We start from the raw sequence: 40,552 nt of genomic DNA, 5'->3' as shown, positions 1-40,552 counted from the left end.
GGGGCGGTGTCTTCCCTGGTGGGGTCGGAGTTGAGCACGTCCTGCACTGTCGCGGTAGCTGCATAGGGCAGTCAACGCGCGGGCCCTACGTAGTGAGGTCACCCTGGCGTGCGGTCGACCGCGGTTCAGCCCTTGGTCGTACAGGCGGGCAGATCCGCGGTCTTGCCGCTGCGGATGTCCTTCAGGGCGTCCATCGCGTCGCCGATGGTGTCCACCTTGACGAGGGTGAGGCCGTCCGGGGTGTCCTTGGCCGCGGCGGCGCAGTTGTCCTTGGGCGTCAGGAAGTACCGGGCGCCCTTCTCCCGCGCGCCGACGGTCTTCATGCCGATGCCGCCGATGGGGCCGACCTTGCCGTCGTCGTCGATGGTCCCGGTGCCGGCCACGAACGCGCCGCCGGTCAGGTCGGTGGGCGTGAGCTTGTCGACGATGCCGAGGGAGAACATGAGGCCCGCGCTGGGGCCGCCCACGTCGGCGAGCTTGATGTCGATCTGGAACGGGAAGGTGTGGTCGGTCCCGGCCTGGATGCCGACGATGGCGCGGTCGTCCTCCGCCTTGTCCGTCGTGATCGTGACCTTCTGCGTGCGGGTCGCCTCCTTGCCCTCCTTCTCGGCGGCGGCGGCCTCCTTGACGGGCACGACCGTGAAGGCGACGTCCTCGCCGGGCTTGTGCTCGGTGACGAGCTTCGCGACGTCGGCGGGCTTGGTGACCTTGGTGCCGTCGACGGCCTTGATGACGTCACCGGCGTGCAGCCGGCCCTCGGCGGGGCTGTTCTTGACGACCGTGGAGACGATCACCCAGGACTTCACGGGGATGCCCAGTTCGTCCAGGGCGGCGACCTTGGCGCTCTCCTGGGACTGGCTGAACTCCTCGGCGTTCTCCTGGGAGGACTGCTCCTCCGTCTGGCCGTCCGGGTAGAGCGTGTCGTGCGGCACCACGATGCTGTCGTGGGCGAGCCACCCGTAGACGGCCGAGACCAGGTTCATGTTGAAGTCGGCGCTGGTGACGCGGACCGTCGTCATGTTGAGGTGCCCGGTCGTGTCGTACGTCTTGTGGCCCGGGATCTGGATCACGGGTTCGCCGTCGTGGTCCCCGAGCGTGTTCACCGTCGGACCCGGCGACATCTCCGCGTAGGGCACTTTGATGAGCACCCCAGCGCAGAGCAGCGCGATCAGCAGCAAGGTCGAGGCGAGCATCGTCGCGGTGCGGCGTGGCATGGAACGACAGTACGGGACGTGCCTGTCAGCGCACCTGCGGGGCCGAACCCGGCGGCTGCGGGGGCCTGCCAGGGTCCTCCGGCTCGTCCGTCACGCCCCGGAGTTCGACTTCTCCATGACCTCGCGGAAGCGCGCGTAGCCGGTGAGCTCGTTCGCGTCGCCCGCCTTGTGGCGGCGCCGACCCGCCCAGGTGCTCCACAGTGCCGCGCCGACCGCGGCGATCACCGGGATCAGCAGCCACAACAGCGCCGCCATGCCGACCTCCCGCCCCCCATGTGCAACCGCAACTGACTGATCAACAGATTAACCATCCGCACAGTCAACGCTCGCCGCAGGGGTCGGGTTACGCAACCGGAGCCTCAGCAGGCGCCCACCCACTCCTCGGTGCCGTCGGAGAACGTCTGGTGTTTCCAGATGGGTACGTCGTGCTTCAGATCGTCGATGAGCTTGCGGCACGCGTCGAAGGCCTCACCGCGGTGCGGGCACGCCACCGCCACCACGACGGCCAGATCGCCCACGGACAGATCGCCGATCCGGTGGACCGCGGCGAGCGCGCGCACCGGGTACGCGGCGACGACCTTCTCCGCGACGCGCCGCATCTCCGCCTCGGCGGTCGGGTGACAGGAGTAGCCCAGCTGGTCGACATCGGCCCCGCCGTCGTGGTCGCGCACGGTCCCCACGAAGAGCGCGGTGCCGCCCGCGGCGTCGTCCCCGACGGCCCGGAAGACCTCGTCGAGGGAGAGCGGCGTCTCGCGCACGGCGAGCAACTTGATCGGGTCCTGTGCCGCCTGCTCACCGGGGTGGTCGTTCTGCGTGGGTGCCATGGAGTCATCGTGCCGTACGCCGCCGACAACCGTGAATAGCGTTTTCGACCGGCACGCGCGTGTGGTGACTGGAGCCTCCTACAGGCCCGTGTACCTGCTGGCTTCCTGCGGTCCGGCGCACCCGGGGGTCTCGTCCGGCTCCGCGTGCGTCCCTGGGAAAGGCATCCGGGCGTCTCAGATCCGCCGTCGCGCCTTGCGTACCCGTCGCACGACCGCCGCCGTACCCAGCAGCGCCACCGTCGCGCCCGCGGCACCGGCCGCCGTGGCGTCCTTGCGGCCGAGGCGCCGGCCGGCCACGGTGCGCCGTCCCGCCACCTCTTCGAGGAGTTCGGCGAGAACCTCCTCGTTCGTCCACCTGGGGCGCCAGCCCGCGTCGTGCAGCCGGCTTCCGCTCACGACCCACGGATACATCGTGTAGGCGAGGTCGCCGGCCGGGGAGGGCGTCAGTCCGATCCGGTGCAGCCGGGCCGCGGCGCCGAGCGCGACGGCCGACGGAAGCTCCATGCGCCGGATCCCGCTGAGCTCCTCCACCTCCTCCTGCTCCAGCCAGCCGTCACAGCCGACCGTCAGTTCCCCGTCGACCTTCTCCAGGACCGCGTACTCCAATGCGCTGCACAGGTCCTCCACGTGACAGAACTGCCAGGCGGGCCGGGAACCCGCCACTACAAGGAGGCGCGGTGACTCGAAGTACCGCGTCAGCGCCGTGTCCGTACCGCCCACGAGTACCGCGGGACGCACCACGGTGACGTTCAGGCCGGGGTGGGCCCGCGGGGCGCGGCGCGCGAGCCGCTCGATCTCCAGGAGGTCGCCGACGCCCGTGGCCTCCGCCGTGGCGCGCAGCTCCGCGTCCTCGGAGAGCGGCAGCTCGTTGTCGTCGAGCGCTCCGTAGACCATCGCCGAGGTGCAGAGCACGACGCGGTGCACGCCGGCGGCGGCCGCGGCGGTCAGTACGGTCTGCGTACCGCGCACGTTGTAGGCGGTGCGGGCCGCGGCGTCGGACTCCAGGTCGAGGTCGAGTGCCAGGTGGACGACGACGTCCGCGCCGCGCAGCTTCTCGGCGATGGCCGGATCCCGCACGTCCAGAATGTGCCAGGTCGCGTCGGCGCACTCGCCCCGCCGCTCGTCGATGGCGAGCACCTGCTTGATCTCGTCCGAGGCGGCGAGCCGCTCGGTGAGCAGGGCGCCGGTGCCGGACGCCGCGCCGGTGACCGCGACGACGGGGCCGCGGCCGGACGGACTGGTTGAGGGGTTTCGCGCTGCGCGAACCTGCGGATCTGGGGAACTCACCGGGCGTCTCCAGCGGTTGTCTTCAGTACGTGCGTGTATGACGCGTACGTACCAGGAGGCATCCATCCTGCCGCAGGCCATGAGTCGGCGGAGCACCGAGGCCCGATCCCGTCGCGGTGTCTACGCTGGGTGTGTGCAGTCGGGCAGTCGCCGCCGGGTCAGAGACCGGTGGCCTTACCAGCCGAGGAATCCCGTGAGTGACACCCCATTTGGTTTCGGCCTTCCCCCGGAGGAGCCGGACGACGGCGACGAGGGCAAGAAGAAGGACCAGCAGGGCGGTGGCGGTCAGGGACCTGCCAACCCCCTCGGTTTCGGTTTCCCGGGTCTCCCGGGCGCCGGCGGCGCGGGCGGGGACAACCCGTTCGCGGCGATGTTCGGCTCGATGAATCCGAACGACCTGGGGGCGGCCTTCCAGCAGCTCGGCCAGATGCTCTCGTACGAGGGCGGCCCGGTGAACTGGGACATGGCGAAGGACATCGCGCGCCAGACCGTCTCCCAGGGCACGCAGGACGGCGTGAAGGACACGAGCGTCGGCCCCGCCGAGCGCACCGCCGTCCAGGAGGCCGTACGCCTGGCCGACCTGTGGCTGGACGACGCGACGTCGCTGCCTTCGGGTGCCGGTTCCGCGGTGGCGTGGAGCCGCGCCGAGTGGGTCGAGGCGACCCTCCCGGTGTGGAAGGAGCTCGTCGACCCGGTCGCCGAGCGTGTCGGCCTGGCCATGGGCGATGTGCTGCCCGAGGAGATGCAGGCCATGGCGGGCCCGCTCATCGGCATGATGCGCTCCATGGGCGGCGCCATGTTCGGCTCGCAGATCGGGCAGGCCCTGGGCGTGCTCGCGGGTGAGGTCGTCGGCTCCACGGACATCGGCCTGCCGCTGGCCCCGGCCGGCAAGGCCGCGCTGCTGCCGCTGAACATCGAGGCGTTCGGCAAGGACCTCGGCATCCCCATGGAGGAGGTCCGCCTCTACCTGGCGCTGCGCGAGGCCGCCCACCAGCGGCTCTTCTCGCACGTGCCGTGGCTGCGCTCGCACCTGTTCGGCGCGGTCGACGGGTACGCGCGCGGGATCAAGGTCGACACCTCGAAGCTGGAGGACGTGGTCGGCCAGTTCGACCCGCAGAACCCCGAGCAGCTCCAGGACGCGCTGCAGCAGGGCATGTTCCAGCCGGAGGACACGCCCGAGCAGAAGGCCGCCCTGGCGCGGCTCGAGACGGCCCTGGCGCTCGTGGAGGGCTGGGTCGACGCGGTCGTCCACGCCGCCGCGAAGCCGCGTCTGTCCTCCGCCGACGCGCTGCGCGAGACGCTGCGCCGCCGCCGGGCGTCCGGTGGTCCGGCGGAGCAGACGTTCGCGACGCTGATCGGCCTGGAGCTGCGTCCGCGCCGGCTGCGGGACGCCTCGCGCCTGTGGGCCTCGCTCACGGACGCGCGCGGGGTGGACGGCCGGGACGGTCTGTGGGAGCACCCGGACATGCTGCCGACCGCCTCGGACCTGGACGACCCGGACGGCTTCGTCCACCGGGAGCACCTGGACTTCTCGGAGCTGGACGCCATGCTCGGCGAGGCGGCCGGCGGCAAGCCCGCCGCCGGGCCGAATCTCGTCAAGGAAGCGACGGCGGACGGGTCGGACACGGACGGCGTCACCCGTTCGGGCGATGCCGCCGAGCCCGGCACCAAGAGCGACCAGACCGAGAAGACAGACAAGACCGATAAGACCGATAAGACCGACGAGACCGACGAGGGCGACACCGACAAGTGAGTCTGTACGACGACGCGGTCCTCGTGCTCAAGGAGTACGAGGACCAGCCGGAGCTGCGCCAGGGCTATCTGGACCACCTCGCGGCACATGGTGAGGCCGCCATGGGCAAGCCCTGCACCGCGGGTCACCTCACGGCGAGCGCGCTGGTCATCGACCCGGAGCGTGGGCGCGTCCTGCTCACGCTCCACAAGAAGCTGCGGATGTGGCTCCAGATGGGCGGGCACTGCGAGCCCGGCGACCCGACCCTGGCCGCCGCCGCGCTGCGGGAAGCGACCGAGGAGTCGGGCATCGCCGGGCTCACGCTGCTCGCGGGCGGCCCGGTCCGGCTCGACCGGCACGCCATCCCGGGCCCGTGCACCGAGCACCTGGACGTGCAGTACGCGGCGCTCGCCCCCGCGGGCGCGACGGAAGCGATCAGCGACGAGTCCCTGGACCTGCGCTGGTTCCGCTACGACGAGGTCGCGGACGTGGCCGACACATCGGTCGTGCGGCTGGTGGAAGCGGCCCGCGCCCGCCTGTAGGGCACGTGGGCAGGTAAGGGGCGGGCGCCTGGGCGCCCGCCCCTTACCTGCGTCCCGGTGGGGGTCAGCTCCAGGCGTTGCCCTGGTTCTGGCCGTGGGCGCCCTGCTGGCCCATGCCGTACTGGGCCGCGAGTCCCTGGCCGACCACCGCGTTCTGCGGCGGCAGGAGCTCGCTGGGCTGCACGAGCGCGTAACCGTGCCCCATGAAGTTCAGCTCCCAGCCCTCGCCCGTGTTGCCCCGGCGGCGCCAGACGCCCGAGGAGTGGGTCTGCGCCTGCATCTGCACCCGCAGCCCGGTCGACCAGGCGACGACGGCGTCCGCGTCGGCGTTGACGTAGCGGTCCGGCGTGACCTGGAGCATCAGGGGCTGGCCCGAGGTCATCAGCGCGACCTTGCCGTGTCCGGAGATGTTGAGCTGGTACTTGCCGGAACCGGAGATGCCGAACTGGCTGTCGACCGCGATGACCTCGTGGTGCAGGGCCGAGTCCATCGCCAGCACATAGCTGCTGTCGACGGTCAGGCCGTCCTGTTCGACGTCCACGACGTGGATGTACTGGGCGAGGTTCGCCAGGTAGACGGTGCCCTGCCCGTGGCACCGCATCAGGTCGAGGCCCTCGCCGGTGTGCGCGCGGGCGCGGCGCTGTCCGGACGTCTGGATCTCGCCGTCGAACTCCATCAGGCCCTGGTAGGCGACCATCGAGCCCTTACGGGCGAGGATGTCGTCATGGCCCTCCAGGGCGACCCGCAGCAGCTGCGGGTTCTGCACCGTGTAGCGCTCCTGGCTCTGCTGCTCGGTGTACGCGAAAAGCGGGCTCTGCATGGTGTGTTCGCTCCCCCTCAGCCCCGGGCTCGGAGACGGTCGGTGCTGTCTTCACTGGGCTGGACGACGACGATGCCCTCCCCGGAGAAGCCCATCTGGTAGGCCTCGCCGCTGCCGCGCCCGATGAGGGAGCCGGCCTTGAAGCTGCGCTTGCCCTTCACCTTCAGCTTCGGTGACCAGGCGATGAGCGCGTCGGGGTCGACGTAGGTCTCGTCCTCGCCGCGGCCGCAGTCGACGACGATGGGGGTGCCGCGCGAGGTCAGGGCGACGTGGCCCTGACCGCTGACCTTGATGTTCCACAGGCCCTGGCCGGCGAACTTGGCGAGCCCCTTCACCCGCTCGACGCCCCACTGCAGGTGGGCGTCGAAGGCGAGCAGATTGGTGCCGTTGACGGAGATCGAGTCGCCGCCGAGGTTGATGACGACGACGTCGGCGCCGTAGTCGGCCAGGTAGAGCAGACCGTCGCCGGAGCACTTCATGAGAGGTGCGCCCTCACCGGTGATCCAGTCGCGGGCGATCTGGCGTACGGCGGGCGGGTTGGGCTCGTACTGGACGAAGCCTTCGTAGGCGATCATCGAGCCCACGCGCGCGTAGAGGTCGTTTCCGGCCTGCATGGCGACCTTCAGTATGTTGCTGCCGTGGTTCTCCATGCGGGCGGTTACCGGTGTCGGGGCGAAGCCCGCGAGCGGCTGGTTCATGACGGGCTCCCTCAGACCTCGTACGGCTGGACGATGATGAAGTTGCCGGGCGCGCCCCGGAACTGGAGGTTCACGCTCTCCCCGCTGTGGCCGGGGTAGGCGTTGCGGCGCATCCGGACCTGGCTGGAGATGATCGCCTGTGCCGCCGCCGACCAGGCCACGACCGCGTTGCAGTCGGCGAAGGTCGTCGGGGTCACCGGCAGCACGACGGGCGTCCCGTGCGTCTTCACGACGACGGTGCCGGTGCCCTGGAACTGCATCACGAACAGGGCGCCACCAGGAATGCCGTGCCCCTCGATGCGACGGACCTCGTGCTGAAGGCTCTCGTCGAAAGCAAGGACGTTCTCCGCGGAGACGCAGATCGCGTCGCCCTGCAGTTCGATGGGGTGCAGGTGGGTGGCTTCTTCGGCGAGGAAGATCTGGCCGCGGCCGGTGCAGCGCATCAGCTGCATCTCCTGGCCGGTGGCGTTGCCCACGATGCGTCCGGCGAATCCGGCGCCCTTGTAGCCGAACTCGACCTTGCCCTGATAGAGCACCATGCTGCCCTGCCGGGCCAGCACGGGCTGGTCACCGCCGGCTCCGAGGTCGACGCGGACCAGCTTCTTGTTCTGCAGCGTCCAGCGCTGTCCGGTGGGAGCCTCGCGGTACTTCTCCAGCGCGGCCGCCACCCCCGGGGCTCCGGCCTGCTGCGGAACGCCCTGCGGTGCGCCGTACGGGGACGGAGCGGCGGGCGGCTGTCCGTAGCCGGGAGGCGCGGTCGGGGCCTGGGGCTGCTGGCCGTAACCGGGCGGCGCGGTCGGTGCGTGCGGGGGCTGGCCGTACCCGGGCGGCAGGCTTCCACCGCCCTGCGCCGGTACCTGCCCGGGCGGAGGCGGCTGCTGTCCGTACGGCGCGGGCGCCGGGGGCGGCGGCATCGTGCCTGGCGGAGTGTTCATCGGGGCCACGATGGTCGGCGCCGCGTGGACGGAGGGGGCCGCCGGGGCGGGCGCCGGGGGCGGGGTGGGGGCCGGTGCGGGCACCGGTCCGGACGGCGGCGCGAAGGGCTGCGGGGCGGCGGGAGCGGGAGCCGCCGGGGCGGCGAAGGCGGGCGGGGCGGCATCCTGCGCGGGCGGGGCGAACCCGGGAGCCGCGTCCTGCGCGGGCGGGGCGAACCCGGGTGCCGCGGCGGACTGCGGCTGCGCCGCCGGTGTCTCCTCGGCGACCTCACCACCGAAGTTCTTCAGCAGCGCGTCCAGGCCGCCGTCGAACCCCTGTCCGACCGCCGCGAAGCGCCAGACGTCCTTCAGGTAGAAGTCCCCCAGCATCACCGCACGCTCGGTGGAGAACTCACCGCCGTGGAAGGAGTACCGGGCGACCTCCTCGCCCCCGGCGACGATGCGGAGGTACCCGGGCGCCACCTGCGACATCTGTCCCGGGCCGTCGAGCGTCGCGGTGAACGACAGCTTCTGGATGTGCGCGGGAATCTTGTCGAGTGTGACGCGGAAGGACTCCGAGTCGCCGGCCTGCGCGCCGAGCAGCTGCACGGACTCCTCGGGCGTCTTCGGCTGGTTGAAGAAGACGAAATACCGGTCGTCGGAGAGCCGTTCCTCGACGTCGAGCCCGAAGCAACTGATGTCGAAGGTCAGTCCGGGGCCGGTGATCTGCACGCCGACGTACAGATCCGTGCCCGCGGTGAGGTCGCTGATCTTGGCCTTGTGGCCGCGTTGGAATTCCCTGGCCATGCGTAACGACCGTCCCCCATCCGGATGTGATTGCGTCGCGTCAGGCTAACCGCAAACGCCGTGGCCGGAAGCGGCCGGTACAGCCCTGATACAGAACGCGACCGGTGGACGCGTCACTCCTCGCGCGCGGGCGGCAGATGCGGCAGCCGGTCCGCCGCGACCACCCCTTCGAGGTACCCGCGCGCCCGCTCGGTGCGGGGGTAGGCCTCCAGCAGCCGCCAGAAACGGGGCCCGTGGCCGGGGACCAGCAAGTGGGCGAGCTCGTGGACGAGCACGTAGTCGACGACGTACTCGGGCATGCCCTGCAAGCGGTGCGAAAGGCGGATGCTGCCTTCCGACGGGGTGCACGAGCCCCATCGGGTGTTCTGGTTGGTGACCCAGCGCACCGACGCGGGCCGGGCCTTGCCGTCGAGATACTGCGCGGAGAGCCGCGCGGCCCGCTCCACCAGCTCCGCGTCGCCGAGGACCCGCTTGCTCTCCTGCGCCGCGAGCTTGTCGAGCATGACGGTGACCCAGCGCCGCTCCTCGGCCTCCGACATGCGGGCCGGGATGAGGACCACGGTGCGATCGCCCTCGCGGTACGCGGAGACGGTCCTGCGGCGCCGGGCGCTCCTGCGGACCTCGACCGCGCTCACTCCCGGACTGCCCGAGGGCGGACTGCTCATGCTGCGCAGCGGTTTCGTGGCACGGTGCAGAGGGTCGGCGGGCACGCCCCGACGTTACCGGTAGTGCAGGCCGGAAGTCCCGCCTCCCGGCCTGTTCGGTGTGCTCCCACACGGCCGGCCGCTTGACTTGTACGACTATCACCCCCTGCCTGTGGACAACTCGCGGCACGCATTCCGCGGGGCAGGCAATCTGGTCATCGCCGGACGCGAGCGAGGGGGTTCGGCGGGGGCGACGGGTGTGGCGCGTCCGGCCCGGACACCTAGACAGAGCAGATGGCACACGGCACAGCACGGGGGACAGTCATGCATCCGATCCTGAAGCCGGCGCTGCGGCGCGGGTGGCACGACCTGAACACGGTGCAGTTCGGGCTGACCCCCGCGCACGCGGTGGTGCTCGGTCCGGTCGACACGGCGACCGGCAGTTTTCTGACGCTGCTCGACGGGACCCGCGGGGTGCCGCTCCTGCGGGAGGAGGCAAAGCGCATGGGCTTGCGCGACGGTCACGTGGACGCGCTGCTGGAGCGGCTCAGCGGCGCTGGACTGCTGGACGACGCCACCGGCGGCGGCCCGGCCGCGCAGGCGCTGCGCGGACAGACACGGGTGATGGACCGGCTCCGTCCCGACCACGCGGCGCTGACGGTCACCACCTCCGAGCCCGCCGGGGCGGCCCGGAGGCTGGCCGCCCGGCACGGCATGCGGGTCCAGGTCAGAGGCGCCGGACGCGTCGGTGCGGTGGTCGCCTCGGTGCTCGCCGCGGCGGGCGTGGGCCATGTCGACGTCCGGGACGGTGGCTGCGTCGAGCCGTGGGACGTGGCACCGGGCGGGCAGCCGGTGGAGGCGGTCGGCGAGCGCCGGGACGTGTCGGCACGGCAGGTGGTGCGCGCCGTCGCCCCGGCCCGGCCCCCGCGCCCGGACCGGCGCAAGGCTCCGCCCCGCCCGTCCGAACGGGAGCAGGCGGAGGCCGCGCTCTGTCTCGTGGTCATCGCCCCGCGCGACGGGCTGGCGGTCCACGCCCCCGATCCGTCCGCCGCGGAGGACCTGGTCGCGGCGGGCATCCCTCATCTGTACGCGGGCGTGGCCGAGGCGACGGGCATCGTGGGCCCCCTGGTCCTGCCCGGCGGTACCAGTTGCGCGCACTGCCTGCTGCTCGGGCGCACGGACCGGCATCCGACGTGGCCGCGGCTGCTCGCCCAGTGGCGCTCGGGGCACGCCGCCCGCCAGGTCCAGGCCTGTGACCTGGGCCTGGCCACGGCGGTCGCGGGCCTCGCCGCGGCCCACGCGCTAACTTTCCTGGACGGTGAGCTGCCGTCGTCGACCGGGGCCCGGTGGGAGGCGTCCGCCCCTGGCCTCGACTGGCACGCGCGTCCGGTGTGGCCGCATCCGGATTGCCCGTGCGGTGCGGGTGAGGGAGGTAACGGAGACGAGACCCCCGTCGGGGGAGGGCCGCACGACACAATGGTGAGGTAAGCAACGGCTACGGCGTCATGACGCCTGGGCATGCGCGGCACGGCTGTCCGGCACTAGGAGGGGTGTATGTCTGATCTTCCCCGGAAGGCGGTTACCCGGACCGCCAAGCTGGCCGCACTACCGATCGGCTTCGCCGGCCGTGCGACCTGGGGTCTGGGCAAACGCATCGGCGGCAAGTCCGCGGAGATCGTCGGCCGTGAACTGCAGCAGCGCACGGCCGACCAGTTGTTCAAGGTCCTCGGCGAGCTGAAGGGCGGGGCGATGAAGTTCGGACAGGCGATGTCCGTCTTCGAGTCCGCTCTGCCGGAGGAGGTCGCGGGACCGTACCGGGCCGCTCTGACGAAGTTGCAGGAGGCCGCGCCGCCGCTGCCCACCCGCACCGTGCACGCGGTGCTGGAGGAGCGGCTCGGGGCGGGGTGGCAGGAGCTGTTCCTGGAGTTCGAGGACAAGCCGTCGGCCGCCGCGTCGATAGGCCAGGTGCATCACGCCGTGTGGCACGACGGGCGTGAGGTCGCGGTGAAGGTGCAGTATCCGGGCGCGGGTGAGGCCCTGCTCTCGGACCTCGCCCAACTGAGCCGCTTCGCACGCCTGTTGGGTCCGCTGGTGCCCGGTATGGACATCAAGCCGTTGATCACCGAGATGCGCGACCGGGTGTCCGAGGGGCTGGACTACGGGCTGGAGGCGGCGGCTCAGCGCGCGCACGCGGAGGAGTTCCGCGACGATCCCGATGTCGTCGTCCCCGACGTGGTGCACCAGTGCGAGCAGGTACTGGTGACGGAGTGGATCGAGGGAACCCCTCTGTCCGAGATCATCACGGAGGGGAGCGAGGAACAGCGGGACCGCGCCGGCCAGTTGCTGGCCCGCTTCCTGTTCTCGGGCCCGGCGCGCACCGGACTGCTGCACGCGGACCCGCACCCGGGGAACTTCCGGCTACTGCCAGGTGACGCGGGCGGGTGGCGTCTCGGCGTCCTGGACTTCGGCACCGTGGACCGGCTGCCGGGCGGGCTTCCCGCGACGATCGGCAGCTCACTGCGGAAGACCCTCGACGGCGAGGCGACCGCGGTCTACGAACTGCTGCGCGCGGAGGGCTTCGTCAAGGAGTCGATCGAGCTCGAACCGGACGCGGTGCTCGACTACTTGCTGCCCATCATCGAGCCGGCCCAGGTGGAGGCGTTCACGTTCACCCGGTCCTGGATGCGTGGCCAGGCGGCGCGGATCGCCGACATCCGATCCCCCGCCCACCAGTTGGGCAAGCAGCTGAACCTGCCTCCGTCGTATCTGTTGATCCACCGGGTGACGCTCAGCACGATCGGGGTGCTGTGCCAGCTCGGTGCGACGGTGCGGTTGCGGGACGAACTGGAGGCGTGGCTGCCGGGGTTCGTGGCCGAGCCGGACGAGACGTCGGGCGAGGAGACGGCCGCGGAGGTCTGAGCACCGTCGGCACCGACGCCGGCTCGTGTGCCGGCCGGATCACCACCGGTCGGAGTCGAGCCGGCCTTCGATTGCCCTGATGTGCTCCCGGGCGCAGGCGTCACAGAAGTACCGCCGGACGCCGCGCTCGACGGAACACGTCCAGGTCAGCGGCGGTCCCTGGGCGGTCGTGCCGCACCGGGCGCACACGGCGTCCGCGGGGCTGGGCCGGTGCGCGCGGTCGTCGCCAGGTTGAGACGTCACGTCGCGACGATAACCCCATGGGCCGATGAGCGTCCGGCTCAACGCACCGCGGGGGCCGACCCCTTCCAGGTCGGCCCCCGCGGGAGCAGCCGCGCGGTGTCGCGGCTCAGGTCGACGTGCGTGCCGACGGACGGTTACTGCATGACGGCCATGGCGAGGGCGCGCCGGGCGCGCAGCGACGCGCGTTCGGCACGACGCTGCATCCGGCGGGCGACCACCAGGCGCAGGGCCTGGCGCTCGGCATGGGCGTCCCGCAGCTGCTCGTGCATATGCGCACGAGCCAGGGCTTCTGGGATGAGTTGCATCTGACGGGTCCTGTTCTGACGCGAGTCGTGTGCGTCGGACGCGGGGAAGTCCGGGATCGCCGAGCCGGCGGGCTCGCTCGTGGACGGCTTCATCGGGGCCTGCTTCTTGGGGTCGTGCGTCAGGGGGCGGTCGATCGTTCCTCGGATGTTCATGCGGCGACCGGGTTCTTGCGCGGGCGGCCACGCGGCCGCTTCCGGGCGACGACGACGCCCTGGACGAACAGCTCGCCGCCCCAGACGCCCCACGGCTCACGCCGCTCCATGGCCCCGGCGAGGCAGGCCTCCACCAGCGGGCAGGTACGGCAGAGCGACTTGGCGTACTCGACGTCCGCCGGCGACTCCGCGAAGAAGACCTCCGGGTCGTAGGCACGGCAGGGGACGGGCACGCCGAGGTTCTCGATGGCGTCGTCGAGCGCGGTGAGCGCAGTCAGCGGGTTCAAGGGGGTGTCCTCCGTGGGCACGGGCGGGGGAAGAGGGTCCGAAGGCGGAACGGACGGAGCGTGCGCTTCGAGTTGCACGGTGTTGTCTTCCTCGTCTGGTGGTTCCGGCCGGTGGGCCGGGTGGCGGTGGTGCCGGCTTCTTCTGTTGTCCCGAGGCCCCTTCGTACTGGTCCCTCGGAAGATCGCTGGGTCTTCCGGGCAAACAGAAGGGCCGCGGATCCCGGGTGGGGTTCCGCGGCCCTGAAGGCGCCTGTCTGATCTCGATCAGACTGGATCGCTCCAGGGTTCGAGCCCACGGAAGGCCCACATCGTGTGATGCTGCGTCGTCTGCTTCCGGAATCCGGCACCGGCCGCGGAGGCATAGGCCTGAGCCTGTGCCGTCGCTACTGCTTCCGGTGCCTTGGTCGGTCGCTCATTGCCCTCGCGAATGGGAAGACCCGCGAGAGACAGGCCGGACTCCGGACGGGTGGCGCTGACGCCAGACAGACCGGTGCCCAGGTTCGAGAAGCCGAGCAGGCAGGAAGCGACGACCGAGAGATCGGTCATTTTCGCGGTGGTGGTGAAGCTGGCGTTGATGCTGATCACTGGAATCGCCTCCTCTCGGCGTCTTGGGGACCGGCGTGAACCGGTCCAACGGCTTGTAAGTACAGCACGGAACCAGGGCCTTCGAGAAGGCCGCTGCTTTCGTGCTTAAGAACCTATGGGGATTGCTGGGGCATGCGCAAACTATTTTTTCGACGAGTTTGCATCAGTCCTCCCCATCGACCCCCTCCCCCACCTCGTCCAGTACCTGACCTGCACAAAGGGCGAGCACATCGGATCCGTGGGCCCGGAACTTGCGGACGCCGACGCCCGGGATGCGGGACAGCTCGCCCTCGTCCTCCGGCGCGGTCTCGGCGATGGCGATCAAGGTCTTGTCGGTGAAGACGCAGAACGCCGGCTGGCCGAGAGCGGCGGCCGTGCGGGCACGCCACTCGACGAGCCGCTCATACAGCCCCTCGTCCATGTCCGACGGGCAGTCCTCGCAGCGCATCAGCTTCATCTCGGCCGCGTCGAGCGTGCGCCCGCACATCCGGCAGCGCGCCACCTTCCGGGCGCCTCTGCGGCGGCCCGTGCTCAGCGGCTCCCCGGCCTGCGCCCGTGTCCCGTGCTCGACGCCGCCGCGGCCCCCGCTCGCGCTGCGACCGGCCGAGCCCATGGAACCCGGCCGCAGACCGTCCAGGAACCGGCTCGGTCTGCGGGTGGGGCGCCCCCCGGGCGAGCGGGACAGCGCCCAGGACAGACCCAGGTGGTAGCGGGCCCGGGTCACCCCGACGTACAGCAGCCGGCGCTCCTCCTCGATCTGCTCGTCGGTCTTGGCATACGTGATCGGCATCATGCCCTCGGCGAGACCGACCAGGAACACGACGTCCCATTCGAGGCCCTTCGCCGCGTGCAACGACGCGAGCGTGACGCCCTCCACGGTCGGGGCGTGCTGCGCGTTCGCCCGCTCGTCCAGCTCGGTCACGAAGGCGGCCAGCGTGGCGGTGGGCTCGGCGCGGACGCAGTCCTCGGCCAGCCGGACGAGAGCCGCGAGGGATTCCCAGCGGTCCCGGACGGCCCCCGAGCCGGCGGGCGGCTCGGTCGTCCAGCCCTCGCCGGAGAGGACCGCTCTGACCTGGGAGGGCAGATCGCCGACCGCGTCCAGCTCCGCGTCGTTGCCACCGAAGCGGGCCGCCGCCCGCAGCGCCCGGCCCGCGCGGCGCACCTCGTCGCGCTCGAAGAACCGCTCCGCCCCGCGCAGCTGGTAGGGGACCCCGGCATCGGCGAGCGCCTGCTCGTAGATGCCCGACTGGCTATTGGTCCGGAAGAGGATGGCGATCTCGCCGGCGGAGACTCCGGAGGCGATGAGTTCGCGGATGCGCCGTGCCGCCCCTTCGGCCTCGGCCGGCTCGTCGGCGTACTCGGCGAAGACCGGCTCGGGGCCCTTCTCGCGCTGCGAGATGAGCTCCAGCCGGTGCTCGGCGGCCCGCCCGCCGGCCCGCGCGAGGACTCCGTTGGCCAGGTGCACGACCTGCGGCGAGGAACGGTAGTCGCGGACCAGCTTGACGACGGTGGCGCCGGGGTGACGGTTGCGGAAGTCGAGCAGGTGGTCGGGGGTGGCGCCGGTGAAGGAGTAGATCGTCTGGCTGGCGTCACCGACGACGCAGAGATTGTCCCGGTCGCCGAGCCACAGGTCGAGCAGCCGCTGCTGGAGGGGGCTGACGTCCTGGTACTCGTCGACGACGAAGTGCTGGTACTGGGCGCGGATCTGATCGGCGATGTCGTGCCGGTCCTGGAGGATGCCGACCGTCAGCAGCAGCACGTCCTCGAAGTCGATGACGCACCGGTCCCGCTTCAGCGTCTCGTAACTGGCGTAGATCTGAGCGATCTCGGCCGGGTGCCGGACGGTCTCCCGGCCGGCCTTGTGCGCAGCCGCCACGTAGTCCGACGGGACGGTCTGGGTGACCTTGGACCACTCGATCTCCGCCGTCACATCGCGCAGCTCCCCGCGGTCCAGGCGCAGCCGACAGGCCCCCGCGGCGTCGGAGACGAGCTGGATCTTGCGGTCCACGAGCCGGGGCAGCTCCCCGCCCACGGCCCGGGGCCAGAAGAACTGGAGCTGGCGCAGGGCCGCCGAGTGGAAGGTACGGGCCTGGACGCCGCCCGCGCCGAGCTGGCGGAGCCGACCGCGCATCTCGCCCGCGGCGCGGTTGGTGAACGTGACGGCGAGCACACTGGCGGGCTGGAGGATCCCGGCCCGGACGCCGTAGGCGATGCGGTGGGTCAGCGCCCGGGTCTTGCCGGTGCCCGCACCCGCGAGCACACACACCGGACCGTGCAGGGCCGTCGCCACGGCGCGCTGCTCGGGGTCGAGCCCGTCGAGCACCGCGTCGGCCGTTTCCGGGGCCTGCGGGAACAGGGTGGAGTGCGTTGCTGCTGTCACCCCGCCATGCTGCCAGGTCGGCAGGGACGGATGCGTCGCGTTGTCCACAGGCAGCGGGTCTTAGTCGTACTAATGCGTGCGGCGGGCGGGAATGGCCGTCGCCTCGCATACGTTCGACCCAGTGCGTTGCGAACACGCACCCCCAGCCACGAAGGAGCGCGAGGAACATGTCGGGCACTGTGACGATGTACAGCACCACCTGGTGCGGCTACTGCCAGCGACTGAAGAAGCAGATGGCGCGCGAGGGCATCGAGTACACCGAGATCAACATCGAGCACGACCCGGCTTCCGCGGCGTTCGTCGAGAAGGTGAACGGCGGGAACCAGACGGTCCCGACCGTTCAGGTGGTCTCCGCCTCGGGCAGCGAGTCCGTGATGACGAACCCTTCGCTCGCGCAGGTCAAGCAGGCCATGGCGGCCTGACTCCGTCCGCTCCGCACAGACAGACCCCCGCGCCGGCCGGCACAGGGGGTCTTCTGCTGCCTGCTACGGCTTCGGCCCGCATACGGAGCCGACCGGCCGCTGAGCCCGTCGCTCAGAGGGCGTCGCTCGGCTTCGGCAGGGGCTTGCCGTACCAGAGTTCGATCAAGCGGGCCGCGATCGAGATCCCGTAGGGAGGCATGACCTCTCCGGTCTCGAAGGCGGTCCGCAGGTCGTCCCGGGAGAACCAGCGCGCCTCGTGGATCTCGTCCCCGTCGACGTTGATCTCCGTCGAGGTCGCGTGGGCCATGAAGCCCAGCATCAGGCTGGAGGGGAAGGGCCAGGGCTGGCTGGCGACGTACTCGACGTCGCCGACGAGCACGCCCGCCTCCTCGAAGACCTCACGGCGCACCGACTGCTCGATGGACTCGCCGGGCTCGACGAAGCCCGCCAGTGTCGAGAAGCGGCCTTCCGGCCAGTGCACCTGCCGGCCGAGGAGGATGCGGTCCTGCTCGTCCATGACGGCCATGATCACGGCCGGGTCGGTGCGCGGGTAGTGCTCGGCACCGCAGGCCTGGCAGCGGCGGATGTGGCCCGCGGCGGCGATGACCGTCCGCTCGCCGCAGCGCGAGCAGAAGCGGTGCAGCCGCTGCCAGTTCTCCAGGGCGACGGCGTGCACCATGAGACCGGCCTCCCGCTGCGACAGGAGCAGCCCCGCCTCGCGCAGTCCGGCCGGCCGCGCTGACTGGTCCATGCGGCCGGGCAGGGTGTCCTTCTGGAGCGCGAAGTAGCTGACGCCGTCCTCGTCGGTGCCCAGGAAGTAGCGGTGGGCCTCGGTGAGGGGCGCTTCGAAGGACGGGGTCATGACCAGTTCGGTGCTGCCGTCCGCCGTCTCGTCGATGAGCACCTGGCCGCCGGAGACCACGAAGACGCGGGTCGTCGGGTGGCTCCACGCGGCGGCGAGCCATGCCTCGTCGAGGCGGTGGTGTGCGGCGCGGTCGATGCCGCTCGGCGCGGCGAGCGCGAGCGGCCGGTTCGCGGCGTGATCGGCGGTGCGGTCGGTCCAGGTGGTCACAGGTGCTTCCAACTCCCCCGGTGGTAAGGGTGCTTAGGCGGGCGGTTCAGCAGAGGGGCGGTGGCTGGGGGGACGGGCCTTTGCCACGGTGCGGTTCATGGTGCGTCCGTCCAGTTCTCCGCGAGATCGCCCCACAGGTAGGCGGTGGTTTCGACGCCCTTCATAAGGAGGTCGAGTTCGACCTTCTCGTTCGGGGCGTGCCAGCCGTCGGAGGGGACGGAGATGCCCAGGAAGAGCACAGGTGCTGCGAGGACGTCCTGGAGATCGGCCGCCGGTCCCGAGCCGCCCTCCCGCGTGAAACGGATCTCCTGCTCGAACGCGCGGCCCATCGCGCGGACGACGGACCGCAGGGCGGGGTGGTCGAGCGGGGTGAGGCACGGCCGGGTGGCGGCCCCGAAGGTGAGGGTGTGGCTGATCCCGGCGGGCAGCTGCGCGGCGACCCAGGCGGTGACGGCCTTCTCGATCTGGTCGGGGTCCTGCCCGGCGACCAGCCGGAAGGACAGCTTGAGCCGCGCGGAGGAGGGCACGATCGTCTTGCCGCCGGGACCCTGGTAGCCGCCCCCGATCCCGTTGACCTCGGCGGTGGGCCGGGCCCAGATGCGCTCAAGGGTGGTGTGGCCGGCCTCCCCGTAGGTGGCGTGGGACTTGGCCGTACGCAGCCACTGCGCCTCGTCGAAGGGCAGCTCGGCGAAGAGCTCGCGCTCCCGGTCGGTGAGCTCGACGATCCCGTCGTAGAAGCCGGGCACGGCCACGCGCGCGTGCTCGTCGTGGAGTGCGGCGACGAGGCGGGCGGCGGCGGTCGCCGGGTTCGGGACGGCGCCGCCGAACGAGCCGGAGTGGATGTCCTGGTCGGGCCCGTACAGCTCGATCTCGCAGTCGGCGAGGCCGCGCATCCCGGTGCACACGGTGGGGGTGTCCTTGGACCACATGCCGGTGTCGGAGACGATCACGGCGTCGGCCGCGAGGCGCTGCTTGCGGTCCTCCACGAGGGCGCGGAAGTGCGGGGAGCCGGACTCCTCCTCGCCCTCGATCAACAGCTTGAGGTTGACGGCCGGACTGGTGCGCCCGGTCGCGGCGAGATGGGCGCGCACGCCGAGTGTGTGAAAGAACACCTGGCCCTTGTCGTCGGCCGCACCGCGCGCGTAGAGCCGGTTTCCGACGACGACGGGCTCGAAGGGCTCGGTGTCCCAGCCGTCCTCGCGGGCGGCGGGCTGGACGTCGTGGTGCCCATAGACGAGGACCGTGGGGGCCTGCGGGTCGCCGGAGGGCCACTCGGCGAAGACGGCGGGGGCGCCGGGCGTCTCCCACACCTCGGTGGTGGGGAAGCCGGTCGCGGCCAACTGCGCGGCGAGCCACTCGGCGCTGCGCCGCACGTCCTGCGCGTGGTCGGGCTGGGCGGACACGGACGGGATGCGCAGCCAGGCCGCCAGGTCGTCGAGGAACGCCGTCCGGTGGTTCTCGACATAGGCACGGACGGCACTGACGGCGTTGTCAGCGTTGTCAGCGTTGACGGCGTTCTCACCGTTGTCAGCGGGCTTGCTCATGCTCACGAGCCTAGTCCCCCACCGGGCCGTGCTCGTCCGGCGGCTCCCGCACGGCCTCTCCCGCGGCCTGCGGCTCCTCGGTGAGGAGCCGCTCCAGCTCGGCACGGCCCGGCAGCCGTCGCGGCCGGACCGTCTCACCACTGCGTACGTACACGAAGGCCGCGCTCACCGACTCCAGGGGCACGCCCTGCTTCTCGGCCCAGGCGAGCCGGTAGACGGCGAGCTGGAGAGGGTCGCCGTTCTGCTGGTGACCGGTCTTCCAGTCGACGATCTCGTACGTCGTCCCGTCGCCCTCACCCTGCTTGTAGACGGCGTCGATGCGGCCACGGACCACCCGGTCCGCGACGGCCAGCTGGAAGGGCAGCTCGATCCGGTACGGGGTGCGGTGCGCGTACGGGGTGCGCTCGAAGGCCTCCTTGAGCGTCTGCAGATCCTGTTCGTCGGCGACCTCCGCGTCGCTGCCGGGCAGCTCCTCGGGGTCGAGCATGGGCAGCCGCAGTGCTTCGAAGCGGGACTCGACCCAGGCGTGGAAGCGCGTGCCCCGGCGCGCTGCCGGCTGGGGCGGGCGCGGCATGGGGCGGGCCAGTTCCTGGGCGAAGCCGTCGGGGTCCGCGGCCAGGCGCAGCACCTGGGAGGCGGTGAGCGAGTGCGGGACCGGCACCTCGCGTACCCCGGCGCGGGCGCGCAGCAGTTCGCCGGTGAGGGCGTCGAGATCGCGGTCCCAGGAGGCGACGGTGCGGAGCTCCTCCGGAGTGAGCTCCGGCTCCGGGGCGGGCGCCGGGTGCGGGACCGCCGCCGCGTGCGGGTCCTGGGGCGCCGGTACGCGCGCGTGGGACGGCGCCGGCTCGGGGGCCGGGGCGGGGTGCGGGAGCACGGGCCGCTCGGCGGACAGCGCCTCCCAGTCGTCGTCCGGGGAGACGCTGTCGGGCTCGTCCTCGGGCGGGGGCGGCCAGTCCGGGTCCTCGTACGGCGGCTCTCCGTAGGCGGCGGGGTGGGGCTGTGTGTGCGCGCGGGCCTGCGCGGGGTCCGCGGCGCGCTCCAGGTAGGCGAGCACCGTGTCGGCGGCGGAGCGACGACGGGCCAGGGACGCCTCGTCGAGCGGCAGCGGCCAGGCGTGCTCGACCGACGTCTCCGCAAGGGCGGGGTTCTCCTCGTCCTCCGCCGGCTCATCGGCCCAGACCTCGACCTCACCGTGTCCGGCGACGCAGTGCTCGTACAGGGCGTGCAGGAAGTCGGAGGGGCCACGCTGCTTCTTCTGGGTCGGCCCCCACCAGTGGCCGGAGCCGAGCAGCAGCGTCCTGGGGCGCGTGAACGTGACGTATCCCAGGCGCAGTTCCTCGGTGTGCTGGTGCTCCTTCATGTCGGCGTGGAAGGCCTTCATGCTCCTGGAGTCCCACGCCTCGATGTCGGGCAGGATGGCGGCGTCGCCGCGCAGTTCGTGGGGCAGGACCTTGCCCTGCGCCGTCCACTTCTCGCGCCCCTGGGTGCTGGGGAACGTGCCGTTGACGAGTCCGGGGACGGCGACGACGTCCCACTCCAGGCCCTTGGACTTGTGCGCGGTGAGTACCTTCACGGTGTTCTCGCCGCCCGGAAGCGCGTTGTCGAGACCCTTCTCGTACTGGGCGGCGGTGCGCAGGAATCCGAGGAAGGCCAGCAGAGAGGCCGAGTTGTCGTCGGCCGCGAAGGAGGCGGCCACGTCGAGGAAGTTGGAGAGCGTCTCGCGGCGCCGGGCCGCCAGCGCGTGCGGGGAGGCGGAGAGCTCGACCTCCAGGCCGGTGACGGCCAGGACGCGGTGCAGGACGTCCATGAGCGGGTCGGACAGGGAGCGGCGCAGCTCCCGCAGTTCGGTGGCGAGCCGCGCAAAGCGCACGCGCGCGTCCGTGGAGAAGGGCAGTCCGTCGTCGTCCCCGCCGGCGTCGGCGGAGGTCTCCAGGAAGGTGTCGAGCGCGTCGGCGAGCGATATCACCTCGGACGGGTCGACACCCTCGACGGCCTCGGCGAGACGGCGGTCCGGATCGTCCTCGTCGCCGCCACGCGCGTGGGAGACCAGCAGCCGGGCCCGGCGCCCGAGGAGCGCGAGGTCGCGCGGGCCGATCCGCCACCGGGGCCCGGTCAGCAGCCGCACCAGGGAAGCGTTGGCCCCGGGGTCCTGGAGCACCTCGCACATGGCGACGAGGTCGGCGACCTCGGGCAGGTGCAGCAGCCCCGACAGGCCGACCACCTCGACCGGCACGTCGCGCGCCACGAGCGCCTTCTGGATCTCGGCGAAGTCGGTGGCGGTGCGGCACAGGACGGCGATCTCGCCGGGCTCCTTGCCCGTGGCGACGAGGTGGGCGAGCGAGTCGGCGAGCCAGTCGATCTCCTCGCTGTGCGTACGCAGGAGGGCGCAGCGCACGACGCCGTCGCGCTCGGCTCCGGGGGCCGGTCGCAGGGCCTCCACACCCGCGTGCATCGCGCGCAGCGGTTCGGCCAGCCCGTTGGCCAGGTCGAGCAGGCGGCCGCCGCTGCGGCGGTTCTCGCTGAGCGCGAAGCGGGCGGCCGGGCCGCCGTCGGCGGACGCGAAGTGGCGCGGGAAGTCGTCGAGGTTGGCGACCGAGGCACCGCGCCATCCGTAGATCGCCTGGCAGGGGTCGCCCACGGCGGTGACCGCGTGCCCCGTGCCACCGCCGAACAGGCCCGCCAGCAGGATGCGTTGGGCCACGGAGGTGTCCTGGTACTCGTCGAGCAGGACGACCCGGAACTCGTCGCGCAGGATCTCACCGACCTCGGGCCGGCTGTCGGCGAGCGTGGCCGACAGCGCGATCTGGTCACCGAAGTCCAGGACGTCCCTGGCCCGTTTCGCCTCCCTGTAGCGGCCCACGAGCTCGGCCAGCTCCAGGCGGGCGGCGACGGCTTCGGGGACCTTGCGCAGGTCCGCGTTGCTCAGCTTGGCGCCTTCGAGGGAGCGCTGCAGCCCACGGTCGTACGCCGTCAGGTCCGCCGGCGCAACTAGGTGCTCGGACAGCTCGGCGTCGAGGGCGAGCAGGTCGCTGACCAGGTCGGCGAAGGAGCGGGTGAGGGCCGGGTACGGGCCGGGCGCCTCGCGCAGGACGCGGGCGGCGAGCTGGAAGCGGGTCGCGTCGGCGAGCAGCCGCGTCGTCGGTTCGAGACCGATGCGCAGGCCGTGGTCGGTCAGGAGCCGGCCGGCGAAGGCGTGGTACGTGGAGATCACGGGCTCGCCCGGCGGGTTGTCCGGGTCGATGGTGTCGGGGTCGGTGACGCCCGCCCGGACGAGGGCCTTGCGGACGCGCTCAGCCAGCTCTCCCGCGGCCTTGTTGGTGAAGGTGAGCCCGAGGACCTGCTCGGGGGCGACCTGCCCGGTGCCCACCAGCCAGACCACCCGCGCGGCCATCACCGTCGTCTTGCCGGAGCCGGCTCCGGCCACGATCACCTGCGGGGCGGGCGGCGCGATGATGCAGGCCGTCTGCTCCGGGGTGAAGGGGATGCCCAGCAGCTCCTTGAGCTGCTCGGGATCGGTGAGGCGTGGGGTCACCTCATCGAGGCTAACCGGCACCACTGACAGCTTCGGTCCGTTCCGGCGCAGCGGAGGCGCACGTCACTCCACGACGTGGTGCCCCTCCGGTCGCACGCTGCACGAGGCGCGGAAGGCGCAGTGCGTGCAGTGCTGTCCGGCGACCGGGGTGAAGCGCTCGTCGAGGACCTTGCCGGCCGCTGTGGCGAGGAGATCGCCGACCCACTCCCCTTCGAGGGGTTCCTGCGCCTGCACCTTGGGGAGCGCCTCCCCGCCGTCCTTCTTGGGGGCGCCCTGGCGCAGCTGCACCAGTTCGGCACCGCCCGGGTGGGGGCGGGCCCCGTCGAAGGCGTCGTCCACGGCACCCTCGCGCATGGCCAGCTGATAGACGGCGAGCTGAGGGTGGCGGGCCACGTCGGCCGCGCTGGGTGCCTGTTTGCCGGTCTTGAAGTCGACTACGTAGGCGCGTCCTTCGGCGTCGCGCTCGACACGGTCCATGGAGCCACGGATGCGCACTTCGTAGGAGCCCGCTTCGAGGGTCACGTCGAAGGCGTGTTCGCTGGCGACCGGGGTGCGGCCGGTGCGGTCCATGACGTGCCACTGAAGGAAGCGTTCGAGCGCCACGCGCGCGTGCTCCTTCTCCTGTGCGGACTTCCAGGGCGCGTCGAAGGCGAGGGCGTCCCAGACCGAGTCGAGACGCTCCATGAGGACGGCAAGGTCGGCGGGGGTGCGCCCGGACGCGACCTCGTCAGCGAGGACGTGCACGACGTTGCCGAACCCCTGGGCGGCGGTCGCGGGGGCGTCGGCCTTCACCTCACGGCCCAGGAACCATTGCAGCGCGCAGGTGTTGGCGAGCTGGTCGAGAGCGCTCCCCGAGAGCACGACCGGCTGGTCGCGGTCGCGCAGCGGGACCTTGCTCTCGGTGGGCTCGTACATGCCCCACCAGCGGTACGGGTGGGCGGACGGCACGAGGGGCCTGCCGTCGTCGTCGCTGAGAGCGGCGAGCCGGGCGAGGCGGCGCGCGGCGGCCTCCCGCAAGGTGTCCGAGACGCGCGGGTCGACGGTGGTCGCCCGCAACTCCGCGACGAGGGCGGACACGGCCAGGGGCCGGCGCGGGCGGCCGGTGACGTCCTTGGGCTCGACGCCCAGCTCGGTCAGGAAGCGCGACGGCTGGTCGCCGTCGTCGGCGAGCGCCTTCACCGCGGTGACGACGAGCCGCTCCCGCGCGCGCGTGGCGGCCACGTAGAACAGGCGTCGCTCCTCGGCCAGCAGGGCGCCGGGCGTGAGCGGTTCGGCGAGACCGTCGCGGCCGATGCGGTCGGCCTCCAGGAGCGAGCCGCGGCGGCGCAGGTCCGGCCACAGGCCCTCCTGGACGCCCGCGACGACGACCAGCCGCCACTCCAGGCCCTTGGAGCGGTGCGCGGTCATCAGGCGCACGGCGTCGGGGCGTACCGCCCGTCCGGCGAGGGTGTCGGCGACGATGTCCTGCGCGTCCAGCTCCTCCAGGAAGTTGCGGGCGCCGCGGCCGCCGGACCGCTCCTCCGCGCGGGAGGCGAGGGCGAACAGGGCGCATACGGCGTCCAGGTCGCGGTCCGCGTTGCGGCCCGCCGCGCCTCCGCGGCGGGCGGCGCGCTCCAGGCGCTGGGGCCATGGCGTGCCGTTCCACAGCTCCCACAGGGCCTCTTCAGCGGTGCCGCCGGCGTCGAGCTTCGCGCGGGCCGTGGTGAGGAGTGCGCCGAGGCGCTGTGCGCCGCGCGCGTAGGCCGGGTCGTGCAGGGCGAGCCGTTCGGGTTCGGCGAGAGCGCGGGCGAGCAGTTCGTCGGAGGGGGGCGGCAGATGGTTTCCCGCGGCGCGCTCCTCCTCACGCAGGGCGCGCCCCAGGCGGCGCAGATCCGCGGCGTCCATGCCGGCCAGGGGCGAGCCGAGCAGGGTGAGGGCGGTCTCGGTGTCGAACCGGAGTGCCCTGTCGGGCCCGTCCGCCGCGTCCTGCGGGTCCCCCTCGGGGAGGTGCTGTGCCACTGCCTTGAGGGCGGTCAGCAAGGGCGCCACGGCGGGTTCATGGCGCAGGGGCAGGTCGTCCCCGTCGATGTCCAGGGGCACACCGGCCGCCGTGAGGGCGCGGCGCACGACCGGGATGCTGCGCGCGCCCGCGCGCACCAGCACGGCCATGTCGCTCCAGGGGACCCCGTCCTCCAGATGTGCCCGGCGCAGGATGTCCGCGATGTTGTCGAGCTCCGTGCCGGCCGTCGGGTACGTGTAGACCTCGGCCCGGCCGCCGTCGCGTACGGGGGCGAGCGTGCGGTGGGCGCGCACCTTCTCCGCGGGCAGGCGGGTCAGCGGCATCCGCTGGGTGACGCGGCGGGTGGCCTCCAGCAGGCCGCTGCCGGAGCGCCGGGACGTGGTGAGGACCTCGACGGGCGCGGGGGCGCCGTCCGCGCGCGGGAAGGCGCCTGGGAAGTCCAGGATGCCGTTCACGTCGGCGCCGCGGAACGTGTAGATCGACTGGTCCGGGTCGCCGAACGCGACCAGGGTGCGCCCGCCGCCCGCGAGTGCGCGCAGGAGCCGGACCTGGGCCGGGTCGGTGTCCTGGTACTCGTCCACGTAGACGGCGTCGTACTGCGCGGCCAGTTGATCGGCCACTTCCTGGCGGTGGGCCAGGAGCACGGCACGGTGCACGAGTTCCGCGTAGTCGAGGACGCCCTGCAGGTCGAGGACGTCCAGGTACTCGGCAAGGAAGGTAGCGGCCGCCCGCCAGTCGGGGCGGCCGGTCCGGCGTGCGAAGGCGTCCAGGGCGGCGGGGCCCAGACCCAGTTCACGGCTGCGGGCCAGGACCGCGCGCACCTCGTCGGCGAAGCCCCGTGTGGTGAGGCAGGCGCGTAGTTCGTCGGGCCAGCGCACGTGGGCGAGTCCGGCCTGCTCCAGGTCGATCTGGCCGGCGAGCAGCTCGCGTACGGCGACGTCCTGCTCGGGTCCCGACAGCAGGCGCAGGGGTTCCGCGAACAGCTCAGCGTCCTGATGGGCACGGACGAGCGCGTAACAGAACGAGTGGAAGGTCGTCGCCTGAGGGGCGCGTGCGGCGCCTATGCGCAACGCCATGCGGTCCCGCAGCTCGACGGCGGCTTTGCGGCTGAACGTGAGCACAAGGATGCGCTCGGGTTCGGTGCCCCGGGCGATGCGGGCGGACACCGCTTCCACCAAGGTGGTGGTTTTGCCCGTCCCGGGACCGGCCAGGACGAGAAGGGGCCCCTGAGTGTGGTCAACCACAGCACGCTGCGGCGCGTCCAGACGAGGGGGGTCCGCGGGCGCCTGCCGATGACGCACCAGCCGGTACGCGCCCGGGAACCCCTGTCGAGCCTGGTGGCGCGACGGGTGCCGGGTGGTCGAAGAGGAGCTCACGTGGATCGCTGGTCCTGGTGGGTGTGCTGGTGGTCGGCGTGCCGTCCGCGCGGGAACGGCGGCTCTGGGGTGAAGGAGGTGTCTGCCATCGACGGTGCCGTCGACGCTACGCCGTCGAGTGTGGCGGAAACCGGGCTTCCGACGCCTCTCTCCGCTCGCTTCCGGCGCAGGTGTGCCCAGTCTCACGAACGGTCCCGGCCGGGGCGAAGTGCCTCGCGCGCCTCTTTTCCCCCGTACGGGCCACCGGCACCCCGCCCGTCCGCAGGATGGCCGAAGCTGTCACTTGTGAGCTTCCGTACGTGTCCGGCCGTCCCATCGCGCCCGCTTCATGTCCAGGCGCGGGAGGTGGCCCTCGGAGGCCCGGGAGGCGTCGCGCAGCGGCGTGCTCTCCTCCCGGTAGTGGCCGAGTGCCCGCAGCTCGTGGCCGGGGAGCAGCGCTCCGTCCGCGCGCACCACGCGCCACCACGGCACCGCGCCTCCGTAGAGGGCCATCACCCGTCCCACCTGGCGCGGGCCGCCCTCCTCCAGCCACTCGGCGACGTCCCCGTAGGTCAGGACGCGGCCGGCCGGGATCAGCTCGGCGACCTCGAGGACCCGCTCCGCGTACGCGGGCAGTCCGTCTGCCGGCTCACTCTCCTCGCTCATCCGACCCATCCTGCCTCACGGCACCGACAACGTGGAGGGACGTACAAGCGGCACGGTGGACAGACATACAGGAAGGCGCTTGCTGATGACTCCGCCTGCCTCGAATGCACCCTGATACCCCCCTACGACGATGGGACATGCCACCATCGTGCGGGCGGTGACTGGTGATACGAGATCAACAAGAGACGACGGAGCAGAGCGTGCACCCCGAAAACGCGGAGGGCACCTCTGTGACACCGGCGCGCCCTGAAGACGCGGCCGGGAAGGCCGACGAGACGAAGCACGAGCAGCCCCTGCACGACCCGGACTGCGTCGACGCGGAGACGCACGCCGAGCGGGTCGACAGTGACGAACCGCTGCTCCCCGCGCGCGTGCACCGCCCCTCCGACCTGATGCGCCTCCTGGTGGGCGTGCTCGCGATCGCCGTCCTGCTGGCCATCGCCGCGTTCGCGCACGCCACGACCTCGGGCTTCGCCCAGGACATCACCAAGGGCACCGGGCAGGCCCCCGATCTGCTGACGAAGTTCGCCGGGCTCGCCTCCAGCATCGCCATCCTTCTCGTACCGGTCGCGTTCGCCATCGAGCGGCTCATCAAGCGCGACGGACTGCGGATCGCCGACGGTGTGCTCGCTGCGGTCCTCGCGCACGGGGTGACGCTCGCGACCGATCTCTGGGTCGCCAAGGCCGCCCCGCAGTCGATCCAGGACGCGCTCACCAAGGTCTCGCCGGGCGACATCCATGCGCTCACCGATCCGGTGCACGGCTACCTGGCGCCCGTCATCGCCTACATGACGGCCGTCGGCATGTCCCGGCGACCGCGATGGCGTGTGGTGCTGTGGGTGGTGCTGCTGCTCGACGCGTTCGCGATGCTGGTCACCGGCTACACCACACCGTTCTCGATCATCCTGACGATCCTCATCGGCTGGACCGTCGCCTACGGAACGCTGTACGCCGTCGGCTCGCCCAACGTGCGCCCTACAGGTCAGACGCTCCTGGCGGGCCTGCGGCACGTCGGCTTCCACCCGGTGAGCGCCTCACGTGAAGAGGCCCATGAAGGCGCCACCGAGAACGGTGACAGAGGGCGGCGCTACTTCGTCACCCTGGAGGACGGTCCCCCGCTGGACGTCACCGTCGTCGACCGTGAGCAGCAGGCACAGGGCTTCTTCTACCGGGTGTGGCGTCGGCTGACGCTGCGCGGCATCACCCAGCGTCGCAGCCTTCAGTCGCTGCGCCAGGCCCTGGAGCAGGAGGCGCTGCTCGCCTACGCGGCGATCTCGGCCGGGGCGAACGCGCCGAAGCTGATCGCCACCTCCGAGCTGGGGCCCGACGCCGTGATGCTCGTGTACGAGCACATCGGGGGCCGCACCCTGGACGCGGTGCCGGACGAGGAGATCACCGACGGCCTGTTGCGGGACACCTGGCACCAGGTGCAGGCACTCCAGTCCCGGCGCATCGCGCACCGGCGGCTGGCCGGCGACGCGCTTCTGGTGGATCGTTCCGGCACCGTCATCCTCACGGATCTGCGCGGGGGCGAGATCGCTGCGGGCGACCTCGTGCTGCGCATGGACACCGCGCAGATGCTCACCACGCTCGGCCTGCGCGTGGGCGCCGAGCGGGCAGTCGCCTCCGCCGTCGGTGTCCTCGGCCCCGACAGCGTCGCCGACTGTCTGCCTCTGCTGCAGCCCATCGCGCTCACCCGCACCACCAGAGCGACGCTGCGCAGACTCGGGCGGGAACGTGCCCAGCGCGAGCGCGAGGCCGTCCTGGAGGCGTCCGGCAAGGCCAAGCAGCAGCGGCTGGACGAGGCCGCCGAGGCCGACAGCGAGGACAAGAAGTCGCCGCGGGCGGAGAAGAAGTCCGAGAAGGCCGAGCGGCAGGCCGAGAAACGCGCCATAGACGTGGCTCTCGACGAAGCGCGCGAAGAGGATCTGCTCACCCAGATCCGCCACCAGGTACTCCGTATCCGGCCGCAGGCCCCGGTCGAACCGGCCCGCCTGGAGCGCATCAGACCGCGCACCCTGATCAGCTTCATCGCCGGTGCGATCGGCGCGTACTTCCTGTTGTCGCAGCTCACACACATCGACTTCGGCGCGATCGTCGGCGAGGCCGAGTGGGGCTGGGTCGGCCTCGCGGTGCTGTTCTCCGCGCTCAGCTACGTAGCGGCGGCGATGAGCCTGATGGGCTTCGTGCCTGAACGCGTGCCCTTCATGCGAGCCGTGGCGGCGCAGGTGGCCGGATCGTTCGTGAAGATCGTCGCTCCCGCGGCGGTCGGCGGCGTGGCGCTGAACACCCGCTTCCTCCAGCGCGCGGGCGTACGCCCCGGGCTCGCGGTCGCCAGTGTCGGCGCCTCCCAGCTGTTCGGCATGGGAAGCCACATTCTGCTGCTGCTGACCTTCGGCTACCTGACCGGGACGGAGAAGACGCCGTCCCTGTCGCCGTCCCGTACGGTCATCGCGGGCCTGCTGACGGTCGCCGTCCTCGTCCTGGTGGTGACCTCGATCCCCTTCCTGCGGAAGTTCGTCGTCACGCGCGTGCGGTCGCTGTTCGCCGGTGTCGTGCCGCGCATGCTCGACGTGTTGCAGCGGCCGCGCAAGCTGCTCACCGGCATCGGCGGCATGCTGCTGCTGACCGCCTGCTTCGTGATGTGCCTGGACGCCTCGATCCGCGCCTTCGGTGACAACACCACGAGTCTGAGTCTGGCCAGCGTCGCGGTGGTGTTCCTGGCGGGCAACGCGCTCGGTTCCGCGGCGCCGACCCCCGGCGGCGTGGGCGCGGTCGAGGCGACGCTGACAGTGGGCCTGATCGCGGTCGGCCTGCCCAAGGAGGTGGCCGCTCCGGCGGTGCTGCTGTACCGGCTGCTCACCTTGTGGCTGCCCGTGCTGCCGGGCTGGCTCTTCTTCAACCACCTGACCCGCAAGGGCGCTTTGTAGGCGCTCCAGCGGCCTCACCCGCACAGCCCGCAGCCCGAGCGCGCCGCACCGGGCCCCCGCAGGATGGACCCATGCCCTTTCAGCCCCGGCCTCGCGCCGCCGCTCTGGCCGTCACCGTCGCGCTGCTGTCCGCCTCGCTCGCGGCCTGCGGTGCGTCCAAGTCGAGCGTCGATCTCCCGTCACAGGCGCTGAGCTGGAAGGACTGCCCCGCTCCCGCGGGGTCCGAGGGCGGCGGCGGAGCCCCGTCCCCGCTCCCCGGCGGCGCCACCTGGCAGTGCGCCACCATGAAGGCGCCCCTCGACTGGGACGACCCCAGTGGCAAGACGATCGACCTTGCGCTGATCCGTGCCAGGGCAAGTGGCGCCAAGGACCGGCGCATCGGCTCGCTCGTCTTCAACTTCGGCGGCCCCGGCGGCTCCGGCGTCACCAGCCTGCCGGCGTTCGGCAATGACTACGCGCGCCTGCGCACGCGCTACGACCTGGTCAGCTTCGACCCGCGCGGGGTGGGACGCAGCGCGGGCGTCACGTGCGAGGACGCCGAGCAACTCGACACGTACTTCCAGGAGGACGCGACACCGGACGACAAGAAGGAGCAGAAGAAGCTCGTCGACAATGTCACCTCGTTCAACGGAGCGTGCGCGAAGAAGTCCGGCGCCACTCTCCCGCACGTCGGCACCATCGATGCCGCCCGCGACATGGATCTGATGCGCCAGGTCCTCGGCGACGACCGGCTGCACTACTTCGGCATCTCGTACGGCACCGAACTGGGCGGCGTCTATGCCCACTTGTTCCCCAAGAAGGTGGGGCGCGCCGTGTTCGACGGTGTCGTCGACCCGACCCAGGGGCAGGAGCAGGGCTCGCTCGGCCAGGCCCAGGGTTTCCAGCTGGCCCTCGACAACTATGCGAAGAACTGCACGTCCCAGGCCGAGGACTGCCCGGTCGGCGGCACTCCGCAGGAGGTCAAGGAGAAGATCGCCAAGCTGCTCGAAGAGCTGGACGAGCAGCCGATCCCGGGCATCTTCCCGCGCGATCTGACCCAGACCGCCGCGACCAACGGCATCGCCCAGTCCCTGTACTCCCAGGACTTCTGGGAGTACCTCACTCAGGGGCTGCAACAGGCGTACGACGGTGACGGCAAGATCCTCATGATGCTCTCCGACTCGATGAACGGGCGCAACGAGGACGGCTCGTACAGCAACATCCAGGCCGCGAACGTCGCCGTCAACTGCGCCGACGACAAGGCCCGGTACACGGCGAACGACGTCGAGAAGCAGCTCCCCAAGTTCCGGGCCGCGTCCGCACTCTTCGGTGACTACCTCGCCTGGGGCATGCTCAGCTGCACCGACTGGGCCGTCGCCGGCGCCGCCGACCACCCGGACGTCAGTGCGACCGGGGCCGCGCCGATCCTCGTCGTCGGCAACACCGGTGACCCGGCGACCCCGTACGAGGGCGCGCGGCGGATGGCGGACGCGCTGGGCAAGGGCGTGGGCGTCGAGTTGACGTACAAGGGCCAGGGGCACGGCGCCTACGACAGCGGAAACGCCTGCGTCCACAGCGCTGTCGACGACTATCTCCTCGACGGGACGGTCCCGAAAGAGGGAACGGTCTGTTCGTGATCGCGGAGTTGTCCACAGGCTGAAGCGGGCGTCGGCGCCGCCTCCTACGATGGCCGGACTGCTCCTCGAACGGGGGCGGTCGAGGGGGGAACAGCCATGGCGTCAAGGGATTCGCGTGCCCGCGCAGGCGCACGCGCACAAGCGGGAACAGGGGCTCGCGCTCGTGCGGGAGCAAGGGCTCGTACACGCGCGGGAGCAGGAGCTCGCACGCTCGCGTTCGTGACGGCCGTCGTCGTGACGGGCGGACTCGTCACGGGGTGCGGCGGCTCGGGCGGTGGCGGGGGCGGTGATCCGAAGCCGTCGTACGGCGGCGTCTCGCGCTCTGCCGCACCGGGTGCTTCGCGCGCGGCCGCGTTGCCTCCTCTCCCCTCTTCGCTCACCGGCCAGCGACTCGCCTGGGGCCGGTGCGGGGCGACCGCGAGCGGGCCGGCGCCCGGCTCGGACTGGCAGTGCGCGACGCTCAAGGCTCCACTCGATTACACCGAGCCGGACGGGGCGACCATCGGTCTCGCCCTGATCCGCGCCGAGGCCCGGGGCGGCGGGGGTGACCGGCTCGGCTCCCTGTTGTTCAACTTCGGCGGTCCGGGCGGTTCCGGTGTCGAGCTGATGCCGGCCTTCGCTCCGCAGTACACGACATTGCGTGAGCGCTATGACCTGGTCAGCTTCGACCCTCGTGGGGTCGCGGCCAGCGCCGGTGTACGGTGCCGTGGCGACCAGGACATCGAGTCGGCGGAATCCGTGGACCTCACGCCCGACACAGCGGCGGAAGAGGCGGCCTACTTCAAGGACGCCACCGATTTCGGCACGGGCTGTGAGAAAGCCGGCGAGACGCTCGGCCATGTGTCGACCGTCGAGGCGGCCCGCGACCTGGATCTGATGCGTCAGGTCCTGGGGGACGAGACGCTGCACTACATGGGGGTCTCGTACGGCACCGAACTCGGCGGTGTCTACGCCCACCTGTTCCCGGGCCGCGTCGGCAGGCTCGTCATGGACGGGGTCGTCGACCCCACGGCGGGGCGGGTCGCTCAGGCCGAGAACCAGGCACGGGGGTTCCAGCGCGCGCTCGACAACTACTTCCGGGCCCGCGACAAGGACCCGAAGGCGGGCTCACGCGAGATCGTGGCCCTTCTGAAACGACTCGACAAGCGCCCGCTGCCCACAGCCGGCGGCCGTGAGCTGAACGAGTCGCTCGCGATCACCGGCATCGCGGTGACCCTGTACAGCAAGAGCAGCTGGCCGGCTCTCACGCGGGGACTGCGAGCCGCGCAGAGCGGCGACGGCACGGCGCTGCTCGCTCTCGCCGACTCCTACAACGACCGTGACGACGACGGGCATTACGGCACCTCCGGCCATTCCCAGCGCGCGATCTCCTGCCTCGACGACACGGCACGGCCGACACCGGCACAGACGAAGGCGCGCCTTGCCGGCTTCCGTGCGCTCTCCCCGGTCTTCGGGCCGTACATGGGCTGGGACACGGCGGGGTGGTGCCACGACTGGCCGGTGCCGGGGCAGTGGTCCGACCCGGACGTGAGCGCGCCCGGCGCCGCGCCGATCCTCGTCGTCGGCAACACCGGTGACCCGGCGACCCCGTACGAGGGCGCGCGGCGCATGGCCGACGAACTGGGCAAGGACGTCGGTACCGAGCTGACCTGGAAGGGCGAGGGCCACGGCGCGTACGGGTCCGGCAGTTCCTGCGTCGACGCGGCGGTGAACGCGTATCTGCTGGAGGGTCGAATACCGCGCGACGGCAAGGTGTGCTCCTGACCAGCGGCAGGTTCGGGGCGCGGCAGGGGCCCGGCACGCCGGACGGGCCCCGCGCGCAGTGCGCGAGGCCCGTCCGGGACAGTCACCAGCGAGCGAAGGCTCAGTAGACCGGCTTGTCCGGCTCGATCTGGTTCACCCAGCCGATGACACCGCCACCGACGTGAACGGCGTCGGCGAAGCCGGCCGACTTCAGTACGGCGAGGACTTCCGCACTGCGGACACCCGTCTTGCAATGCAAGACGATCTTCTTGTCCTGCGGAAGGCCCGACAGGGCGGTGCCCATGAGGAACTCGTTCTTGGGGATCAGCTTGGCGCCCGGGATGGAGACGATCTCGTACTCGTTCGGCTCGCGGACGTCGATGATCTCGATCTTCTCGTCGGCGTCGATCCACTCCTTGAGCTGCTTGGGAGTGATGGTCGCGCCGGCCGCGGCCTCCTGCGCCTCGTCGGAGACGACGCCGCAGAAGGCCTCGTAGTCGATGAGTTCGGTGACGGTCGGGTTCTCGCCGCAGACCGCGCAGTTGGGGTCCTTGCGGACCTTGACCTGGCGGTACTGCATCTCCAGGGCGTCGTAGATCATGAGGCGGCCGACCAGGGGGTCGCCGACACCGGCCAGGACCTTGATCGCCTCGGTGACCTGGATGGAGCCGATGGACGCGCACAGCACGCCCAGGACGCCGCCCTCGGCGCAGGAGGGGACCATGCCGGGGGGCGGGGGCTCCGGGTAGAGGCAGCGGTAGCACGGGCCGTGCTCGGACCAGAAGACCGAGGCCTGGCCGTCGAAGCGGTAGATGGAGCCCCACACGTACGGCTTGTTGAGCAGCACGCACGCGTCGTTGACCAAGTAGCGGGTCGCGAAGTTGTCCGTGCCGTCGACGATCAGGTCGTACTGGCTGAAGATGTCCATCACGTTCTCGGCTTCGAGCCGCTCTTCGTGGAGGATCACGTTCACGTACGGGTTGATGCCGAGGACCGAGTCCTTCGCGGACGCCGCCTTGGAGCGGCCGATGTCGGCCTGGCTGTGGATGATCTGGCGCTGCAGGTTCGACTCGTCGACCTCGTCGAACTCCACGATGCCGAGCGTGCCCACACCGGCCGCGGCCAGGTACATCAGGGCCGGCGATCCGAGGCCGCCGGCGCCCACACAGAGCACCTTGGCGTTCTTCAGCCGCTTCTGCCCGTCCATCCCGACGTCGGGGATGATCAGGTGGCGGGAGTACCTGCGGACCTCGTCTACGGTGAGCTCAGCAGCTGGCTCGACCAGGGGTGGCAGCGACACGGGGACTCCGTTGGTCGGTATCTACGTACGGTTGTTCCGTCTGTAACACTGCCACGCCCTCCTTCATTCCGAGACACCCGGTCCGATACGCGAGACGATTTCGTCCCAGTAGCCGGGCATCGACTCCCAGGGGTCGCCCGCGCCGGCGCGGGCGGTGTGGTCCGTGAAGTAGATCGTGCCCGCGCCCTGCCAGCGGGCGATCCGCAGCGCCTCGTCGAGGTGGCCGCGGGGCGTGCCGTGCACGAAGTGGCAGAACCGCTCGGGCGGATAGTCGGCCGTCCACTCCGCGACCTGGGACCAGCGGTAGTCGCTCCAGGGGCCGGCGAACGTCACCAACTGGTCGGCGGTCTCGGCGTATCCGGGATACGGGTGGGTGCCGTGGCCCAGCACGATGTACGCGTCGTCGACCAGGGCGCGCAGCGTCGTGACGGTACGGCGCACCTCGGGGAGCGCGATGCGCTCGGTGGGGCAGCGGTCGAGGCTGAACCCGTCGACCTGGTACCAGTCCAGGAAGCGGTGGGCGTCCGAGACGAGCTCGCCGAAGGAGCGCGCGCCGTAGGTCATGTCGAGGTGACCAAGGACACGGACGCCCGCGTTGCGCAGGCGGCCCGCCGCTTCCAGGCAGTGCGGGTCGGGGCGGGCGCCGGGGCCGTCGGCGACGTTCAGGACGACCCAGTGCAGCGGGGCCTCGGGGCGGGTGAGTTGCGCCCACTCCGCGGGCGCCACCAGCGGGTGCGCGAAGCCGGGGATGCCGAAGCCGAGGCGGACGTCGGTGCTGGACAGGCCGGTCGCGGTGGGGGTCAGATACGGCATGCCGCCTCCATCCAGATGTCGGCGAGGGACTCCTCGAGGTTGATGCGCGGGCGCCAGCCGAGCCGGTCGCGGGCGGTGCGGACATCGGCCTGCTGCCAGCTTCCGCACCCGTCGGGGTACGGGTACGCGGCGGCCACCGGACCGCCCGGCAGTCCGTGGTCGGATTCGGAGCGCGGGTGGATGACGGAGGGCCGGAGCGCGACGGGCGGTGCGTCGAGTTCGTGGAGGGCGCCGCCGAATCCGGCGACCCGGGCGAGGACGGCGGCGGCGTCGCGCAGGCGCACGGCGCGGCCCGAGCCGATGTTGATGACGCCTTGCGCGGCGGAGAGCGACGCGGCGTGCACGGCGCGCGCGACATCGCGTACGTCGATGAAGTCGCGCTGTGCGCCGAGGCCGCCGAGCTTCAGTTCACCGTCGCCGGCCTGCATCGCACGGCGCATGGCCTCGGCGAGCCGGCCGAGCGGGGAGCCCGCGGGGGTGGCGGGGCCCGCGGGTGAGAAGACGCGCAGGACGACGGCGTCGAGGCCGGATCCGAGGACGAGTTCGGTGGCGGCGAGTTTGCTGACCCCGTACGGGCCGCCGGGCCGGGGCACCGCGTCCTCGGCGGTGGACGAGCCGGGCTGCGAGGGTCCGTACTCGGCGCCACAGCCGATCTGTACGAGGCGGGCGCCGCAGCCGCTGCGGCGCAGTGCCTCGCAGATGGTGGCGACGGCGACGGTGTTGTGCCGGGTGAGGTCGCGGGCGCCGCCGCGTGTGGCGCCGGCGCAGTTGATGACCACGCCGGGGTGGACAGCGTCCAGGAAGCGGGTGAGCGCGCCCGGACTGCCGGTGGCCAGGTCGAAGCGGACGTCGGCGTCGTCGCCCCGGCCGAGCGCGGTGAGCTGGACAGCGGGGTCCGCGAGGAGGCGGTCGGCGACGAAGCGGCCGAGATACCCGTTGGCCCCGATCAGCAGAACCCTCATCGGGCGCCTCCTGGCGTGCGCGCTCCGCGGACCGTACGCCGTGCACGTGGTGCGTGCGGTGACCGTGGTGCACGCGAGGCGTGGATGGCGCGCTGCCCGTGAGGTCCGGAGTATCCGGCGTATCCGGCGCCTCCGGGAGGAGGGGTGGTCATCTGGCGTTCTCCTTATGAGTGGTGCCGTGAGTCGTCGGGTGGGCCCGCGGTGTCGGCCCCGCGGGAGAAAGGTGTGCCTGGTCGTGCGACGGGGATCCCGGCGCGCCCGGTGGCGGGCTCGGCCGTGGTTATGGGGCTCCCCCTGTCGCGCCCTCGGCGCGGGCGTGGGCGGAGGCGCGGGCCAGCGTGCGGAGGGCGTGGACGAGCAGCACGAGGGCTGCGGCGCCGCAGGCGGTGGCGGGCACGATCCCCGCGCCCATGGCGGTGACGGCCGCCTCGACGGGTGTGCTCAGGACCGCGCAGCCGGGCAGTCGTGCGGCGAAGACGGAGGCGACGGCCACGGCCTCGAGGGCGGTGGCGGCGCCGAGCACGACGGCGGGGGCATGTGTGCGGCCATGTGCCGTGAGGAGGCGGGCGAGCAGCAGCAGGAGCCCCAGGGCGCCGGCGCCGGCGTAGTCGACGCGCTGGCCGAGGAGGGCCCCGGCCAGGCCGAGCAGTGCGATGAGAGCCGAGGCGAACAGGATGACGATGCCGAGGAGCAAGGGCCGGGCGGATGCGGTGAAGTCGGCCAGTCCGCGGCTGGTCGCGAGTCGGCGGCCGGCCCCGGCCCCGTAGAGCCGGGCGCACCAGGCCGCGGGTGCCACAGCGACGGTGAGCGCGAGCAGCGGGGCGGTGGCCGGCGCCCAGATTTCGTCGGGGCCGCCGGTCAGCGCGGCGGTCAGCAGGCCGTCGCCGAACAGGGCGTAGGCGAGCAACCACCAGGCCCACAGGGGGGTCGTCGGTGCGGGGGAGCCGTGAGCATGCAGCGGGCCGCGCCGCAGCGTGGCGTGCAGGGCGGCGGCGCCCGCCAGCGTGCCGCCGATGGCGACGGACCACCGTGCGGTGCCCGTGGTGACGTGCACGACGAACAGCGTCAGCGCGCAGACGGCGCCCGGCACCAGCGCGAGCAGGGTCCACGCGCCGCGCACGCCGGGCGTGGGAGCCGGGTCCAGGGTTGGAGCCGGCGTGGGGACGGTGGCCTCGGCCCGGTCGCCGTCGCGGGGGACGCGGGCGTAGAGCTCCTCGGCGAGGGAGAACACGTCCTTGTGCCGGAAGCGCGCCGCGGCCCGGTCGGTCACGCCGTGCGCTTCGAGGCCAGCGGCGATCTCCAGGGGGTCGACGGCTCGCTCGCACAGGGCGCGGTGGCGGTGCATCAGGGCTTTGACGGGGTCGACGCCGGTACGCCGCTGGGACGAGCGGGCGGCGCTGGAACGGTTGTTCGCCCCGGCCCCGACCCCGGTCCCGGCCCCCGCCCTCGGCACGCGAACATCCCGAGCGCGCCCGCTGCTCGCGGTCAGGATCTCTGCCGCACGGATATCCGGGGTGGGCTCAACACCCGTGCTGGACGCGCCCGGCGCACCGGCATCCCGGCCGCCCACAGCGCCAGCACCCAAAGCCCCCGAAACCCGGATACCCGGGGTCCGCTCGAAGCCAGCGCCCGGTGCCCCCGGCGCACCGGCATCCCGGCCGCGCCCGGCGCCCGGTCGGCTGCCGTCGGCCCAATTCGCGGTCCCGGGCTCAGCCGGACCCTCCGCGCCGAGACCGCCGGCCCTGTCGAGGTCACCGGAAGCCTTGAACTCACCTGGCTCGTCCACGACCCCCAGATCCCCGAACGTGCCGAGGTTTCCCAGGTCGCCGCCGATCAGCGCGTCGGGCGTGGAGTCCTGCAGCGCCTGCGCCGAACCGGTTCCCCAGGCCCCGGCGCTGGTCGGCACCCGTGGTACGTCGAGCCCCGTGTCATGGTCGGCGGCGACCTCGATCTCGGTGCCGGAGCCGAGCCCCGCGTTCTCGCGCCCGCTCATACGTCACCCTCCCCGCGGCCCGGTGCCATACCCGCCAGCAGTTCCTGTTGCTCCGGTTGCTCCGGCTGCTCCAGTTCTTCCTGTTGTTCCCGTCGCTCTCGCTCGCCGCCGCTCCCAGAAGCCGCGGCCGCACCCGCGTCACTCACCGCCCACCTGGGCACCCCCGCGCCGGACGACCGGCCGGTGAGCCACGAGCCACCACCGCCGTCGGCAGTCGGGGCCGTCCACCGCCCCGGAACATGGGCCTCGGGTGGATGGGCGAACGGCAGGGGGTCGCCTGCGTCGTCCACGGCGTCCCTGCGTACGGGGCAGTGCGAGACGATCTCCAGGTAAATGCCGTGAAATGCCGTGAGGTTCTGCTCGACGGTGAAGAGTTCGAGCGCGCGGGCCCGGGCCGCGGCACCGAGCCGTTCCCGCCGCCCGGAGTCGCGCAGGAGTGCCACGCATGCCTCGGCGAGCGCCCGGGGGTTGCGCGGGGGCACGACGAGGCCGGTGCCGCCGATGACCTCGACGACGGCGCCCACATCGGTGGAGACGGTGGCGCGCCCGCAGAACATGGCCTCGACCAGGCTGATCGGGAATCCTTCGACAACGCTCGACAGGACGACGACGGCTCCCGCGCCGTAGACCTCGGCGAGGTCGGGGGCTTCGGGTCCGCCGAGCTCCTCGAAGGAAACAGGGTTCTCGCCGACGGCATGGATGCCTTCGGCCTCGTCGGGGAAGAGTTGCGCGGCCAGGGCTCTGCACTGGCCGAGGTAGGCCGCGGCCTCCGGGTCCGCCGTACGAGACCCGTCGGCCCCACCGATCCCCGAAGCCCCGTCAGCCACATCGGGCTCGCCGGCCACAGCAATCGCATCGGACACATCAGCGGACACACCCGCCACACCAACCGACCACCCCGGCCGGCCCGGCCACCCCGATCCGCCTGGCCGCCCCGACTGCCCCACCGGCAACGCCCCGACAATCCGCAGCCGCGCCTTCGGCTCCTCGCGGCGGACCTCCGCGAACGCGTGCAGCAGGGAAATGAGGTCCTTGGCGGGGTCGATGCGCCCGACCCAGACGAGCGTGTCCGGCTCCCCCGGCTCCTCGCGCTCCCCGACCTCCGCGAACCGCCCGGCCTCCATGCCGGGATGAACGGTACGCAGTTTGGCGCGGTCGGCACCGCACCGCTCCTGCCAGCGCCGGGCGTGCGCGTTGCCCGGGGTGATCACGGTGGCCTGCCGGTAGACCTCCGCGGCGAGCAGTCCGTGGAAGGCGGCGAGCAGCGCGCGCACCGGCGCACTCAACTCGGCCTCGCCCGCCGCGAGGTAGCGGGCCCGGAGCTGTACGCCGTACTCGGTGACGAGCAGCGGGACGCCGAAGAACCGCTTGGCGACCAGGCCGGGCAGGGCCGCCGCCCCGGCCGTCGTCGCGTGGCACAGGTCGACCGAGCCGAGCCCGCCGCTCTCGCCCTCGCCCTCGGCCCCGTCGGAGGGACCGGGGGCGGTGGAGACGTCCTCGTACCAGTCGAGGGAGAGGGGGCGCAGCGCGCGCTCCACGTGCCCGGCAAAGGCGAGCAGATCGGGCACGCGGGCCGCGCGGGCGGCGCGCAGGGCGCCGGGCGCACGACAGGCGCGCTCCAGTGTGCGGACGGCCGCCTCCGAGCGGAGGGCGCCCCCCAAGGCGCCCTCGTCCCGGGCGAGCTCGGCGAGCCCGTACAACGCTGAGGCGAAACGGTCCGCCTCCCCGTCAGAGCCGTCAGAGCCGTCAGAGCTGCCAGAGCCGCCAGGGCCGAGGACGACCGCAGACACCAGCTCCTCGTAGAGCGCGGCGAACCGGCGTCGCGCCCGGCGCCCGAGCCCGCCGCCGCGCGCCCCGCGCACACTCCCCGCGCCGTCCGCCCATAGGGGAGCGGTCCGCACCCGTACGACCTGCGGGGGCAGTTCGAGTCGGCCGGCCTCTTCCTGCTGCTGGCTGCGGCTGAGCGCGTAGAGCTCGAATTCGTGCTGGTCGAGGCCGCGCACGAGGCGATCGCACCAGAGTCCGGCTTCACCACCCACATACGGATAGCCGCCCTCGGTCAACAGTCCGATACGCACGAGTACACCCCCGATCTCCCATGAGGGGAGCCGCCGTTGACCCGGCGGCTCGCAGCGGGACGAACGTATGCGGACATGCCGGGTCGGCGCAGGCGCGGACCTGGGCGCAGCTGCGGGTGATGAGGCGGGAGACGTGCATCTGGGAGAGGCCGACGCGTTCCGCTATCCGGGAC

31 protein-coding genes and 1 pseudogene are annotated in these 40,552 nt (G+C 72.0%); 8 read left to right on the top strand and 24 right to left on the bottom strand.

Annotation, left to right across the window (positions count from 1 at the left end):
* Positions 1-125: 125 nt before the first annotated feature.
* From ABZY33_RS31060 to ABZY33_RS31045, 4 genes are all read right to left on the bottom strand, one after another.
* Positions 126-1,214: a PDZ domain-containing protein gene (locus ABZY33_RS31060; protein ID WP_356495042.1), complete on the bottom strand. Its 1,089-nt coding sequence runs from the start codon at positions 1,212-1,214 to the stop codon at positions 126-128.
* Between the two features lie 90 nt (positions 1,215-1,304).
* Positions 1,305-1,469: a hypothetical protein gene (locus ABZY33_RS31055; protein ID WP_356495041.1), complete on the bottom strand. Its 165-nt coding sequence runs from the start codon at positions 1,467-1,469 to the stop codon at positions 1,305-1,307.
* A 104-nt stretch (positions 1,470-1,573) separates the two neighbouring features.
* Entirely contained in the window at positions 1,574-2,038 is a 465-nt protein-coding gene (locus ABZY33_RS31050; protein WP_356495040.1) for a molybdenum cofactor biosynthesis protein MoaE, read from the bottom strand.
* Between the two features lie 174 nt (positions 2,039-2,212).
* Positions 2,213-3,325 (bottom strand): SDR family oxidoreductase, encoded by a 1,113-nt coding sequence (locus tag ABZY33_RS31045; RefSeq protein ID WP_356495039.1) that lies wholly within the window; start codon positions 3,323-3,325, stop codon positions 2,213-2,215.
* Positions 3,326-3,518: 193 nt separating this feature from the next.
* Between ABZY33_RS31045 and ABZY33_RS31040 the strand changes: the two genes are divergently transcribed.
* Both ABZY33_RS31040 and ABZY33_RS31035 read left to right on the top strand, forming a co-directional pair.
* Positions 3,519-5,078 carry a zinc-dependent metalloprotease gene (locus ABZY33_RS31040; RefSeq protein WP_356495038.1) on the top strand — a complete coding sequence of 520 codons (1,560 nt, stop codon included), beginning with the start codon at positions 3,519-3,521 and terminating at the stop codon, positions 5,076-5,078.
* Positions 5,075-5,599 carry an NUDIX hydrolase gene (locus ABZY33_RS31035; RefSeq protein ID WP_356495037.1) on the top strand — a complete coding sequence of 175 codons (525 nt, stop codon included), beginning with the start codon at positions 5,075-5,077 and terminating at the stop codon, positions 5,597-5,599. Before ABZY33_RS31040 ends, ABZY33_RS31035 begins: the two co-directional genes overlap by 4 nt.
* A 64-nt stretch (positions 5,600-5,663) precedes the next feature.
* On the opposite strand, the gene ABZY33_RS31030 is transcribed toward ABZY33_RS31035, so the two are convergent.
* From ABZY33_RS31030 to ABZY33_RS31015, 4 genes are all read right to left on the bottom strand, one after another.
* Complete coding sequence (locus tag ABZY33_RS31030; protein ID WP_356495036.1) at positions 5,664-6,419, bottom strand: AIM24 family protein; 756 nt, start codon at positions 6,417-6,419, stop codon at positions 5,664-5,666.
* A 17-nt stretch (positions 6,420-6,436) separates the two neighbouring features.
* The gene (locus tag ABZY33_RS31025) at positions 6,437-7,117 is read right to left on the bottom strand and encodes an AIM24 family protein (RefSeq protein ID WP_356495035.1); all 681 of its coding nucleotides are present in this window, start codon (positions 7,115-7,117) and stop codon (positions 6,437-6,439) included.
* Positions 7,118-7,128: 11 nt separating this feature from the next.
* Entirely contained in the window at positions 7,129-8,838 is a 1,710-nt protein-coding gene (locus ABZY33_RS31020; RefSeq protein WP_356495034.1) for a TerD family protein, read from the bottom strand.
* 113 nt (positions 8,839-8,951) lie between these two features.
* On the bottom strand, positions 8,952-9,548 hold the full coding sequence (locus ABZY33_RS31015; RefSeq protein ID WP_356495033.1) for a M48 family metallopeptidase: 597 nt from the start codon (positions 9,546-9,548) through the stop codon (positions 8,952-8,954).
* A gap of 258 nt (positions 9,549-9,806) precedes the next feature.
* Between ABZY33_RS31015 and ABZY33_RS31010 the strand changes: the two genes are divergently transcribed.
* Both ABZY33_RS31010 and ABZY33_RS31005 read left to right on the top strand, forming a co-directional pair.
* Positions 9,807-10,970: a ThiF family adenylyltransferase gene (locus ABZY33_RS31010; protein WP_356495032.1), complete on the top strand. Its 1,164-nt coding sequence runs from the start codon at positions 9,807-9,809 to the stop codon at positions 10,968-10,970.
* A gap of 66 nt (positions 10,971-11,036) precedes the next feature.
* On the top strand, positions 11,037-12,401 hold the full coding sequence (locus tag ABZY33_RS31005) for an AarF/ABC1/UbiB kinase family protein (RefSeq protein ID WP_356495031.1): 1,365 nt from the start codon (positions 11,037-11,039) through the stop codon (positions 12,399-12,401).
* Positions 12,402-12,440: 39 nt separating this feature from the next.
* Here ABZY33_RS31005 and ABZY33_RS31000 read toward each other — a convergent pair whose 3' ends face one another.
* From ABZY33_RS31000 to ABZY33_RS30980, 5 genes are all read right to left on the bottom strand, one after another.
* Positions 12,441-12,644, bottom strand: coding sequence for a hypothetical protein (locus tag ABZY33_RS31000; protein ID WP_356495043.1), 204 nt, complete (start codon positions 12,642-12,644; stop codon positions 12,441-12,443).
* 134 nt (positions 12,645-12,778) lie between these two features.
* A complete protein-coding gene (locus ABZY33_RS30995; protein WP_356495030.1) occupies positions 12,779-13,102 on the bottom strand; it encodes a hypothetical protein in 324 nt (107 codons plus the stop codon).
* Positions 13,099-13,467, bottom strand: coding sequence for a WhiB family transcriptional regulator (locus ABZY33_RS30990; protein WP_356495029.1), 369 nt, complete (start codon positions 13,465-13,467; stop codon positions 13,099-13,101). The genes ABZY33_RS30995 and ABZY33_RS30990 overlap by 4 nt, the downstream gene beginning before the upstream one ends.
* 186 nt (positions 13,468-13,653) lie before the next feature.
* Positions 13,654-13,974: a hypothetical protein gene (locus ABZY33_RS30985; protein ID WP_356495028.1), complete on the bottom strand. Its 321-nt coding sequence runs from the start codon at positions 13,972-13,974 to the stop codon at positions 13,654-13,656.
* Between the two features lie 163 nt (positions 13,975-14,137).
* The gene (locus ABZY33_RS30980) at positions 14,138-16,354 is read right to left on the bottom strand and encodes an ATP-dependent DNA helicase UvrD2 (protein WP_356495027.1); all 2,217 of its coding nucleotides are present in this window, start codon (positions 16,352-16,354) and stop codon (positions 14,138-14,140) included.
* 167 nt (positions 16,355-16,521) lie between these two features.
* Between ABZY33_RS30980 and ABZY33_RS30975 the strand changes: the two genes are divergently transcribed.
* On the top strand, positions 16,522-16,776 hold the full coding sequence (locus ABZY33_RS30975; protein WP_356495026.1) for a mycoredoxin: 255 nt from the start codon (positions 16,522-16,524) through the stop codon (positions 16,774-16,776).
* Between the two features lie 112 nt (positions 16,777-16,888).
* On the opposite strand, the gene nudC is transcribed toward ABZY33_RS30975, so the two are convergent.
* From nudC to ABZY33_RS30950, 5 genes are all read right to left on the bottom strand, one after another.
* Positions 16,889-17,848, bottom strand: a complete 960-nt coding sequence (gene nudC / locus ABZY33_RS30970; protein WP_356495025.1) for an NAD(+) diphosphatase — start codon at positions 17,846-17,848, stop codon at positions 16,889-16,891.
* Positions 17,849-17,943: 95 nt separating this feature from the next.
* Entirely contained in the window at positions 17,944-19,392 is a 1,449-nt protein-coding gene (locus ABZY33_RS30965) for a dipeptidase (protein WP_356495024.1), read from the bottom strand.
* 10 nt (positions 19,393-19,402) lie between these two features.
* Entirely contained in the window at positions 19,403-22,924 is a 3,522-nt protein-coding gene (locus ABZY33_RS30960; protein WP_356495023.1) for an ATP-dependent DNA helicase, read from the bottom strand.
* Positions 22,925-22,987: 63 nt separating this feature from the next.
* Positions 22,988-26,299, bottom strand: coding sequence for an ATP-dependent DNA helicase (locus tag ABZY33_RS30955; protein WP_356495022.1), 3,312 nt, complete (start codon positions 26,297-26,299; stop codon positions 22,988-22,990).
* Between the two features lie 279 nt (positions 26,300-26,578).
* Entirely contained in the window at positions 26,579-26,944 is a 366-nt protein-coding gene (locus ABZY33_RS30950) for an MGMT family protein (RefSeq protein WP_356495021.1), read from the bottom strand.
* Positions 26,945-27,108: 164 nt separating this feature from the next.
* Here ABZY33_RS30950 and ABZY33_RS30945 point away from each other — a divergent pair, with 164 nt between their 5' ends.
* The 3 genes from ABZY33_RS30945 to ABZY33_RS30935 all read left to right on the top strand — a co-directional run bounded on the left by ABZY33_RS30945 (position 27,109) and on the right by ABZY33_RS30935 (position 33,254).
* Positions 27,109-29,874, top strand: a complete 2,766-nt coding sequence (locus tag ABZY33_RS30945; protein ID WP_356495020.1) for a lysylphosphatidylglycerol synthase domain-containing protein — start codon at positions 27,109-27,111, stop codon at positions 29,872-29,874.
* A gap of 71 nt (positions 29,875-29,945) precedes the next feature.
* Positions 29,946-31,490, top strand: a complete 1,545-nt coding sequence (locus tag ABZY33_RS30940; RefSeq protein ID WP_356495019.1) for an alpha/beta fold hydrolase — start codon at positions 29,946-29,948, stop codon at positions 31,488-31,490.
* Positions 31,491-31,709: 219 nt separating this feature from the next.
* Positions 31,710-33,254, top strand: coding sequence for an alpha/beta hydrolase (locus tag ABZY33_RS30935; RefSeq protein WP_356495018.1), 1,545 nt, complete (start codon positions 31,710-31,712; stop codon positions 33,252-33,254).
* A gap of 100 nt (positions 33,255-33,354) precedes the next feature.
* Here the strand turns inward: ABZY33_RS30935 and moeZ are convergent, their stop codons facing one another.
* The 6 genes and pseudogenes from moeZ to ABZY33_RS30905 form a co-directional block, all read right to left on the bottom strand.
* Positions 33,355-34,533: an adenylyltransferase/sulfurtransferase MoeZ gene (gene moeZ, locus ABZY33_RS30930; protein ID WP_356495017.1), complete on the bottom strand. Its 1,179-nt coding sequence runs from the start codon at positions 34,531-34,533 to the stop codon at positions 33,355-33,357.
* Positions 34,534-34,596: 63 nt separating this feature from the next.
* Positions 34,597-35,346, bottom strand: a complete 750-nt coding sequence (locus ABZY33_RS30925) for a spherulation-specific family 4 protein (protein WP_356495016.1) — start codon at positions 35,344-35,346, stop codon at positions 34,597-34,599.
* Positions 35,334-36,308, bottom strand: a complete 975-nt coding sequence (locus ABZY33_RS30920; RefSeq protein WP_356495015.1) for an NAD-dependent epimerase/dehydratase — start codon at positions 36,306-36,308, stop codon at positions 35,334-35,336. Before ABZY33_RS30920 ends, ABZY33_RS30925 begins: the two co-directional genes overlap by 13 nt.
* Before the next feature lie 280 nt (positions 36,309-36,588).
* Positions 36,589-38,301: a hypothetical protein gene (locus ABZY33_RS30915; protein ID WP_356495014.1), complete on the bottom strand. Its 1,713-nt coding sequence runs from the start codon at positions 38,299-38,301 to the stop codon at positions 36,589-36,591.
* Positions 38,298-40,379 carry a DUF3492 domain-containing protein gene (locus ABZY33_RS30910; RefSeq protein ID WP_356495013.1) on the bottom strand — a complete coding sequence of 694 codons (2,082 nt, stop codon included), beginning with the start codon at positions 40,377-40,379 and terminating at the stop codon, positions 38,298-38,300. Before ABZY33_RS30910 ends, ABZY33_RS30915 begins: the two co-directional genes overlap by 4 nt.
* Positions 40,330-40,552, bottom strand: a pseudogene (locus ABZY33_RS30905) (hypothetical protein); the annotation flags it as partial. The pseudogene ABZY33_RS30905 and the gene ABZY33_RS30910, both read right to left, overlap by 50 nt.

Origin of the sequence: Streptomyces sp. NPDC006552, from assembly GCF_040611655.1 — a bacterium.
Taxonomy (GTDB): domain Bacteria; phylum Actinomycetota; class Actinomycetes; order Streptomycetales; family Streptomycetaceae; genus Streptomyces.
Note: the sequence above shows the minus strand (reverse complement) of the source record. Positions and strands in the feature narration are given on the sequence as shown.

What these genes read in the sequence shown, in the direction of transcription:
- ABZY33_RS31060 (WP_356495042.1), bottom strand. Translation starts at nt 1,214, where the DNA reads ATGCCACGCCGCACCGCGACGATGCTCGCCTCGACCTTGCTGCTGATC.
- ABZY33_RS31055 (WP_356495041.1), bottom strand. Translation starts at nt 1,469, where the DNA reads ATGGCGGCGCTGTTGTGGCTGCTGATCCCGGTGATCGCCGCGGTCGGC.
- ABZY33_RS31050 (WP_356495040.1), bottom strand. Translation starts at nt 2,038, where the DNA reads ATGGCACCCACGCAGAACGACCACCCCGGTGAGCAGGCGGCACAGGAC.
- ABZY33_RS31030 (WP_356495036.1), bottom strand. Translation starts at nt 6,419, where the DNA reads ATGCAGAGCCCGCTTTTCGCGTACACCGAGCAGCAGAGCCAGGAGCGC.
- ABZY33_RS31025 (WP_356495035.1), bottom strand. Translation starts at nt 7,117, where the DNA reads ATGAACCAGCCGCTCGCGGGCTTCGCCCCGACACCGGTAACCGCCCGC.
- ABZY33_RS31020 (WP_356495034.1), bottom strand. Translation starts at nt 8,838, where the DNA reads ATGGCCAGGGAATTCCAACGCGGCCACAAGGCCAAGATCAGCGACCTC.
- ABZY33_RS31010 (WP_356495032.1), top strand. Translation starts at nt 9,807, where the DNA reads ATGCATCCGATCCTGAAGCCGGCGCTGCGGCGCGGGTGGCACGACCTG.
- ABZY33_RS31005 (WP_356495031.1), top strand. Translation starts at nt 11,037, where the DNA reads ATGTCTGATCTTCCCCGGAAGGCGGTTACCCGGACCGCCAAGCTGGCC.
- ABZY33_RS30995 (WP_356495030.1), bottom strand. Translation starts at nt 13,102, where the DNA reads ATGAACATCCGAGGAACGATCGACCGCCCCCTGACGCACGACCCCAAG.
- ABZY33_RS30975 (WP_356495026.1), top strand. Translation starts at nt 16,522, where the DNA reads ATGTCGGGCACTGTGACGATGTACAGCACCACCTGGTGCGGCTACTGC.
- ABZY33_RS30965 (WP_356495024.1), bottom strand. Translation starts at nt 19,392, where the DNA reads ATGAGCAAGCCCGCTGACAACGGTGAGAACGCCGTCAACGCTGACAAC.
- ABZY33_RS30950 (WP_356495021.1), bottom strand. Translation starts at nt 26,944, where the DNA reads ATGAGCGAGGAGAGTGAGCCGGCAGACGGACTGCCCGCGTACGCGGAG.
- ABZY33_RS30940 (WP_356495019.1), top strand. Translation starts at nt 29,946, where the DNA reads ATGCCCTTTCAGCCCCGGCCTCGCGCCGCCGCTCTGGCCGTCACCGTC.
- ABZY33_RS30925 (WP_356495016.1), bottom strand. Translation starts at nt 35,346, where the DNA reads ATGCCGTATCTGACCCCCACCGCGACCGGCCTGTCCAGCACCGACGTC.
- ABZY33_RS30920 (WP_356495015.1), bottom strand. Translation starts at nt 36,308, where the DNA reads ATGAGGGTTCTGCTGATCGGGGCCAACGGGTATCTCGGCCGCTTCGTC.
- ABZY33_RS30915 (WP_356495014.1), bottom strand. Translation starts at nt 38,301, where the DNA reads ATGAGCGGGCGCGAGAACGCGGGGCTCGGCTCCGGCACCGAGATCGAG.